General features: G+C 62.2%; 55 protein-coding genes, 1 other RNA gene and 2 pseudogenes (1 of these 58 cut by a window edge). 24 read left to right on the top strand and 34 right to left on the bottom strand.

The window, feature by feature from the left end; all coding sequences use genetic code 11:
- Positions 1-5: 5 nt before the first annotated feature.
- From AC19YR_RS11150 to exbB, 9 genes are all read right to left on the bottom strand, one after another.
- Positions 6-791, bottom strand: coding sequence for a DUF2515 family protein (locus AC19YR_RS11150; RefSeq protein WP_500598456.1), 786 nt, complete (start codon positions 789-791; stop codon positions 6-8).
- 10 nt (positions 792-801) lie between these two features.
- On the bottom strand, positions 802-1860 hold the full coding sequence (locus tag AC19YR_RS11155) for a hypothetical protein (RefSeq protein ID WP_500598457.1): 1059 nt from the start codon (positions 1858-1860) through the stop codon (positions 802-804).
- A 128-nt stretch (positions 1861-1988) separates the two neighbouring features.
- A complete protein-coding gene (locus AC19YR_RS11160) occupies positions 1989-3179 on the bottom strand; it encodes a DUF2515 family protein (protein WP_500598458.1) in 1191 nt (396 codons plus the stop codon).
- Between the two features lie 476 nt (positions 3180-3655).
- Positions 3656-5056: an aminoacyl-tRNA deacylase and HDOD domain-containing protein gene (locus AC19YR_RS11165; protein WP_500598460.1), complete on the bottom strand. Its 1401-nt coding sequence runs from the start codon at positions 5054-5056 to the stop codon at positions 3656-3658.
- Positions 5057-5134: 78 nt separating this feature from the next.
- Complete coding sequence (gene recG / locus AC19YR_RS11170; protein WP_500598462.1) at positions 5135-7210, bottom strand: ATP-dependent DNA helicase RecG; 2076 nt, start codon at positions 7208-7210, stop codon at positions 5135-5137.
- 9 nt (positions 7211-7219) lie between these two features.
- Positions 7220-8140, bottom strand: a complete 921-nt coding sequence (locus AC19YR_RS11175) for a hydrogen peroxide-inducible genes activator (RefSeq protein ID WP_095108674.1) — start codon at positions 8138-8140, stop codon at positions 7220-7222.
- Positions 8141-8299: 159 nt separating this feature from the next.
- Positions 8300-9046, bottom strand: a complete 747-nt coding sequence (locus tag AC19YR_RS11180) for a TonB family protein (protein ID WP_095108675.1) — start codon at positions 9044-9046, stop codon at positions 8300-8302.
- Positions 9043-9471, bottom strand: coding sequence for a TonB system transport protein ExbD (exbD, locus tag AC19YR_RS11185; protein WP_095108676.1), 429 nt, complete (start codon positions 9469-9471; stop codon positions 9043-9045). Before exbD ends, AC19YR_RS11180 begins: the two co-directional genes overlap by 4 nt.
- Before the next feature lie 6 nt (positions 9472-9477).
- Complete coding sequence (gene exbB, locus AC19YR_RS11190; protein WP_500598465.1) at positions 9478-10488, bottom strand: tonB-system energizer ExbB; 1011 nt, start codon at positions 10486-10488, stop codon at positions 9478-9480.
- Between the two features lie 187 nt (positions 10489-10675).
- Here exbB and AC19YR_RS11195 point away from each other — a divergent pair, with 187 nt between their 5' ends.
- On the top strand, positions 10676-11533 hold the full coding sequence (locus AC19YR_RS11195; protein WP_500598467.1) for an SDR family oxidoreductase: 858 nt from the start codon (positions 10676-10678) through the stop codon (positions 11531-11533).
- 13 nt (positions 11534-11546) lie between these two features.
- Here the strand turns inward: AC19YR_RS11195 and AC19YR_RS11200 are convergent, their stop codons facing one another.
- The 6 genes from AC19YR_RS11200 to AC19YR_RS11225 form a co-directional block, all read right to left on the bottom strand.
- Complete coding sequence (locus AC19YR_RS11200) at positions 11547-12290, bottom strand: putative periplasmic lipoprotein (RefSeq protein WP_500598469.1); 744 nt, start codon at positions 12288-12290, stop codon at positions 11547-11549.
- A gap of 65 nt (positions 12291-12355) precedes the next feature.
- The gene (locus tag AC19YR_RS11205; protein ID WP_003229509.1) at positions 12356-12736 is read right to left on the bottom strand and encodes a RidA family protein; all 381 of its coding nucleotides are present in this window, start codon (positions 12734-12736) and stop codon (positions 12356-12358) included.
- 24 nt (positions 12737-12760) lie between these two features.
- The gene (spoT, locus tag AC19YR_RS11210; protein WP_095108680.1) at positions 12761-14866 is read right to left on the bottom strand and encodes a bifunctional GTP diphosphokinase/guanosine-3',5'-bis pyrophosphate 3'-pyrophosphohydrolase; all 2106 of its coding nucleotides are present in this window, start codon (positions 14864-14866) and stop codon (positions 12761-12763) included.
- Between the two features lie 57 nt (positions 14867-14923).
- Positions 14924-15187, bottom strand: a complete 264-nt coding sequence (rpoZ, locus tag AC19YR_RS11215; RefSeq protein WP_095108681.1) for a DNA-directed RNA polymerase subunit omega — start codon at positions 15185-15187, stop codon at positions 14924-14926.
- Positions 15188-15353: 166 nt separating this feature from the next.
- A complete protein-coding gene (gene gmk / locus AC19YR_RS11220; protein ID WP_095108682.1) occupies positions 15354-15974 on the bottom strand; it encodes a guanylate kinase in 621 nt (206 codons plus the stop codon).
- 10 nt (positions 15975-15984) lie between these two features.
- Complete coding sequence (locus AC19YR_RS11225) at positions 15985-16848, bottom strand: YicC/YloC family endoribonuclease (RefSeq protein WP_500598472.1); 864 nt, start codon at positions 16846-16848, stop codon at positions 15985-15987.
- A gap of 217 nt (positions 16849-17065) precedes the next feature.
- On the opposite strand from AC19YR_RS11225, the gene rph reads away from it, so the two are divergent.
- Both rph and AC19YR_RS11235 read left to right on the top strand, forming a co-directional pair.
- Positions 17066-17788, top strand: a complete 723-nt coding sequence (gene rph / locus AC19YR_RS11230; RefSeq protein WP_095108684.1) for a ribonuclease PH — start codon at positions 17066-17068, stop codon at positions 17786-17788.
- 27 nt (positions 17789-17815) lie between these two features.
- Positions 17816-18184, top strand: a complete 369-nt coding sequence (locus AC19YR_RS11235) for a DUF4870 domain-containing protein (protein WP_095108685.1) — start codon at positions 17816-17818, stop codon at positions 18182-18184.
- Between the two features lie 71 nt (positions 18185-18255).
- Here AC19YR_RS11235 and crc read toward each other — a convergent pair whose 3' ends face one another.
- Entirely contained in the window at positions 18256-19035 is a 780-nt protein-coding gene (gene crc / locus AC19YR_RS11240) for a catabolite repression control protein Crc (RefSeq protein ID WP_095108686.1), read from the bottom strand.
- Between the two features lie 81 nt (positions 19036-19116).
- Here crc and pyrE point away from each other — a divergent pair, with 81 nt between their 5' ends.
- A complete protein-coding gene (pyrE, locus tag AC19YR_RS11245; protein WP_095108687.1) occupies positions 19117-19761 on the top strand; it encodes an orotate phosphoribosyltransferase in 645 nt (214 codons plus the stop codon).
- A 66-nt stretch (positions 19762-19827) separates the two neighbouring features.
- Here the strand turns inward: pyrE and argB are convergent, their stop codons facing one another.
- The 4 genes and pseudogenes from argB to coaBC form a co-directional block, all read right to left on the bottom strand.
- Positions 19828-20733: an acetylglutamate kinase gene (gene argB / locus AC19YR_RS11250; RefSeq protein WP_095108688.1), complete on the bottom strand. Its 906-nt coding sequence runs from the start codon at positions 20731-20733 to the stop codon at positions 19828-19830.
- A 32-nt stretch (positions 20734-20765) separates the two neighbouring features.
- Positions 20766-22142, bottom strand: a pseudogene (locus tag AC19YR_RS11255) (phosphomannomutase/phosphoglucomutase); the annotation flags it as partial.
- A gap of 172 nt (positions 22143-22314) precedes the next feature.
- A complete protein-coding gene (gene dut, locus AC19YR_RS11260; RefSeq protein WP_095108690.1) occupies positions 22315-22770 on the bottom strand; it encodes a dUTP diphosphatase in 456 nt (151 codons plus the stop codon).
- A 4-nt stretch (positions 22771-22774) separates the two neighbouring features.
- A complete protein-coding gene (gene coaBC / locus AC19YR_RS11265; RefSeq protein WP_095108691.1) occupies positions 22775-23983 on the bottom strand; it encodes a bifunctional phosphopantothenoylcysteine decarboxylase/phosphopantothenate--cysteine ligase CoaBC in 1209 nt (402 codons plus the stop codon).
- A 131-nt stretch (positions 23984-24114) separates the two neighbouring features.
- On the opposite strand from coaBC, the gene radC reads away from it, so the two are divergent.
- Positions 24115-24789 carry a RadC family protein gene (gene radC, locus AC19YR_RS11270; RefSeq protein WP_095108692.1) on the top strand — a complete coding sequence of 225 codons (675 nt, stop codon included), beginning with the start codon at positions 24115-24117 and terminating at the stop codon, positions 24787-24789.
- Between the two features lie 14 nt (positions 24790-24803).
- On the opposite strand, the gene AC19YR_RS11275 is transcribed toward radC, so the two are convergent.
- Positions 24804-26387: an ABC transporter substrate-binding protein gene (locus AC19YR_RS11275; protein WP_095108693.1), complete on the bottom strand. Its 1584-nt coding sequence runs from the start codon at positions 26385-26387 to the stop codon at positions 24804-24806.
- Between the two features lie 542 nt (positions 26388-26929).
- On the opposite strand from AC19YR_RS11275, the gene rpmB reads away from it, so the two are divergent.
- Together rpmB and rpmG are read left to right on the top strand one after the other, a co-directional pair.
- Positions 26930-27163: a 50S ribosomal protein L28 gene (gene rpmB / locus AC19YR_RS11280; protein WP_019410280.1), complete on the top strand. Its 234-nt coding sequence runs from the start codon at positions 26930-26932 to the stop codon at positions 27161-27163.
- Between the two features lie 12 nt (positions 27164-27175).
- On the top strand, positions 27176-27331 hold the full coding sequence (gene rpmG / locus AC19YR_RS11285; RefSeq protein ID WP_003177274.1) for a 50S ribosomal protein L33: 156 nt from the start codon (positions 27176-27178) through the stop codon (positions 27329-27331).
- Positions 27332-27401: 70 nt separating this feature from the next.
- On the opposite strand, the gene AC19YR_RS11290 is transcribed toward rpmG, so the two are convergent.
- Together AC19YR_RS11290 and AC19YR_RS11295 are read right to left on the bottom strand one after the other, a co-directional pair.
- A complete protein-coding gene (locus AC19YR_RS11290) occupies positions 27402-27614 on the bottom strand; it encodes a peptidase inhibitor (RefSeq protein ID WP_095108694.1) in 213 nt (70 codons plus the stop codon).
- 187 nt (positions 27615-27801) lie between these two features.
- Positions 27802-28164, bottom strand: a complete 363-nt coding sequence (locus AC19YR_RS11295; RefSeq protein WP_095108695.1) for a cupin domain-containing protein — start codon at positions 28162-28164, stop codon at positions 27802-27804.
- Positions 28165-28401: 237 nt separating this feature from the next.
- On the opposite strand from AC19YR_RS11295, the gene AC19YR_RS11300 reads away from it, so the two are divergent.
- From AC19YR_RS11300 to AC19YR_RS11325, 6 genes are all read left to right on the top strand, one after another.
- Positions 28402-29895, top strand: coding sequence for an aldehyde dehydrogenase (locus tag AC19YR_RS11300; RefSeq protein WP_095108696.1), 1494 nt, complete (start codon positions 28402-28404; stop codon positions 29893-29895).
- A gap of 276 nt (positions 29896-30171) precedes the next feature.
- Positions 30172-30501: a thioredoxin TrxA gene (gene trxA / locus AC19YR_RS11305; RefSeq protein WP_003206727.1), complete on the top strand. Its 330-nt coding sequence runs from the start codon at positions 30172-30174 to the stop codon at positions 30499-30501.
- A gap of 232 nt (positions 30502-30733) precedes the next feature.
- On the top strand, positions 30734-31993 hold the full coding sequence (gene rho, locus AC19YR_RS11310; protein WP_095108697.1) for a transcription termination factor Rho: 1260 nt from the start codon (positions 30734-30736) through the stop codon (positions 31991-31993).
- A gap of 141 nt (positions 31994-32134) precedes the next feature.
- Positions 32135-33601, top strand: a complete 1467-nt coding sequence (gene ubiD / locus AC19YR_RS11315) for a 4-hydroxy-3-polyprenylbenzoate decarboxylase (protein ID WP_095108698.1) — start codon at positions 32135-32137, stop codon at positions 33599-33601.
- Positions 33601-34569 (top strand): CDP-6-deoxy-delta-3,4-glucoseen reductase, encoded by a 969-nt coding sequence (locus AC19YR_RS11320; protein ID WP_095108699.1) that lies wholly within the window; start codon positions 33601-33603, stop codon positions 34567-34569. Before ubiD ends, AC19YR_RS11320 begins: the two co-directional genes overlap by 1 nt.
- Before the next feature lie 201 nt (positions 34570-34770).
- Positions 34771-35439 carry a gamma-glutamylcyclotransferase gene (locus AC19YR_RS11325; protein ID WP_095108700.1) on the top strand — a complete coding sequence of 223 codons (669 nt, stop codon included), beginning with the start codon at positions 34771-34773 and terminating at the stop codon, positions 35437-35439.
- 226 nt (positions 35440-35665) lie between these two features.
- Here the strand turns inward: AC19YR_RS11325 and AC19YR_RS11330 are convergent, their stop codons facing one another.
- Complete coding sequence (locus AC19YR_RS11330; RefSeq protein ID WP_095108702.1) at positions 35666-36643, bottom strand: NADPH:quinone oxidoreductase family protein; 978 nt, start codon at positions 36641-36643, stop codon at positions 35666-35668.
- Positions 36644-36811: 168 nt separating this feature from the next.
- Here AC19YR_RS11330 and AC19YR_RS11335 point away from each other — a divergent pair, with 168 nt between their 5' ends.
- Positions 36812-37222 (top strand): flagellar basal body-associated protein FliL, encoded by a 411-nt coding sequence (locus AC19YR_RS11335; RefSeq protein ID WP_095108703.1) that lies wholly within the window; start codon positions 36812-36814, stop codon positions 37220-37222.
- Positions 37223-37290: 68 nt separating this feature from the next.
- Here the strand turns inward: AC19YR_RS11335 and AC19YR_RS11340 are convergent, their stop codons facing one another.
- The 4 genes from AC19YR_RS11340 to AC19YR_RS11355 all read right to left on the bottom strand — a co-directional run bounded on the left by AC19YR_RS11340 (position 37291) and on the right by AC19YR_RS11355 (position 42711).
- Complete coding sequence (locus AC19YR_RS11340) at positions 37291-38409, bottom strand: ABC transporter permease (protein WP_095108705.1); 1119 nt, start codon at positions 38407-38409, stop codon at positions 37291-37293.
- A complete protein-coding gene (gene rbbA / locus AC19YR_RS11345) occupies positions 38409-41153 on the bottom strand; it encodes a ribosome-associated ATPase/putative transporter RbbA (RefSeq protein WP_500598477.1) in 2745 nt (914 codons plus the stop codon). The genes AC19YR_RS11340 and rbbA overlap by 1 nt, the downstream gene beginning before the upstream one ends.
- Entirely contained in the window at positions 41150-42115 is a 966-nt protein-coding gene (locus AC19YR_RS11350) for an HlyD family secretion protein (protein ID WP_095108708.1), read from the bottom strand. The genes rbbA and AC19YR_RS11350 overlap by 4 nt, the downstream gene beginning before the upstream one ends.
- A 146-nt stretch (positions 42116-42261) precedes the next feature.
- Positions 42262-42711, bottom strand: a complete 450-nt coding sequence (locus tag AC19YR_RS11355) for an EVE domain-containing protein (RefSeq protein WP_095108710.1) — start codon at positions 42709-42711, stop codon at positions 42262-42264.
- Between the two features lie 185 nt (positions 42712-42896).
- On the opposite strand from AC19YR_RS11355, the gene AC19YR_RS11360 reads away from it, so the two are divergent.
- The gene (locus AC19YR_RS11360; RefSeq protein ID WP_095108711.1) at positions 42897-43043 is read left to right on the top strand and encodes a hypothetical protein; all 147 of its coding nucleotides are present in this window, start codon (positions 42897-42899) and stop codon (positions 43041-43043) included.
- A gap of 19 nt (positions 43044-43062) precedes the next feature.
- Here the strand turns inward: AC19YR_RS11360 and AC19YR_RS11365 are convergent, their stop codons facing one another.
- From AC19YR_RS11365 to AC19YR_RS11380, 4 genes are all read right to left on the bottom strand, one after another.
- Positions 43063-43668, bottom strand: a complete 606-nt coding sequence (locus tag AC19YR_RS11365) for a 5-formyltetrahydrofolate cyclo-ligase (protein ID WP_095108712.1) — start codon at positions 43666-43668, stop codon at positions 43063-43065.
- A gap of 87 nt (positions 43669-43755) precedes the next feature.
- Positions 43756-43934: non-coding RNA, 6S RNA (gene ssrS / locus AC19YR_RS11370), on the bottom strand.
- Positions 43935-43964: 30 nt separating this feature from the next.
- Complete coding sequence (locus tag AC19YR_RS11375) at positions 43965-44282, bottom strand: cell division protein ZapA (RefSeq protein WP_095108713.1); 318 nt, start codon at positions 44280-44282, stop codon at positions 43965-43967.
- The gene (locus AC19YR_RS11380) at positions 44279-44488 is read right to left on the bottom strand and encodes a TIGR02449 family protein (RefSeq protein ID WP_017125437.1); all 210 of its coding nucleotides are present in this window, start codon (positions 44486-44488) and stop codon (positions 44279-44281) included. The genes AC19YR_RS11375 and AC19YR_RS11380 overlap by 4 nt, the downstream gene beginning before the upstream one ends.
- Positions 44489-44616: 128 nt before the next feature.
- On the opposite strand from AC19YR_RS11380, the gene AC19YR_RS11385 reads away from it, so the two are divergent.
- The 9 genes and pseudogenes from AC19YR_RS11385 to AC19YR_RS11425 all read left to right on the top strand — a co-directional run.
- On the top strand, positions 44617-45171 hold the full coding sequence (locus AC19YR_RS11385; RefSeq protein ID WP_095108714.1) for a YecA/YgfB family protein: 555 nt from the start codon (positions 44617-44619) through the stop codon (positions 45169-45171).
- Positions 45172-45198: 27 nt separating this feature from the next.
- The gene (gene pepP / locus AC19YR_RS11390) at positions 45199-46533 is read left to right on the top strand and encodes a Xaa-Pro aminopeptidase (protein WP_095108715.1); all 1335 of its coding nucleotides are present in this window, start codon (positions 45199-45201) and stop codon (positions 46531-46533) included.
- On the top strand, positions 46530-47717 hold the full coding sequence (gene ubiH / locus AC19YR_RS11395) for a 2-octaprenyl-6-methoxyphenyl hydroxylase (RefSeq protein WP_095108717.1): 1188 nt from the start codon (positions 46530-46532) through the stop codon (positions 47715-47717). Before pepP ends, ubiH begins: the two co-directional genes overlap by 4 nt.
- Positions 47718-47805: 88 nt before the next feature.
- Positions 47806-49023 carry a 2-octaprenyl-3-methyl-6-methoxy-1,4-benzoquinol hydroxylase gene (locus AC19YR_RS11400; RefSeq protein ID WP_500598549.1) on the top strand — a complete coding sequence of 406 codons (1218 nt, stop codon included), beginning with the start codon at positions 47806-47808 and terminating at the stop codon, positions 49021-49023.
- Between the two features lie 129 nt (positions 49024-49152).
- Positions 49153-50154, top strand: a complete 1002-nt coding sequence (locus AC19YR_RS11405; protein WP_500598478.1) for an extracellular solute-binding protein — start codon at positions 49153-49155, stop codon at positions 50152-50154.
- 164 nt (positions 50155-50318) lie between these two features.
- Positions 50319-51935 carry an ABC transporter permease gene (locus AC19YR_RS11410; protein ID WP_095108721.1) on the top strand — a complete coding sequence of 539 codons (1617 nt, stop codon included), beginning with the start codon at positions 50319-50321 and terminating at the stop codon, positions 51933-51935.
- Positions 51936-52088: 153 nt separating this feature from the next.
- Positions 52089-53171 (top strand): glycine cleavage system aminomethyltransferase GcvT, encoded by a 1083-nt coding sequence (gcvT, locus tag AC19YR_RS11415; RefSeq protein ID WP_095108723.1) that lies wholly within the window; start codon positions 52089-52091, stop codon positions 53169-53171.
- Positions 53172-53223: 52 nt separating this feature from the next.
- On the top strand, positions 53224-53607 hold the full coding sequence (gene gcvH / locus AC19YR_RS11420; protein ID WP_095108724.1) for a glycine cleavage system protein GcvH: 384 nt from the start codon (positions 53224-53226) through the stop codon (positions 53605-53607).
- A 129-nt stretch (positions 53608-53736) separates the two neighbouring features.
- Positions 53737-53831, top strand: a pseudogene (locus AC19YR_RS11425) (hypothetical protein); the annotation flags it as partial.
- Between the two features lie 51 nt (positions 53832-53882).
- Here the strand turns inward: AC19YR_RS11425 and AC19YR_RS11430 are convergent.
- Complete coding sequence (locus AC19YR_RS11430) at positions 53883-54197, bottom strand: DUF2388 domain-containing protein (RefSeq protein ID WP_095108725.1); 315 nt, start codon at positions 54195-54197, stop codon at positions 53883-53885.
- 68 nt (positions 54198-54265) lie between these two features.
- Positions 54266-54511 carry the 3' portion of an NfeD family protein gene (locus AC19YR_RS11435; RefSeq protein ID WP_095108726.1) on the bottom strand. It continues 204 nt past the right edge of the window, so only the last 246 of its 450 coding nucleotides appear in the window; its start codon lies beyond the right edge, outside the window — the gene reads right to left on this strand; it ends in the stop codon at positions 54266-54268.

Genomic DNA, 54511 nt, shown 5'->3' on the forward strand with positions numbered 1-54511 from the left:
GGACATCACTGTCCAAGTGCTTGTGGAATCAGTGTCCAAGTGGCCGTGGAATGAGTGTCCAAGTCAGCGTGGAGTCGCTGTCCAAGTGTTCGTGGAATGGGTGTCCAAGTGCGCGTGGAATCCCCAAACGCGCCTTTATCGTCGGTCAGGTTCATCTGCCAGTTGAGGTGGCGGATATCTAACTTGCGCAGGTTCTTTTCCATATCCAGGCGCAAGGAAGTGTTTTCCCCCAGGGCCCAAGGCATGGCTTGTACCTGTTGGGTGATGACCGGGTCGTAGGTGGTGACATCCCGGCAATCGACATCGCGAAAGAACGCCTCGCGGCCAAACTTGCGCCAATAGAGCATCCACGGGGTGATTTCGAGAAACAGCCAGAAGTTACCCTTGAGCAAGTAGTAGTAACTGACCCGAGACATGAGCCTGGCGTCGGCCATGAAATGATCGAATTTACTTTCGGCGAACTCGATGCCGTCTACCACTTGCTTGGCGGCAAATGCGGCGAGGCCGGCCCAGTAAAAGCGGCCCTGATGTTCGGTGCCTTCATCGTCCAGGAACAGTTGGGCATAGTTGCCGGCGGTGCGTTTGGCGCGCCTTAAGGCTTTGGGCACCAAGACGTTGTTTTGCGCCAACAGGGCGATGCTTTGCGCTTGCACCAGGGACCATAGGTCGCAGCAGGTGGCAATCGCGTCTTCGGTGGCGCCTTCTTCCGCGCGGGTGTAGGCCTTTTTCAGGATTCGGCCTTTGACGTAGGTGACGCCTTCTTCGGTGTCGATAATCCAGGGTGTGGTCATGTTTACCTGCTTATAAGGTCGGGTTGGATTGATCGGGACTCCACTGCCAGAAAGTCGTGCCGAAGTTGCTGTCGCCGATGGTGGGGAAAGGAGTGCCTTGTTGGAAGTAACGGCGGGAATTAACTTGGGCGGGGGTGAACCACCACCCGGACTGGGGGCAAAGTTCGCCGGCGGCTTTGCGTAACACCGGCTCCGGTGGCGCGGTTTGGGCTTGTTTTAGGGCTTCGGCTTTTGCCACGCTCTCCATCGAAGGCACGTGCACGCCCGTGACCATGGTGGGGTCTTGATAACTTTCCAGGATGGGTAAGCCCAGGGCTCGTGCTTGTTCTTCTGCCTTGATTCGCAGGAGTAAGGCGCCTGCTAGGGTTGTGGCGTATTTGGCGCGTGTGGCTTCGTTGGGATGGTTGGCGCCGCTTAGGCTGTTAGTTGTTTGGAGGATGACATTCAAATTGTCAAATAGGGGGGTGTCGGAGTTTTCTGTGCGGATGCCAGGGCTATACCTGACCTTAAGTAACATTCCGTCAGCTTGCCAGTACCATATGAATCCATTTTTCAACGACTTCCAATCTTCCCAGGATAATCGGTAATCAGGATCAGCCAAAAATGGCGATACGAGTTTTAAACTCGCAACGCTGGGTTGGTTTAAATGACCCTCTTTAAAGTGATAGGTTGTGCGTCCAGTTAAACGGGGGTCGCTCAGCATAATGAATCGCTTCCAGCCGACGGCTTGGATGCTGGCCTGAAGGGCCATTACTAATTCATATAACTGGCGGTCATAGATTTCTAGTTCTGCATCAGAGATTTTTTTCAAGATGGGCCTCTTGGGAAGGTCAAGGCGCATATTGACTTCATCCACTCCGTAAGTATCGCTAGCATCATCGTAAAAAAGCACGGTGCTGGCGAGAGGGAAGGTCAGCCCGTGCTTAGGATGTTTCAGGCGATATTGCATATTTCGAGCGGTATAAAATAGTGCGCTGCTCACACCTGAACGTTGAATAGAAGAACTTGCGCGTTGGATGATAGTGTCCCCTTTTTCGCCTAATGCGAATTCAAGCACGCGTGAGTTCATGAAAGGGCTCCAGTTACTGGCAGTAGAATAAGCTGTTGGTAGATGGGTAGTTGCGTATTCAATAGTGAGGCCTAGCGCTAATAACAGCCCTACCCCCAATAACCTGGTGCGGGTATGTAGGTGCATAATTAGGCTTCCTTCCAAATTGCGATTGCCTGCATTTGTTCAATCATATATGACCGATATTGTCCCTTGTAATCTCGGCCTCCAATCATTAGTCGGTGGTATTGCTCGAGGATGTCCATAACGTATTCCATCCTTGCCTCTGGCTCGTAGAGACTTCCTTGTGCCAGCCCCATAGTGACCGTCACGTCTTCTGCCGTAAGCCCATAGGGCTGTAACTCCCGAATTTCAATTTCCCGGGTAACCATGGGCGCAGCATTAAATACTAATGTCGGATCCTTCGTTTCCACCAAGTTCCAAAGTCTGCGTCCCAAGTCGTTGCTATCTATAGCCAATTTAAACTCGGGATGGTTATAGATCATTGCTTGCAGGTGAATATTTTGTTCGTGTTGAAGGAAGTAATCTGCGCTCTTGAATGCTAGCTCCTCCCTGAGCTCTTTTGAGCCCGGCTCATTAACGGTTTCATACGCCTCAACATAACGAAACCCCTCTTTCAAAGGCACTGTCGCCCTGCACTGCTTAATTTCCGCCAGCGCGCCTTTATCGTCGGTCAGGTTCATCTGCCAGTTGAGGTGGCGGATATCTAACTTGCGCAGGTTCTTTTCCATATCCAGGCGCAAGGAAGTGTTTTCCCCCAGGGCCCAAGGCATGGCTTGTACCTGTTGGGTGATGACCGGGTCGTAGGTGGTGACATCCCGGCAATCGACATCGCGGAAGAACGCCTCGCGGCCAAACTTGCGCCAATAGAGCATCCACGGGGTGATTTCGAGAAACAGCCAGAAGTTACCCTTGAGCAAGTAGTAGTAACTGACCCGAGACATGAGCCTGGCGTCGGCCATGAAATGATCGAATTTACTTTCGGCGAACTCGATGCCGTCTACCACTTGCTTGGCGGCAAATGCGGCGAGGCCGGCCCAGTAAAAGCGGCCCTGATGTTCGGTGCCTTCATCGTCCAGGAACAGTTGGGCATAGTTGCCAGCGGTGCGTTTGGCGCGCGTTAAGGCTTTGGGCACCAAGACGTTGTTTTGCGCCAACAGGGCGATGCTTTGCGCTTGCACCAGGGACCATAGGTCGCAGCAGGTGACAATCGCGTCTTCTGTGGCGCCTTCTTCCGCGCGGGTGTAGGCCTTTTTCAGGATTCGGCCTTTGATGTAGGTGACGCCTTCTTCGGTGTCGATAATCCAGGGTCGGGTCATCATCTGTCTCCTGGGTGCTGGCTCAGGGTGATTCAGCTTTCCCCTGGGTCTTGGGGTAGGCCATTTGTGCTTGTTGGGGGGCAATCATGTGAGGTGAGGGCTCGGTGAGCGGGCGCTTTTTGAGGTGCGCAGAAGTGCCCGCCGTCAGCGCAGGCGCTGCTAGGCCGGGTGGCTTTTGGGTTGTTGACTGGGAGGCGGGAGTACGCACGGTAGTGCGGGCCGCGTTGGGCCGCTTGGGTTGATTGCCAGCGGCGTGGCTGGCCGCTTAGCAGGGCCAGTTGCAATGGCTGCGAGGGCATCGCGTTTACCTTCTTGGGGTAAGACGCGAGATGGTAGCGATGGTTTTCTGGCCGGAAAATCAGACCGAGGGGACGTGTCGAGTGGGAATCTACTTACGCGAAGCCATGTGCTCTGCTGACATCAGTTAAACAAGTCGAGCCTGGACGAGCGTCCAGGCCCGCAAGGGCCGCCTAACGTCAGTGCTGGCTGAACTGCGACGCCAGTTCGCGCAGCAGGACTTCGGCGTCCAGCACTTTGCTGACCACGTCTTCAGCCTTGTCGCGGCTCAGGCCGACGCGTTCGAGCAGGGCTTCGGGGATTTCTTCGTCGGGGCCGGAGCCGATGCCGCGCCCACGCAGCAGGCGCACGGCCAGGCACACCAGGTTCGGGTACTCGGCGTACTCACCGTCGTAGCTGGGGTCGTGCTGGAAGCGCAGGGCGGTGCACAGTTCCGGCGGCATGTCCCAGTAGCGCATCAGCCAGGCGCCGATCTGTTCGCGGCTGATGCCCAGCAAGTGCTGCTCGATGTAGCTGTGGCACAGGTGCGGGTTGACCTCCAGGTGGCGGCAGATCAGCGAGAAGTGCGGGGGGAAGACGTGGGCCAGCAGCAGGTAGCCGAAGTTGTGCAAAAGGCCGGCGAGGTAGGTCAGGCCGGCTTCGGGGCGCTGCGCGCGTGGCATGGCGCGGGTCAGGCCTTCGATCACGGCAGCGGTGTAGATCGACTGCTGCCAGTACGGCGTGTTGGTCTGCGGCTGGTCTTTGGGCAGGCTCAGGGTTTTGCCCAGGGCCAGGCCCAGCGCCAGGTTTATCACCAGGTCAAACCCAAGCACGCGGACAATGGCGTCTTCGACTGAACGAATTTTACCCGGCGAGGCGTAGTACGGCGACGCTGCCCAGCTCACCACTTGGGCGGCCAGGGCCGGGTCGGTTTCCACCACGCCGGTGATGTCGTCGATGGTGGCGTTGGGGTCCACGCGCAACTTGATGATTTTTTGCGCTGTCTCGGCCAGTGGCGGGATTTCCAGGGTGGCTTCCAGGCGTTGCTGGATGCGCCGCGCCGTGAAGGCCTGCATGGCGAGGGTGATTTCCTCGCTGTCGTCGTGGGGGCGGTCGAGGTTGGGATGAATGGTGTTCAGGGCTTCGCCGAAGTTACCGGCGCTGGCCTTGGTCAGCATGGTCTTGAAGGCTTCGTTGGTGATTTCCAGCAACAGGCCCGGTTCACCCGAGTGGATAAGCAGGGAGGGCTGGTGCAGCAGGCTTTCTTCGTACAGGCAGGGCGAACTGGTCAGCGCCGGTAGGCCCGGCAGCAGGCTCAGGCTGTGTTTGCCGAGCATGCGTTCCAGGCGATCCAGGGGCACGGCGGTGAGGCGCCGGCCTGTCAGCTCGGTGAGGCGGTTGAGATCCAGCAATTGGCTTTGCGGGAACAGCACCATCAGCGCGCCGATGGCATCGTCCAGCAGCACGGCCTGGACTTTGCGCGCCGGGTTCAGCGCCGCGTGGTCCAGCACTTCGGTGTAGGGGATGTCCAGCTTGCCGAGCAGCAGCCGGATAACAGACGGAGCGTGCGGGGTTGCTGGGGAGATGGCAACTTCTGTCATGGTCTGTATCCCTTTTCTTACAATGCCAGGAGTATAACCAGCTTGGTTGCACCCTTGTCTCTTTAACTGGGGTTCGATTCACACCTGGCCGTATTGCTGGCCGTGGCGTAACCAGCGCTCTAGCAACGGGCTGACGTGTTGCGGCCAGCGTTCCAGCAAGGCCTGGGCGGCATCGCGCACCGCTGGCAGCAGGTCGGCGTCGCGCATCAGGTCGGCGACTTTGAATTGCAGCAGGCCGGTCTGCCGGGTGCCGAGCATTTCCCCGGGGCCGCGTAGCTCCAGGTCTTTTTCGGCGATGACGAAACCGTCGTTGGTCTCGCGCATGATGCCCAGGCGCTGGCGGCCGATCTGCGACAGCGGCGGGTGATAGAGCAGCACGCAGTGGCTGGCGGCGCTGCCCCGGCCGACGCGCCCGCGCAACTGGTGCAGTTGCGCCAGGCCCAGGCGTTCGGGGTTTTCGATAATCATCAAGCTGGCGTTGGGCACATCGACACCGACTTCAATCACCGTGGTCGCCACCAGCAGTTGCAGTTCGCCGGCCTTGAACTGGGCCATCACCGCGGCTTTTTCCACAGGCTTCATGCGCCCGTGAATCAGGCCGACGCGCAATTCGCCCAGGGCGCTGGTGAGGTCCTCGAAGGTGGTTTCGGCGGCTTGGCAGGTGAGTTCTTCGGACTCTTCGATCAGCGTGCACACCCAGTACGCCTGGCGGCCCTCGGCGCAAGCGGCGCGCACCCGTTCGATGACTTCGATGCGCCGGGTGTCGGTAATCAGCACCGTGTTCACGGGGGTGCGCCCGGGGGGCAGTTCGTCGAGGACCGAGGTGTCGAGGTCGGCGTAGGCGCTCATGGCCAGGGTCCGCGGGATGGGGGTGGCGGTCATGATGAGCTGGTGCGGGCACATGCGCCCGCCGACGCCTTTCTGGCGCAGGGCCAGGCGCTGCTGCACGCCGAAGCGGTGCTGCTCGTCGATGATGACCAGGGCCAGGTTCTTGAACTGCACTTCGTCCTGGAACAGCGCATGGGTGCCCACCACCATCGGCGTGCCGCTGGCGATCTGCTCCAGGGCGGCGGTGCGGTGCTTGCCCTTGAGCTTGCCGGCCAGCCACGCGGTTTCGATCCCTAGGGGTTCGAGCCAGCGGGTGAAGTTGAGGAAGTGTTGTTCGGCGAGAATCTCGGTGGGCGCCATTAGCGCGACCTGGTAACCCGCCTCCAAAGCTTGCAGGGCCGCGAGGGCGGCGACCACGGTTTTGCCCGCGCCGACATCGCCCTGGATCAGACGCAGCATCGGCTCGCGCTGGTTCAGGTCGTAGGCGATTTCATTGCCCACCCGCTGTTGCGCGCCGGTGGGTGGGAAGCCCAGGTTGGCCAGGTATTTGGCCGGCAACACCTTGGCCTTGGGCAGCACCGGTGCGCGCAAGGAGCGCAGGCTTTCGCGCAGGCGTTGCTGGGATAGCTGATGGGTCAGCAGTTCCTCGAACGCCAGGCGATGCTGGGCCCAGTGATGCCCCAGGGCCAGCTCATCCACATCGGCGTCGGCCGGCGGGTGATGCAGGTAGCGGATCGCGTCGGCCAAGGGCGCCAGTTGGTAGTCGCGGGCCAGTTCGTCCGGCAGCCAGTCGGGCAGGCTGCTGGGGCCGAGTAGGGCCAGGGTCTGCTGGCACAACTGGCGCAGGCGTTGTTGGGTCAGGCCTTCGGTGAGCGGGTAGATCGGCGTCAGGGTCTGGTCCACGGGCGGCGGTTCGTCGCCGCTGATGGCGCGGTACTCGGGGTGGTAGATTTCCAGGCCCGAGGCGCCGGGGCGGGCCTCGCCGTAGCAGCGGATGCGGGTGCCGCGCTTGAGGCCTTCTTTTTGCGCGTTGCTGAAGTGGTAAAAGCGCAGGCTCAGGCCGCCGGTGCCGTCCTGCAAGCGCACCAGCAGGCTGCGGCGCTTGCCCATGACCACGTCGGCGCCGCTGACGGTGCCTTCGATCACCGCGTCCTGGCCCGGGCGCAGGTGGCCGATGGGCACTACGCGGGTGCGGTCCTGGTAGCGCAAGGGCAGGTGGAACAGCACATCCTGGAGGTTTTCCAGGCCGACTTTGGCCAGTTTTTCGGCCATGGCTTCGCCGACACCCTTGAGTGCCGTGACGGGCACGTTCGACAGCTGCGTCATGGCCGCGTCTTAGCTCGCGGCGGGCGGCTTGGCCACCGAGCACAGGCGGATCGAGTCGGCGAGGATTTCGATGGCTTTGGGCCTTGGGAAACTGGCGCGCCAGGCAATCGCCACGGTGCGGAACGGCACCGGCGGGGTCAGTGGGCGTACTTCGATCACGCCGGGGGCGTAGTGATGGCTGTCCACGGCCGAGAGCGGCAGGATCGAAATTCCCAGACCCGAGGCGACCATGTGGCGGATGGTTTCCAGGGAGCTGGATTCCACCGTGGTGTGGCGGTTGCCGTCGTTGCCCTTGGCGGTGGTGGGGCAGGCTTCGAGCACTTGGTCGCGGAAGCAGTGGCCTTCGCCGAGCAGCAGCAGGCTCTTGTCGTTGAGCAGGCTGGCGTCGATGGTGGCTTTCTGGGTCCAGGGGTGCGAGCTGGGCATCAGTACGTAGAAAGGCTCGTCGTAGAGCGGCAGGGTCAGCACGTCCGCCTCGTTGAACGGCAGGGCGATGATGATCGCGTCCAACTCGCCGTTGCGCAGTTTGTCGCGCAGCACGTGGGTGAAATTTTCTTCGATGTACAACGGCATCTGCGGGGCGACCCGGTGCAGTTGCGGGATCAAGTGGGGGAACAGGTAGGGGCCGACGGTGTAGATCGCGCCGACTTTCAACGGCGCGGTCAGCTGGTTTTTCCCGGCTTGGGCCAGTTCGCGGATGCCTTGGGCTTGCTCCAGTACCTTTTGGGCCTGGGCGACGATGCCTTCACCCACAGGGGTCAGGCGCACCGCGCTTTTGCTGCGCTCAAAAATCAGCACACCGAGTTCGTCTTCAAGCTTCTTGACGCCTACCGACAGGGTCGGCTGGCTGACGTGGCAGCGCTCGGCCGCGTGGCCGAAGTGTTGCTCTTGGGCGAGGGTAACGATGTAGCGTAATTCTGTGAGGGTCATAGCGGGCGTCCATGAGGTTGCGGGCCAAGCATAACGGCTGCAATCGATAGACGCACGTTATCAGACTGAGGGCGAAGAGCGACACCGGGCAATCTGTCTTTGTGTTTGCAGATGCGCGAAGGGCACCTTGTCGGTGCCCTTCGGGGTTTGTGGCAGCGGTCAGCGGCGACGTTTTTCGATCGAATAAACGAACGGTGCGACGATCTCGATGGAGCCATTGCTCAGCATGTCGGCCGGCGGCTTGGGCAGCGGTTGGGCGCGGCGGATCATTTCCAGGGTGGCCCGGTCCAGATCGGCGTTGCCCGAACGCCCTACCAACTCGTAGGACAACACTTTGCCTTCGCCATCGACCACGAAGCGCAGACGGTTCAAACCTTCCTTGCCACGGGCCTGGGCACCGGGCGGGTACTTTTTGTACTTGGCCAGGTGCCCCAGCAGGGTGCTCTGCCAACTGGCCTTGGCCGCCAGTTGGGCAGGCGAAGGGCCGGGCGCCGGTTGGGCGGACTTGTCCGTTGGCGCGTTGGTTGGCGGGGCGTCGCTGGGTTTTTCCTCGGAAGGTTTTTCCTTGGGCGGCTCCGGCTGCTTCTCAGGCTTGGGCGGTTGTGGCTTGGGCTTGGGTTTGACCGGTTTGGGCACGGAGATCGTCGGTTTCGGCGCCTCCGCGAGTTTTGGCAACGGCAGTTCCTCTACCGGGGCCGGGGGTTGGGGCGGCGTCACGACCTTGGGCGGTGCGGGCGGAGGTGGGGCCGGAACCGGCGCCAACTCCACCAGCATCGCCATCGGCGGCAGTTCGACCGGCTGTGGCGACGTCCAGTTGAGCGCGAGAACAACCGCGACCGCATGGACGCCCAGCACCAGTGCCAGGCTACCGCTGTAACGCGTCAGCTTTTGGCGCGTTGTCATCATTTCTTGGCTGCCGTCTCAAGTCCGACCAGGCCGACCTTCAAGTACCCGGCCGCCCGCAGGGCATCCATCACACTCATCAGGTCGCCGTAATCCACGCCTTTATCGGCCTGGAAGAAGATCGTCGTGTCCTTTTTGCCTTGGGTGCGGGCATCGAGGGTGGCGCCGAGGCTTTCGGCTTTCACTTCGTCTTCGCCCAGGAACAGTCGCTGATCGGCCTTGACGCTGAGGAACACCGGTTTCTCCGGCCGCGGCGCCGGTTTGGCGGTGGAGGCGGGCAGGTCAACCTTGATGTCCACGGTGGCCAGCGGGGCGGCCACCATAAAGATGATGAGCAGTACCAACATCACGTCGATGAACGGGGTGACGTTGATTTCATGGTTCTCGGCCAGATCGTCGTCTGCGCCTTCTTTCAAATGCAGGCCCATGGCCGATTACCCCACTTTCACCATATGCGGTTGCGAGCCGCGCTCAGGCGGCAGGTGGTCGAGGTCACGGCTGACCAGCAGCAGGACTTCGGCAGAGGCGTCAGAGACTTGGGCCTTGTAGCCGGCGATGGAGCGGGCGAACACGTTGTAGATCACCACGGCGGGGATCGCCGCGACCAAGCCCAGGGCAGTGGCCAGCAGGGCTTCGGCAATGCCGGGGGCGACGACGGCCAGGTTGGTGGTCTGGGTTTTGGCGATGCCGATGAAGCTGTTCATGATGCCCCACACGGTGCCGAACAGGCCGACGAAGGGCGCGGTGGAACCAATGGTGGCCAGCACGCCGGTGCCGCTGCTCATGTTGCGACCGCAGGCAGCGACCAGGCGCTCGAGGCGGAAGCTCACCCGTTCCTTGATGCCTTCTTTCTCGCGGCTATTGGCCGACAGGCGCATTTCTTCCAAGGCGTCGTGCACCAGCAGGTTGGCCAGGGTGCCTTCCTTGGCCGCAGTGGTGCTGGCTTCCTTGAGGGTGGTGGCTTTTTTCAGGGCCAGGATTTCACCGCGCAGGCGACGCTTGGCGCCCAGCAGCTCAAAGCCCTTGGCGATCCAGATGGTCCAGGTGATGATCGAGGCGATGGCCAGGCCGATCATCACGATTTTCACGATGATGTCGGCGTTCTGGTACATGCCCCATGGCGACAGGTCATGGGCCATGCCCAGGGTGTTGTCGGCTTCCAGCACTTCGCCTTCGCCATCGGCGGGCAGGTTGGCGTCTTGCGCCAGGGCCGGGTCGGCGGCAACCGGGGTCACGACTGGCGCAGCGTCGGTGACAGGCGCGGGGCTGTGGTCGGTGCTCTCATGGGTAGCAGCCGGCGCCGCGGCAGCGGCCGGTGCCGCTTGGTCCGCATAGGCCGCAGTCGGTGCCAGCAACAGGCTGAGCAACAGCGCTGTTACCATGCGCCACGTGCGCGAAGGGCTAGAAAGCTTGGTTGGCGAAGCGGGGAGTTGATTGCTTGTCATGCTGGCCGGACCTGAGAGGGAAAAGGGGTAAATGTCCTTCTAGGCCTCGTGGGGCCGAGAACAAATGGGCGGCCATTATTGCAAGTAATTCTTGTTAACAGAAGCAATAGACTGTCTTTTTTTCCTACGAAGCCCGCCGCTCGTCATCTGACGAAGCTAGGCTGGGCCATTATTTGAGGGGTTTTTGATGTCCGTTCCTTCGGTGTTGATCGCCGGTTGTGGCGACGTTGGCGGGCGTTTGGCGACGCAAATGCTGGCGAAAGGATGGCAGGCTTACGGAATGCGTCGCACGACCGCGAGGTTGCCCGCCGGGGCCACGGGTATCGCTGGGGATTTGTTCAGCGCGCAATGCCCGGCCCAGTGGCCGACTGGCGCCGTGGACTACCTGGTGTATTGCGCCACGGCCACCGAACACGACGAGGCAGGTTACCGCGCGGCTTACGTCCAGGGGCTGGAACATGTACTGGGTTGGCTCGAACAGCATGGCCAGGCGCCCAAGCGCCTGCTGTTCGTCTCCAGCACCAGCGTCTATGGCCAGCAAGAGGGCGAGTGGATCGACGAAACCTCGGCCACCGAGGCGCGTGGCTACTCCGGGCGTTTGATGCTTGAGGCCGAGCAGGTCGCCGCGCGCAGTGGCATCCCCGCCAGTGCGGTGCGCCTCACCGGCATTTACGGCCCAGGGCGCAACGCACTGCTGACCCAGGTGCGCCAGGGCTATCGCGTGGCCATCGAGCCGCCGTTGTTTGGCAACCGCATTCACGTCGACGACGCAGCGCGGCTGTTGGCCTTCTTGTTGGAGACTGATCGCCAAGGGGCGGCGCTGGAGGATTGCTATATAGGTGTCGATGACACGCCGGCGCCGCTGGCTGAGGTGGTTGCCTGGTTGCGCGATTACCTGGGTGTCAGCCAGTGGGCCGATGAGGTCAGCGTGCGCCGGGCCAGCAGCAAGCGGTGCTCCAACGCGCGGGCGCGGGCCCTGGGGTGGGCGCCGCTATACCCGAGTTTCCGCGAAGGCTACGCGGCCATCCTCGCGCAGGAGGTGTAGCCGCTGCCGCGGGTTACTGTTTTTCCAGCAGCCACTGGCGTGCGCCGGGGGACAGGGAAGGCATTTCGTCCGCCAGGGCACCGTTGATCGCCTGGAAAATTTCCAGTTGGTCACCCTTGCGGGCGAAGATCCACGAGTTGCCCTGGTTGCCTTGTTGCAGCCAGATGCTGTCGTTGCTACCGCTCATGGATGCGCAATCGCCCGCCAGGCACAGGGCGTAGCGGTCGGCGCCGACCATGCCGTCGATCCGGCCATCCGGCTGGAACTGCACGGTGCCGCCTTCGCCAGGGCCACTCAGGACCTTCCAGTTGCCCCCCATGTAGGTGGCGTAGAGTGCGCGCTCGAAACTGGCGCCCAGCGGCGCGCCGGCAGGCACGGTGGTGTCCTGGGCGCGCTCGAAGGTTTGTGCAGGGTCCGTGTCGGCCGCCGCTTGCAGCAATTGCTTGCCGTCGCGCTTGAGCTCGACGGACGAGCCGCCGTAGAAGTCGACTTTCCAGGCCCCGGACTGTTCGCCGGCCAGTTTGCCTTCGACATTTTCGAAGCCGTTGGTGAAGCGCGCCTGAGCGGCTTTGGTGTTGATGTCCCATTCCAGGTTTGGGCCGTTGGCCTGGAGGGTTTCGCGCAATGACTCGCCTTTGGCGGCGGCATCGATTGCCACCTGGTTGATCCAGGTGCCACTGATATCACGGTCGGCGGGATCGCTGGCGCAGCCGCCGAGGAACACGGCGAGCAATGAGAGAGCAAGCGCTTGGCGCATGATGGAATCCTTTCAAAACGAAAATGGCGCAGCACGAGGGCTGCGCCAATACCTGCGGACGCCGCTTACTCGATGACGAGAATGGCGTCCATTTCAACCTGCGAACCCTTGGGCAGCGCAGCGACACCGATGGCGGCGCGTGCCGGGTAGGGCTGGTCGAAGTATTTGCCCATGATCTCGTTGACCTTGGCGAAGTGGCTCAGGTCGGTGAGGAAAATGTTGAGTTTGACGATGTCCTTGAACGAACCGCCCGCCGCTTCGGCCACAGCCTTGAGGTTCTCGAACACCTGGACGGTCTGGGCTTCGAAGCCTTCGACCAGCTCCATGGTTTTTGGGTCCAGGGGAATCTGGCCGGACATGTAGACAGTGTTGCCAGCCTTGATCGCCTGGGAGTAAGTGCCGATGGCTGCCGGGGCTTTGTCGCTGGTGATAACGGTCTTGGTCATGTTGGGTTCCTTGTTATGAAGGGCTTACGCACGCATGCGGGTGATGCGGGTGACGCCGGTGAGGGCGCGCAGTTTCTTGATGACTCGGGCCAGGTGCACGCGGTCATGCACGCTGACGACCAGTTGGACCACGCTGATGCGGCCATCGCGCTCATCCATGCTGATTTTCTCGATATTGCCGTCGGCTGCGTTGACGCTACTGGCCAGCAGGGCGATCAGGCCGCGTTGGTGCTCCAGCTCGACGCGCAGCTCGACGTTGAATTCGCCGGTGACGTCCTTGGCCCAGGAGAGCTGGATGCATTTTTCCGGGTTGTGGCGGATTTCGCTGATGTTGCGGCAGTTATCCAGGTGCACGACCATGCCTTTGCCCGCGGACAGGTGGCCGACAATCGGATCGCCGGGGATCGGTGTGCAGCACTTGGCGTAGCTGAGCACCAGGCCTTCGGTGCCGCGGATCGCCAGTGGGCCTTCGGGGCTGGGCAGTTGTTCGCCTTCACCCAGCAGGCGGCGGGCGACCACGTAGGCCATGCGGTTGCCCAGGCCGATGTCTTCGAGCAGGTCTTCGATCAGTTCCAGGCGGTACTCGTGGAGCATGGCCTGGATGCGCTCGGCCGGGATCTTGTCCAGGGCGCTGTCGAAGCCGTTGAGGACCTTGTTCAGCAGGCGCTCGCCGAGGCTGATGGACTCGGAGCGGCGTTGCAGCTTGAGGGCGTGGCGGATGTGCGTGCGGGCCTTGCCGGTGACCACGAAGTTGAGCCACGCCGGGTTGGGCCGCGCGCCGGGGGCGCTGACGATTTCGACGGTGGAACCGCTCTGCAGGGGTTCGGACAGCGGCGCGAGGCGACGATTGATCCGACAGGCGATGCAGCTGTTGCCCACATCGGTGTGCACCGCGTAGGCGAAATCCACCGCCGTAGAGCCTTTGGGCAGCTCCATGATCCGGCCCTTGGGGGTGAAGACGTAGACTTCGTCCGGGAACAGGTCGATTTTTACGCTTTCGATGAATTCCAGGGAGTTGCCGGCACGTTGCTGCATTTCCAGCACGCCTTTGACCCATTGGCGGGCGCGGGCGTGAGTGCCCTTGGGCTGCTCGTCGCCGGTGGATTTGTACAGCCAGTGGGCGGCGATGCCGTTGTTGGCCATTTCTTCCATTTCGCGGGTGCGGATCTGGATTTCGATCGGCACGCCGTGCATGCCGAACAGCGTGGTATGCAGGGACTGATAGCCGTTGGCCTTGGGGATGGCGATGTAGTCCTTGAAGCGCCCCGGCAGCGGTTTGTACAAATTATGTACAGCCCCGAGCACCCGGTAGCAGGTGTCGACCTTGTCAACGATGATGCGGAACGCGTAGACGTCCATGATCTCGTTGAAGGCCCGGCGCTTGCCGCGCATCTTTTTGTAGATGCCGTAGATGTGCTTCTGGCGCCCGCTGACCTCGCCCTGGATGCCGTCGATGGCGAGGCAGTGGCTGAGGGATTCCTCGATTTTGTTGACGATTTCCTTGCGATTGCCTCGGGCGCGCTTGACGGCTTGGTAGATGCGCGCCGAGCGCATGGGGTGCATGGCCTTGAAACCCAGGTCCTCGAACTCGATGCGGATACTGTGCATGCCCAGGCGATTGGCGATGGGCGCATAGATTTCCAGGGTTTCTTTGGCGATGCGCCGGCGTTTTTCGCCGGACAGCACTTCCAGCGTGCGCATGTTATGCAGGCGATCAGCCAGCTTGACCAGGATCACGCGGATATCGCGGGCCATGGCCATGGCCATTTTCTGGAAGTTCTCGGCCTGGGCCTCGGCCTTGGTCTCGAAATTCATCTGGGTCAGTTTGCTGACCCCGTCGACCAATTCGGCCACGGTTTCACCGAACTGCGCTTGCAGCGCCTCTTTGGCAATACCGGTGTCTTCGATCACGTCATGGAGCATGGCGGCCATCAGGCTCTGATGGTCCATGTGCATGTCGGCAAGAATGTTCGCCACGGCAAGAGGGTGCGTGACGTATGCCTCGCCGCTACGGCGGCGTTGGCCGTCGTGGGCTTGTTCGGCGTAGAAATACGCTCGGCGGACCAGATTGACCTGGTCCGTGCCGAGATAGGTCGATAAGCGATCGGCGAGGGCGTCTATGCTCGGCATGATGACTCCTGCCGTAGGCTGTGACCCTGCGCCGTGCTACGTCGACCGGGCATAGGCTTAGACGGCCTCGTTGGACTCGTCCTCGAACGCTGCGAACAGCGGTTCGTCTTCGACGATTTCGGCCTCGGCGATCACGGCGTAGCTCATCAGGCCAGCGGCGATTTCGCGCAGTGCCATTACGGTCGGCTTGTCATTTTCCCAAGCCAGCTTTGGCTCTTTGCCACCGGTTGCCAATTGACGAGCACGCTTGGTAGAGAGCATGACCAGCTCAAAGCGGTTATCCACGTGTTCTAGGCAGTCTTCAACGGTTACGCGGGCCATGGTATTCCTCGTAGCAAATGCAATATGCGCGCAGCCCGAATGGGCGAGCGGACTCAACAGTTTAAAAAATCACCAGCAATTAGGGAAGCGCTGATTTGTCGCTCGCCATGGCAAAGCGCTACAAGTGCCAATGTAAGGCCCTTGCAGCCGTTTTGGAAAGTGCTGTTTAACCCAGCAGTTCGGCGAGCAACTTGCCAAAACGCTGCTGTTGGCGCTTTTGCTGGAGCTGATTGGCACGGAAAATCGCTTTCAGATCGTCCAGCGCATGGGTGAACTCGTCGTTGATGATGAGGTAGTCATAGTCCACGTAGTGGCTCATTTCGCTGACGGCTTCACGCATGCGCCCGTCGATAATCTCGTCGCTGTCCTGGCCGCGGTTGGTCAGGCGCTGATGCAGCGCTTGCAGCGAGGGCGGCAGGATGAAAATCGAGCGGGCCTGGGGCATCAACTTGCGCACTTGTTCGGCGCCTTGCCAGTCGATTTCCAGTATCAGGTCGTGGCCTTCGTCGAGGGTCTGCTGCAAGTGGCTCTGCGAGGTGCCGTAGAGGTTGCCGAACACCTCGGCGCGCTCCAGGAAGTCGCCGTGTTCGATCATTTTCACGAACTCGCTGCGTTCGACGAAGTGGTAGTTCACGCCATTCACTTCACCGGGGCGCATGGCCCGGGTGGTGTGGGAGACCGAGACGCGGATTTCCGGGTTGGCGTCGGTGAGGGCCTTGACCAGGCTGCTTTTGCCCGCGCCCGAAGGGGCGGAAATGATGTAAAGGGTGCCGGTGCTGTGGGTCATGGAGGGTGCCTTACTCAATATTCTGTACTTGTTCGCGCATTTGCTCGATCAACACTTTGAGGTTGACCGCCGCTTGGGTGCTGCGCGGGTCGAAGGCTTTGGAGCCCAGTGTATTGGCTTCGCGGTTGAGTTCCTGCATCAGGAAATCCAGGCGCCGACCGGCGGCGCCGCCGGCCTTGAGGACGCGGCGCACTTCGAGGATGTGGGTGCTTAGGCGGTCGAGTTCCTCGGCCACGTCGCTTTTCTGCGCGAGCAAGACCATTTCCTGCTCCAGGCGCTGCGGGTCGAGGTCGGCCTTCATGTCGGCGAAGCGGTCGAGCACCTTCTGGCGCTGGGTGGCGAGCATGTGTGGCACCTGCACGCGCAGGGTCGCCACGTCTTCTTCTATGGCGTCCAGGCGTTCGTGAATCAGGCGTGCCAGCTCCGCGCCTTCGCGCTGGCGGCCGGCCTTGAGTTCTTTGAGGCCTTGGTTGAACAAGGCCAGTGCCTGGGCGTTGAGGGCCTGCGGGTCGGTGGCGTCGGCTACCAGCACGCCGGGCCAGGCCAGCACTTCCAGCGGGTTGAGGGCGGCCGGTTGTTTTATCAGGCTGGCCACAGTTTCGGCGGCGGCGACCAGTTGGGCGGCGCGCTCGCGGTCAACTTGCAGGGGTTTGCCGGTGCTTTCCTCGGTAAAGCGCAGGGTGCATTCGAGCTTGCCCCGCGATACGCCCTGGCGCAGCGCCTCGCGCACGGCGCCTTCGAGGTCGCGAAAGGATTCGGGCAGGCGTAGGTGAGGTTCCAGATAGCGGCTGTTGACCGAGCGCAACTCCCAGCTCAGGGTGCCCTGGGTGCCGGCGTTCTCGACGCGGGCGAAGGCGGTCATGCTGTGCACCATGGCAGGTACCTCGCGATTCGGAACCGCCGCTGGACGGGGCCGATGGATAAATGATGGCCAACAGGCATTGAAGGGGCCGGATTGTAGCGCAGAGCGGCGGATGCTCCCAAGCCGGGCGTGGCCCACCGGTCACAGCACGGTTTTTTAGGCGTGCCCCGTGGGCGTGGTCGGCACTATAATGCTCGGCAGTTTTCCGTCCCCGTACAGGTGTTCCCCTATGAAACGTCCAAGTGGTCGCGTTGCCGATCAGCTTCGCTCGATCCGCATTACCCGCAACTACACCAAACACGCCGAGGGCTCTGTACTGGTCGAATTTGGTGATACCAAAGTGATTTGTACGGTCAGCGTCGAGAACGGCGTGCCGCGTTTCCTCAAAGGCCAGGGCCAAGGCTGGCTGACCGCCGAGTACGGCATGCTGCCGCGCGCTACTGGCGAGCGTAACCAGCGCGAAGCCAGCCGTGGCAAGCAGGGTGGCCGCACCCTGGAAATCCAGCGTCTGATCGGTCGTTCCCTGCGCGCCGCGCTGGACATGTCCAAGCTTGGCGATGTGACTCTGTACGTCGATTGCGATGTGATCCAGGCCGACGGCGGTACCCGCACCGCATCCATCACGGGCGCCATGGTGGCCTTGATCGACGCGCTGAAAGTCATCAAGAAGCGTGGTGGCCTCAAGGCTGGCGACCCGCTCAAGCAGATGATCGCGGCGGTGTCCGTGGGCATGTACCAAGGCGAGCCGGTGCTGGACCTGGACTACCTCGAAGACTCCGCAGCCGAGACCGACCTTAATGTGGTCATGACCGGTACCGGCGGTTTCATCGAAGTGCAAGGCACTGCTGAAGGCGCGCCATTCCAGCCTGAAGACCTGACCGCCATGCTGGAGTTGGCGAAAAAAGGCATGGCTGAAATCTTTGAATTGCAAAAAGCGGCCTTGGCCGACTGATTGCGCCTCACCCTTAAGGAGCGTGTGATGAGCGATGAACTGCAACCCGTGCCGACTTTAAGCCGCGAGGTCCGTCAGTGGGCGATGTTCTGTCACTTTTCCGCTTTCCTGGGGATGTGGTTCCCGTTCGGCAGCCTGATCGGGCCGTTGATCCTGTGGCAGGTCAAGCGTGAGGTGGACCCGTTCATCGACGCCCAGGGCAAGGAAGCGCTGAACTTTCAGATCACCGTGGCCATCGCCTCGGCCATCTGTTATTTGCTGATGTTCGTGCTGATCGGCTTTGCCCTGCTGGCGTTGGTGCTGATTGGCGCACTCGTGCTGACCATCATTGCCGGGATCAAGGCCAACGAAGGTGTGGCTTATCGCTACCCTTTCACTTGGCGCCTTATCAAGTAGGCTGCGGCAGGATTCACGGCCACAAAAAAACCGACAGCGATGTCGGTTTTTTTGTGGCTGCGAAAAGATGCTTAGATGGTCAGCGTCCAGTCGTAGTCCACGATCAGCGGCGCATGCTGCGAGAACCGTGGCTGGCGCGGCAGGCGCGCGCTACGCACGAAGCGACGCAGGCCGGGGGTCAGTAACTGGTAGTCGAAACGCCAACCCAGGTTGAGCATCTCGGCTTGTTCGTTGTCCGGCCACCAGCTGTATTGGTCGCCTTCGCGGCTGACTTCGCGCAGTGCATCCACGTAGCCCATGTTGCCAACGATCTCGTCCATCCAGGCCCGTTCCGGTGCCAGGAAGCCGGGGGATTGCTGGCTGTCGCGCCAGTTTTTTATGTCCAGCTTCTGTTGCGCCACATACAGCGAGCCACAGTAGATGTACTCGCGGCGTTTGCGACGCTGTTTGTCCAGATAACGGGCGAAATCGTCCATTAGCTTGAACTTTTGGTTCAGCTCTTCATCGCCGTTCTGCCCTGATGGAAGCAGCAAGGTCGCGATGCTGACCTTGTCGAAATCGGCTTGCAGGTAGCGCCCGTAGCGGTCGGCTGTCTCGAAGCCGAGGCCGCTGATGACCGCCTTGGGTTGCAACCGCGAATACAAAGCCACGCCACCTTGGGTGGGAACTTCGGCATCACAGGCATAAAGGAAGTAGCCATCCAGTTGGAAGGCTGGGTCGTCCAGTTCAAAGGCGGAGGCGCGGGTGTCCTGCAGGCAGATGACGTCGGCATTCTGAGCTTGCAGCCAACTGAGCAAACCACGCTCGACTGCAGCCTGAATACCATTGACGTTCACACTGATGATCCGCATAAATGGCCCCAAAAATCGCGTGCGTGTATGATACCCGAGCTCTACCTAATTAGCTAAAGCCGTGGTATCTGGGGTTTTTTCATGCAGGCGTATCAGCGCGATTTCATTCGTTTTGCCATCGATCGCGGGGTTTTGCGCTTCGGTGAGTTCACCCTCAAGTCCGGGCGTACCAGCCCATATTTCTTCAACGCAGGTCTTTTCAACTCGGGTTCGGCACTGGCCCAGTTGGGGCGTTTCTACGCGGCCGCCATCGTTGAAAGCGGTATTGGCTTCGATGTGCTCTTTGGCCCGGCCTACAAAGGCATTCCCTTGGCGGCAACCACGGCCGTGGCTTTGGCCGAACACCACGGGCGCGACCTGCCTTGGTGCTTCAATCGCAAGGAAGCCAAGGCCCACGGTGAGGGCGGCAGCCTGGTGGGCGCGCCGTTGACCGGCGAGGTGCTGATTATCGATGACGTGATAACCGCCGGCACCGCGATCCGCGAGGTGATGCAGATCATTGCTTCTCAGGACGGCGCCAAGGCCGCCGGCGTGCTGATCGCTCTCAACCGCCAGGAGCGCGGCAACGGTGAGTTGTCGGCTATCCAGGAAGTGGAGCGCGATTTCGGTATCCCGGTCATCAGCATCGTGTCGCTGAACCAGGTGCTGGAGTTCTTGGCCGATGACCCCGAGCTCAAGCAGCACTTGCCTGCCGTACAGGCCTATCGCGAGCAGTTCGGCGTCTGATTGGCGCCGTTAAAAAAAGACCCCGCTCAGCCAGGCTGAGCGGGGTCTTTTTGCATGCGCCGCGGCTTAAGGGCGCTTGCGATTGCTGATAAGGGTGCCCACACCGGTGTCGGTGAAGATTTCCAGCAGAATCGCATTGGGCACGCGGCCGTCAATAATCAGCGAACTGCCGACGCCACCTTGTACCGCCTCCAGCGCGCAGCGGATCTTGGGCAGCATGCCGCCGTAGATGGTGCCGTCGGCGATCAGGTCGTCGACTTGCTGGGTGGTCAGGCCCGTCAGGACTTGCCCGGACTTGTCCATCAGGCCGGCGATGTTGGTCAGCAGCATCAGCTTCTCGGCTTTGAGGGCCTCGGCTACCTTGCCCGCCACCAGGTCGGCGTTGATGTTGTACGACTCGCCGTTGGCGCCCACGCCGATCGGCGCGATCACGGGGATGAAATCACCCTTGACCAACAGGTTCAGCAGGTCGGTGTTGATGCCGACCACTTCGCCGACGTGGCCGATATCGATGATTTCCGGCGTGGTCATTTCCGGGGTCTTGCGGGTGACGGTGAGTTTTTTCGCGCGGATCAGTTCGGCGTCCTTGCCCGTCAGGCCGATGGCGCTGCCGCCGTGGCGGTTAATCAGGTTGACGATGTCCTTGTTGACCTGCCCGCCGAGGACCATTTCCACCACGTCCATGGTTTGCGCGTCGGTCACGCGCATGCCATCAACGAAATGGCTCTCGATGGACAGGCGCTTGAGCAAGTCACCGATCTGCGGGCCGCCGCCGTGCACGACCACCGGGTTGATGCCCACGGCCTTCATCAGCACGATGTCGCGGGCGAAGCCGGTCTTGAGCTCTTCGCTCTCCATTGCGTTGCCGCCGTATTTGATGACCAGCGTCTTACCGACGTAGCGTCGAATATAGGGCAGCGCTTCGGATAGAACCTTGGCGGTGTTGGCAGCGGCGTCGCGTTCGAGGGTCATTAAGGGCTCCGGCAAAACGAGGGATTAGTCGATCAGAACGGCAGTTGAAGGTTGGGGGCTACACGTTTCAATTGGGCGTGGAACACGTCCTTGATGCGTTGCAATTCGGCGTCGTTGTCGGCCTCGAAACGCAGCACCAGCACCGGTGTGGTGTTGGAGGCGCGAACCAGGCCCCAGCCCTGTGCATAGTCGACCCGAACACCGTCGATGGTGGTCAGGTTGGCGCCGGCGCCCCATTGTGCGTCGTGCAGCGCGTCAATGATGCTGAATTTGCTCTCTTCGGTCACATGGATATTGATTTCCGGCGTGGAAATATCGTTCGGGAAGGTCTGGAACAGGTCTTCGCAGCTCGCCGTTTCCTTGCTGAGGATTTCCAGCAGGCGCGCGGCGCTGTAGATGCCGTCGTCAAAGCCGAACCAGCGTTCCTTGAAGAACACGTGGCCGCTCATCTCGCCTGCGAGCAGGGCGCCGGTTTCTTTCATCTTCTTCTTGATGAGGGAGTGGCCGGTTTTCCACATCAGCGGGCGGCCGCCGTATTCCTGGATAAGGGGCGTGAGGCGGCGGGTGCATTTGACGTCGAAGATGATTTGCGCGCCCGGGTTGCGGGCTACCACGTCCCGCGCGAACAGCATCAACAGGCGATCCGGGAAGACGATGCTGCCGGTATTGGTCACCACGCCGACGCGGTCGCCATCGCCGTCGAAGGCCAGGCCCAGGTCGGCGTTGGTTTCCTTGACCTTGGCGATCAGGTCCACGAGGTTTTCCGGCTTGCCCGGGTCCGGGTGATGGTTGGGGAAATTGCCGTCTACCTCGCAGAACAGCGGGATGACTTCGCAGTTCAGCGCTTCAAGCAATTGCGGGGCGATCACGCCAGCGGCGCCGTTGCCGCAATCGACCACCACTTTGAGGCGGCGCGCGAGTTTGACGTCGTCGACGATGTGCGCGGCGTAGCGTTCAAGGATTTGCACCCGGGTCACGCTGCCTTCGCCACGGGTCAGGTCGTTGGTCTTGAGGCGGGTGTGCAGGGCCTGGATCTGTTCGTTGGCCAGGGTGTCGCCGGCGATGACGATCTTGAAGCCGTTGTAGTCCGACGGGTTGTGGCTGCCGGTGAGCATGACCCCGGATTTACCCGCCAGCACGTTGGCCGCGTAGTAGAGGGCGGGGGTGGGCACCAGGCCCACGTCGCTGACGTGGCAACCGCTGTCGCATAGGCCCTGGATCAGTTGCGCGACCAGTTCCGGGCCGGACAGGCGACCGTCGCGGCCGACCGAGATGTGCGGTTCGCCCTGGGCCAGGGTCTGGGCGCCGATGGCCCGGCCGATCCAGTAGGCGGTTTCGCCGGTCAGGGTTTTGGGCACCACGCCACGGATGTCGTAGGCGCGAAAGATGCTGTCGGGAAACGCAGGTGCTACGGGGGCTGCATGGCTCATCGCTGAGGTTGCTCCAACTCAAAGGTTGCTGGACGGGACGACGAACGGCTCGCCGGCGGGTTCAAACTGAAGGGTATGACGGCGTTTTCGCCACAGAGTTCGTGGTGTGAAATGGCCACCCCGGCGGTTGGGGTGGCCTGGTCGGGGCCACTCAGTGGCTGCCGGAGTGACCGAAACCACCAGCGCCGCGCTGGGATTCATCGAAGGTTTCGACCAACTCGAAGTGCGCCTGCACCACGGGCACCAGGACCAGTTGGGCGATGCGCTCGCCCACGGCGATGTTGAATGCGGTCTGGCCACGGTTCCAACAGGAGACCATCAACTCGCCCTGGTAGTCGGAGTCGATCAGCCCCACCAGGTTGCCGAGCACGATGCCGTGCTTGTGGCCCAGGCCCGAGCGCGGCAGCACCAGTGCGGCCAGGCCTGGGTCGCCGATGTACACCGACAGGCCGGTGGGGATCAGCAGGGTCTGGCCCGGCTCAAGGACGGTGTCTTGCTGGAGCATCGCGCGCAGGTCGAGGCCGGCGGAGCCGGGCGTGGCGTACTGGGGCAGGGGGAATTCGCTGCCGATGCGGGGGTCGAGGATCTTGGCTTGCAAAGCGTGCATGGTGTTAAACCTGGTTCAGTCGGTCGGCGATAAAAGCAATCAGTTGGCGGGCAATCTTGCCCTTGCTGGTCTGGGCGAAAAGGGTGGCGTGCAGTTCGCGGTCGATCACGCTGCAGGCGTTTTCCTCGCTGTTGAAGCCAATGCTGGGGTTGGCCACGTCGTTGGCGACGATCAGGTCGAGGTTCTTGTCTTTGAGCTTGCGCGCGGCGTAGTCCAGCAGGTGTTCGGTCTCGGCGGCGAAGCCGACGCTGAAGGGGCGGTCCGGACGGGTTGAGATGCTGGCCAGGATGTCCGGGTTGCGCACCATTTGTAGTAACAGGCCGTCGCCGTTTGTAGGGTCTTTCTTGAGTTTTTGCGGGGCAACCACTTCTGGGCGGTAGTCCGCGACTGCTGCCGAGGCGATGAATAGGTCGCACGGCATCGCAGCTTCACAGGCGGCGAGCATGTCCCGGGCGCTGACCACGTCGATGCGGGTGACGCGGTCCGGGGTCGGCAAGTGCACGGGGCCGGTAATCAGCGTGACGCGGGCGCCTGCTTCCACCGCGGCTTCGGCCAGGGCGAAGCCCATTTTCCCGGAGCTGTGGTTGGTGATGTAGCGCACCGGGTCGATGTTTTCCTGGGTCGGCCCGGCGGTGATGAGCACGTGCTTGCCGGTCAGCGCCTGGCGCTGGAAGCAATTGGCAGCGCAGTCCACCAGGTCGTTGGCTTCGAGCATGCGGCCCATGCCGACGTCGCCGCAGGCCTGGCTCCCGGAGCCCGGGCCGAACACACGCACGCCACGGCTTTCCAGCAACTGGGTGTTGGCCAGGGTGGCCGGGTCGCGCCACATGGCTTGGTTCATCGCGGGGGCGATGGCGATGGTGGCGTCGGTGGCCAGCACCAGGGTGGTCAGCAAATCGTTGGCGATGCCTTGGGCCAGGCGCGCAATCAGGTCTGCGGTGGCGGGCGCGATCAGCACCAGGTCGGCCCAGCGGGCCAGTTCGATATGACCCATTGCCGCTTCGGCGGCCGGGTCGAGCAAGTCCAGGTGAACCGGGTGCCCGGACAACGCTTGCATGGTCAGCGGGGTGATGAACTCACTGCCACCGCGGGTCATGACCACACGCACTTGCGCACCCTGGTCGATGAGCCGGCGAACCAGCTCGGCGCTCTTGTAGGCAGCAATGCCGCCGCCAACGCCCAGAACAATGCGTTTCCGATACAGCCGCTGCATAGGCCTGCCTTTGAGTTCAGTGATGACTGCGCGCGATGTCCCTCCCCAGGCCAAATCACGCGCAAAAAAGATGGGCTACGATAACACAGCGACCGCTATGGAACAGCGGCGCCCATCCACAAGGAGGTGCTATGAGCATCCGCAATTGGCCTGCCGCGGAGCGTCCGCGAGAGAAGCTTTTGGAGTCCGGCGCGGCGACGCTTTCTGATGCTGAACTGCTGGCGATTTTTCTGCGTACCGGGGTAACGGGCAAGAGCGCCGTCGATCTGGCGCGCCACCTGCTCCTGCAATTCGGCAGCCTGCGGGCGCTGTTGGAGGCGGATCTGCCGGCGTTCAGTCGACAGCTGGGGCTTGGGCCGGCTAAGTTCGCCCAATTGCAGGCTGTGCTGGAAATGGCGCGCCGGCACCTGGCAGAAAAGCTCCAGCGCGAATCGGTACTGGAGAGCCCGGAGGCAGTGCGCGACTACCTCAAGGCGTTACTGCGCCATGAACCCCATGAGGTGTTTGGTTGCTTGTTCCTGGACGCCAAGCACCGGGTGCTGGCGTTTGAGTCGCTGTTTCGCGGCACCATCGACAGCGCCAGCGTCTACCCCCGGCAAGTGGTCAAACGGGCGCTGGCGCACAACGCCGCGGCGTTGATCCTGGCCCACAACCACCCTTCGGGTGTCGCCGACCCCAGCCCTGCGGACCGGGTGCTGACCAAGCGCCTGCAAGAGGCGCTGGAGTTAGTTGACGTGCAGGTGCTGGACCACATCATCGTCGGGGGCGAAGACCCGATATCCATGGTGGAGTACGGCTGGATGTGACGATGCGGCGCCCATCATTTGACGCTGACTTTCGAAAAGTCCTGACGGCCGAATGGGCTGACCGAATAGCCTTCGATATTTTTGCGGGTCAGGGCAAACGCAGTGGGGTGCGCCAGGGGTACCCACAGCGCCTGTTGCTGGATTTGCGTCTGCGCCTGTTCGTACAACTTGCTGCGTACACCTTGCTCGCTGGTGGTCTTGCCAGCGCTGATGAGCTTGTCCAGGCCTGGGTCGCAGTAACGGGCGAAGTTGGTGCCCGATTGCACGGCCGCGCAGGAAAACTGCGGGGTCAGGAAGTTGTCCGGGTCGCCGTTGTCGCCGGCCCAGCCCATGAACAGCAGGTCATGTTCCCCGGCCTTGGCCCGACGAATTAGTTCGCCCCACTCGATCACGCGGATTTCCGCTTGGATGCCGACCTCTGCCAGGTCCGCCTGGAGCAATTGCGCGCCAAGGCTGGGGTTGGGGTTGAGCAGGCTGCCGGAGGGGCGCGTCCAGAGAGTGGTTTTGAAACCGTCCTTGAGGCCGGCCTTGGCCAGTAACTCCCGAGCCTTGGCAGCGTCGTGGCCATAGCCCGGCAACTCCTTGGCGTAGCTCCAGGTATTGGGTGGGTAAGGGCCGTTGGCGGCTTCGGCGGTGTCCTCGAACACGGCTTTGAGGTAGCTGGTTTTGTCGAACGCCAGGTTGATCGCCTGGCGCACTTGCGGTTTGTCCAGTGGCGGATGCTGGCTATTGATGGCGATGAATGCGGTCATGAATGCGGGCGTGTGCTCGACCTTGAGCGTCGGGTCCTGCCGGGCGGTGTTCACGTCCAATGGTTTGGGCGAGAGGGCGATCTGGCATTCATTGCGTCGCAGCTTTTGCAGCCGAACGTTGGCATCGGGGGTGATGGCGAAAATCAGGTTGTCGACCGCAGGCTTACCGGCGAAGTAGTCGCGGTTGGCCTTGTAGCGGATCACTGCGTCTTTTTGAAAGCGCGTGAAAATAAACGGGCCACTACCGATTGGCTGATTGTTGAGCTTCTCGGGCGTGCCGGCCTTGAGCAATTGGTCGGCATACTCGGCGCTATAAATAGAGGCGAAACCCATGCTCAGGGTGGCCAGAAAGGTGGAGTCCGGGTGGTCGAGGGTAAAGCGCACAGTGAGAGGGTCGAGGGCGTCGATCTTTTTAATCAGCGCGGGCAACTGCATCGATTGCGCATGTGGGAAGCCGCTTTGTGCGATTTTGTGCCATGGGTTTGCAGGATCAAGCATGCGGTCGAAGCTGAACTTCACGTCTTCGGCGGTCAGCTCGCGGCTGGGGTTAAAGTAGTCCGTTTTATGGAACTTCACCTGCGGATGCAGCTTGAACACATAGCTGAGGCCATCCGGGGAAATTTCCCAGCTGTCGGCCAGGCTGGGGACTACCTTGCCACTGGCGGTATCGAAGTCCACGAGGCGGTTCATCAATACATCGGCCGAGGCGTTGGTGGTGGTCAGCGAGTTGTACTGCACCACGTCGAACCCTTCCGGGCTGGCTTCCGTGCACACGCTCAGGGCGGCGGCATGGGCCAGCGGGCTTAGGAACGGAGCCAGCAGCAGGGGCAGGGCGGCGAGACGCATATTCGGTGTCCTTTGCAGATCGAGGGCCCATCTGCGCGCGCAGTCTGGAAAAGTCCTACCCTAGTGGCGTCTTTTGGAAATGACTATCCTATTTTTCATTTTGTTTCGGGCAGTGCATTTACGTCATCGACCGCGGGTCATTGGTCGGTTTTTTGTTTTTGTTGAATCGCTCCCGCACGGCGCCTGCGATGGTTGTGGGGCCCCAGCTGCTGGAGGGCGTTTACTCCGGTGATGGCGGTCGGGCCTTGGCGGGCGGGCGCAAGACCGCCTCGGGCGATGAGCGGCGCAGCGTATTTCGGTTGTTTGGCGGGCGCTCTAGCGCCGATAAAGCAGCCGTCGTGCAAAAGCAAAATCACATGGGCTGTTGTTGCTCTGAGGTCTTTCTGGTATAAAGCAGCGCTCTTTTCTAGGGGCCCGGTTCCTTCGCTTGTAGGTGTAGCCGGTAAGACCCTTAAAGAAACGCGGCGCCTGGCGCCAAATGACTGAGAGATTAAGCGGCCAACCCATGCCGGGTTGGGCATGTGGTTTTAGAGGGCTGAGGCATGTCGAGAGTCTGTCAAGTTACCGGTAAGGGTCCGGTGACTGGGAATAACATTTCCCACGCAAACAACAAAACCCGTCGTCGTTTCCTGCCAAACCTGCAGCATCACCGCTTCTGGGTTGAAGAAGAGAAACGTTTCGTGCGTCTGCGCGTATCTGCCAAAGGCATGCGTATTATCGACAAGCGTGGCATCACTGTCGTGCTGGCCGAAATCCGCCGTGCTGGCAAGATCTAAGGGAGCTAAATCATGCGTGAATTGATTCGTTTGATCTCGAGCGCCGGTACTGGTCACTTCTACACTACCGACAAGAACAAGCGCACGACTCCGGACAAAATCGAGATCAAGAAATATGATCCGGTTGTTCGTAAGCACGTGATCTACAAAGAAGGCAAAATCAAGTAATTGATTTGGCCTCCTTTAAGAAAAAGGCCCGTATCGCGAGATACGGGCCTTTTTCTTTGCCTGTTTTTACTCAGCCGCAGTTGATGCTACGGATAATCTTGTCGGCATCGGTTTGCAGGTTTATGCGGGTTGGGCGTCGATCCCAGGTGGATGGGAATCGTGGGCCGGTGAACCTTACCTGTGCTCCATTGGCCTTTTGACGAACCTCGGCGAGCAGCTCTTCGGTGGCGAGCATACCGATGGCGTATTGAGCGATAGAAATATCGCATGTGTTATCGGGCATTTTTTGCTTCCTTGCGTGACTGTTCATGGGGAAGCGCCCTATCGATCAACCGGCGAATACCGCTTCCTGCGATATTCGGTAGCGATTGGATTTTCAGAGCGCTGAAAACAGTGTGGTCGCCAAGTCATGAATTGCCTGGCCTGGGTTCTGCATAAGTGTTTCCAGATGCTGCCTGGTGAAGGCGCCGTCAGGCTTTTTGCTCGAACACCACGTAGATTTTCCGACAGGGTTGTAACACTTCCCAGGTGCCTCGGAACCCGGCCGGAATCACAAATCGGTCCCCCGCCCGCAGGGTCTTTGCATTGCCGTCGTCGTCACGCAGGACGGAGACGCCCTGGATGATCTCGCAGTATTCATGTTCGGTGTAATTGACCCGCCATTGCCCGGCATCGCCCTCCCATACGCCCGCGTTCATCTGGCCGCAGGGGCTGTTGTAGTGGTTGTAGAGGGTTTGCTGTGGGTCGCCCTTGAGGATTTTTTCCTCGGTGGGGCGATAGCGTTCCGCTGGGGTATTGGCTTGGCTGAAGTCGACAATCTCTTGGATACCCATTGCTGTTTTCTCCCGTGATTGCGGCGCGGATGGCTGAAAAGTCCGAAGTCTATGTTTATTAAAATGAACATCGCAAGGCGCTGCAGGGGCCTTGTGTCAAATATATTGAAACTTTGGCGGCCGCTGGTTTAGGGTGGCGGTTGCCTTGGGCCGATGTGAAGGCTGGCCGGGCAGAATTCCTGAAGGTGCCTGCATAGAACGCACAGCGCCTGTATTCAACAAGAGGAGGACACACGTATGACCACCCTGACTCGTGCCGACTGGGAACAACGTGCTCGTGATCTGAAGATCGAAGGCCGTGCCTATATCAATGGCGAATACACTGCTTCGGTTTCCGGCGATACCTTTGAATGTATCAGCCCGGTTGATGGCCGGCTGCTGGGCAGCATCGCCAGTTGTGACGTCGCCGATGCGCAGCGCGCTGTGGAAAACGCTCGTGCCACCTTCAATTCTGGCGTGTGGTCGCGCCTGGCGCCGAGCAAGCGCAAAGCCACCATGATCCGCTTTGCCGCCCTGCTCAAGGACAACGCCCAAGAGTTGGCCCTGCTTGAAACCCTCGACATGGGCAAGCCCATCAGTGACTCCCTGGGCATCGACGTGCCCGGTGCTGCCCAGGCCTTGAGCTGGAGCGGCGAGGCGATCGACAAGATCTACGATGAAGTGGCTGCCACGCCCCATGACCAATTGGGCTTGGTTACCCGTGAGCCTGTGGGCGTGGTTGCGGCCATTGTGCCGTGGAACTTCCCACTGATGATGGCCTGCTGGAAACTCGGCCCGGCGCTGTCCACCGGTAACTCGGTGGTGCTCAAGCCCTCTGAAAAGTCACCGCTGACGGCCATCCGTATCGCTGCATTGGCGGTTGAAGCGGGTATTCCCAAGGGCGTGCTCAACGTGTTGCCGGGTTACGGCCACACCGTGGGCAAGGCCCTGGCCCTGCATAACGATGTCGATACCCTGGTGTTCACCGGCTCCACCAAAATCGCCAAGCAACTGCTGATCTACTCCGGCGAATCCAACATGAAGCGGGTGTGGTTGGAGGCGGGCGGCAAGAGCCCGAACATCGTATTTGCCGATGCCCCGGACCTACAGGCCGCGGCCGAGTCTGCCGCCGGCGCTATTGCCTTCAACCAGGGCGAAGTCTGCACCGCTGGCTCGCGCCTGCTGGTGGAGCGCTCGATCAAGGATAAATTCCTGCCGCTGGTGATCGAGGCGCTCAAGGGCTGGAAGCCCGGCAACCCGCTGGACCCGGCCACCAATGTCGGCGCGCTGGTCGATACCCAGCAGATGAACACCGTGCTGTCCTACATCGAGTCCGGCCATAGCGATGGCGCCAAACTGGTGGTGGGTGGCAAGCGCATTCTCCAGGAAACCGGTGGCACCTATGTTGAGCCAACGATTTTCGACGGCGTCAGCAATGCGATGAAAATTGCCCAGGAAGAGATCTTTGGCCCGGTGCTATCGGTGATTGCCTTCGACTCGGTCGAGGAAGCCATCGAGATTGCCAACGACACGCCTTATGGGCTGGCGGCGGCGGTGTGGACGTCCAATATCTCCAAGGCGCACCTGACAGCCAAGGCGTTGCGTGCGGGCAGTGTGTGGGTCAACCAGTACGATGGCGGCGATATGACCGCACCGTTCGGTGGCTTCAAGCAGTCCGGTAATGGCCGTGACAAGTCGCTGCACGCCTTTGACAAGTACACCGAACTGAAGGCGACCTGGATCAAGTTGTAACCCGGCAACCCCGCCCAGAAACAGGCTGCGACCCATGTCGCGGCCTGTTGTGCTTCTGGTGAGGCATTTCGCCATCAAGCTCACTTCCTCTCTTACTTCGAGCGCGAGGCTACGGTGCGGTCAGAATTTTCTGCTGTAATTAGCGGAATGTGCGGCATTGCCCTATACCCAAAGCCATGAATTGCCATAGTGATAGTCAATCATCTGCGGCTTCCTGAACGGGGGAAGGGCGGCTATGATGGGCCACGTTTTTTTGCTTACAACCTGGAGACTTCCATGAGCAGCGATCTTATCAAACACGTTAGCGACGCTAGCTTCGAGGCTGACGTACTCAAGGCCGAAGGCGCTGTATTGGTCGATTACTGGGCTGAGTGGTGTGGCCCTTGCAAAATGATCGCGCCAGTCCTGGACGAGATTGCTGAAACCTACAAAGGCAAACTGACCGTTGCCAAGCTGAACATCGACGAAAACCAGGAAACGCCAGCCAAGCATGGCGTGCGTGGTATCCCGACGCTGATGTTGTTCAAGAACGGCAATGTCGAAGCCACCAAGGTCGGTGCGCTGTCTAAGTCGCAGTTAGCAGCCTTCCTCGACGCCAACATCTAAGCCTGATGAAAAGCCCCGCAAATTGCGGGGCTTTTCATTGTTCAGGGCTAGACGCTCCTAAATTCAGGTGTTACATTCGGCCCCGCACTGGTTTCTCCATTGCCCCCTGCAAGCCGTCGCCGACGCTCTCCTTTCGATTAGTACGCGATCCTGTCGCCTTCTCCGCGGCGCGGCCTCATTAAGCCAAAAGCTTAATTTCCCCCCCCTCCATAAATGATTACGTCATTCCTATATGAATCTGACTGAACTCAAGCAAAAGCCGATTACCGAACTGCTCGAATTGGCCGAACAGATGGGCATAGAAAATATGGCCCGTTCGCGCAAGCAGGACGTGATTTTCTCTCTGCTCAAAAAGCACGCGAAAAGCGGCGAGGAAATCTCCGGTGATGGCGTGCTGGAGATTCTCCAGGACGGCTTCGGCTTCCTGCGCTCCGCTGACGCCTCCTATCTGGCGGGCCCCGACGACATCTACGTCTCGCCGAGCCAGATCCGCCGTTTCAACTTGCGCACCGGTGACACCATCGTTGGCAAGATCCGCCCTCCCAAGGAAGGCGAGCGTTATTTCGCACTGCTCAAGGTCGATACGATCAACTTTGATCGTCCCGAGAACGCGAAGAACAAGATTCTCTTCGAGAACCTGACCCCGCTGTTCCCGACCGTGCGCATGAAAATGGAAGCCGGCAACGGTTCCACCGAAGACCTGACTGGTCGCGTGATCGACCTGTGTGCGCCCATCGGCAAGGGCCAGCGCGGCCTGATTGTGGCTCCGCCGAAAGCGGGCAAGACGATCATGCTGCAGAATATCGCCGCCAATATTGCGCGCAACAACCCGGAAGTTCATCTGATCGTGCTGTTGATCGACGAGCGCCCGGAAGAAGTGACCGAAATGCAGCGCACCGTGCGCGGCGAAGTGGTTGCCTCGACGTTCGACGAGCCGCCAACCCGCCACGTGCAGGTTGCCGAAATGGTGATCGAGAAGGCCAAGCGCCTGGTCGAGCACAAAAAGGACGTGGTGATCCTGCTCGATTCCATCACCCGTCTGGCCCGTGCCTACAACACCGTGATCCCGAGCTCCGGCAAGGTCCTCACCGGTGGTGTCGATGCCCACGCCCTGGAAAAACCGAAGCGTTTCTTCGGCGCTGCGCGCAACATCGAAGAAGGCGGTTCGCTGACCATCATCGCCACCGCGCTGGTTGAAACCGGCTCGAAGATGGACGAAGTGATCTACGAGGAGTTCAAGGGCACCGGCAACATGGAGCTGCCTCTGGATCGCAAGATCGCGGAAAAACGCGTCTTCCCGGCCATCAACATCAACCGTTCCGGCACCCGCCGCGAAGAGTTGCTGACCGCCGACGACGAGTTGCAGCGCATGTGGATCCTGCGCAAGCTGCTGCACCCGATGGACGAAGTCGCGGCTATCGAGTTCTTGATCGACAAGCTGAAACAGACCAAGACCAACGATGAGTTCTTCCTGTCGATGAAACGCAAGTAATTCGAGCGGGACCGCAAAAGGCCGGGGAAACCCGGCTTTTTGCTGTCTGACCCTTTATCATCGGGCAGCTCACTATTCGTAACAGTTGGCTTCGGCGCTAAACTCGTGCCCCGAACGCCACGGCCAAAACGAGGCTCAAGCATGCAGTATCGCGACTTGCGCGACTTTATCAGCGGTCTGGAAACGCGCGGCGAACTCAAGCGCATCCAGGTTCCGGTGTCTCCTGTGCTGGAAATGACCGAGGTCTGCGACCGCACCTTGCGTGCCAAAGGCCCGGCCCTGCTCTTTGAAAACCCCACCGGCTACGACATCCCGGTGCTCGGCAACCTGTTCGGCACTCCCGAGCGCGTGGCCCTGGGCATGGGCGCCGAAGCGGTCAGCGAGCTGCGCGAAATCGGCAAATTACTGGCCTTTCTCAAGGAGCCGGAGCCGCCCAAGGGCCTGAAAGACGCTTGGTCCAAGCTGCCGATCTTCCGCAAGATCATCGCCATGGCCCCCAAAGTGGTCAAAGACGCGGTGTGCCAGGAAGTGGTCATCGAAGGTGACGACGTCGACCTGGCGATGCTGCCCGTGCAGACCTGCTGGCCTGGCGATGTCGGCCCGCTGATTACCTGGGGCCTGACCGTCACCAAAGGCCCGAACAAGGACCGCCAGAACCTGGGCATCTACCGCCAGCAGGTGATTGGCCGCAACAAGGTCATCATGCGCTGGCTGAGCCATCGCGGCGGTGCGTTGGATTACCGCGAATGGTGTGAAAAACATCCGGGCCAGCCGTTCCCTGTTTCCGTGGCGCTGGGGGCGGACCCGGCCACCATCCTGGGTGCCGTCACCCCGGTGCCCGACAGCCTTTCCGAATACGCCTTCGCCGGGTTGTTGCGTGGCAACCGCACCGAGCTGGTGAAATGCCGCGGCAACGACCTGCAAGTGCCGGCCACCGCCGAGATCATCCTCGAAGGCGTGATCCACCCTGGTGAAATGGCCGACGAAGGCCCTTACGGCGACCACACCGGCTACTACAACGAAGTCGACAGCTTCCCGGTGTTTACCGTCGAGCGCATCACCCACCGTATCAAGCCGATCTACCACAGCACCTACACTGGCCGCCCGCCCGATGAGCCGGCGATCCTCGGCGTGGCGCTGAACGAAGTGTTCGTGCCGATCCTGCAAAAGCAGTTCCCGGAAATCACCGACTTCTACCTGCCGCCCGAAGGCTGTTCATACCGCATGGCGGTGGTGACCATAAAGAAGCAGTACCCGGGGCACGCCAAGCGCGTGATGCTGGGGGTCTGGTCGTTTTTGCGGCAGTTCATGTACACCAAGTTCGTTATCGTCACCGACGACGACATCAATGCCCGGGACTGGAACGACGTGATCTGGGCCATCACCACGCGCATGGACCCCAAGCGCGACACGGTGATGATCGACAACACGCCGATCGACTACCTGGACTTCGCCTCGCCGGTGTCCGGCCTGGGCTCGAAAATGGGCCTGGATGCCACCCACAAATGGCCCGGTGAAACCACCCGCGAGTGGGGGCGGGTTATCGTCAAGGACGAGGCGGTCACCCGCCGGATCGATGCCATCTGGAATCAGTTAGGAATAGATTGATGCGTGTAACCTTGCAGCCCTCCGGAGCAGTGCTTGAGATATTGCCCGGCGAGCGGATCCTCGATGGCGCACGGCGCCTGGGCTACGAATGCCCGCAAAGCTGCCGCAATGGCAATTGTCACGTGTGCGCCGCGCTGCTGGTTGAAGGCCGCGTGCAACAGGCCGGCGCGGTGCGCGACCACGGCGAGTTCTACACTTGCATTGCCGAGCCGCTGGAAGACTGCATCGTGCTGTGGGATGGCGTGCTTGCGCTGGGAGAACTGCCGGTGCGCAGCCTGTCGTGTCAGGTCAGTGAGTGCGTGGAGGTGGGCGGCGATGTCTGGCGTGTGCGCTTGCGCACCCCGGCCGGCAAAGCGCCGCGTTACCACGCCGGGCAGTACCTGATGCTGGAGCGCGAGAATGGCGAGAAATCGGCCTTCTCCCTGGCCTCCGCCCCCCACGCCGGGCGGGATCTGGAACTCCATGTACTGGTGCGTGAAGCCAGTGCGCAAACCCTCATCGAGCAACTGCAACGCAACCCATTGGTGCGAGTGGAAATGCCGTTTGGCGACACTCACTTGTCGCAACTGCCGGACGGCCCCCTGGTGCTGATCGCGGCCGGCACAGGCATGGCGCAGATGCACAGCCTGATCGAGCACTGCCGCGCCAAGGGCTTCAAGCATCCGGTGCATCTGTACTGGGGCGTGCGCCGCCCGCAAGATTTCTACGCCATCGAACACTGGGACCAATGGCAGCAACTGCCCAACCTCTACCTGCACAAAGTGGTCAGTGACCTGTGTGGCTGGGACGGGCGCTGCGGCATGCTGCATGAGGCGGTGTGCGAAGACATCCAGGACCTGTCCTCGGTTTACGTCTATGGCAGCGGCTCGCCGGCAATGATCTACGCCACCCTCGATGCCCTGGTGGACGCCGGCATGGACCCCCACCAAATGCGTGCGGATGTATTTGCCTACGCTCCTCGCGACTGAATCCTGGCGCGTTATAACTCCCTATATAGCTGATCGGTATTTATTCAAATGGATAGATATCGTTAGGCTATATAAAACAAAGGTTGAATTTAAAAACTGTGCCATGGCACTTAATTTGCCTTAAAACTTATGTGCCTTATTGTTACAGCGGTGCGTTCTATTAAGTAATTCTTCACTGCGGGGAGCTCAACGCTATTCGCCATGAGTGCCATTGAATCTGCTCTTGTGAATCCGGTTTATCCGCCGCGGCTCGATCTGGGGTCGCCCCTCACCCACGAACAACTGATGAGCTCGATGCAGGCCACCCTGGCCCGCCATCGCGGTGGCCCGGTGTGGCTGTTTGCCTACGGCTCGTTGATCTGGCGCCCCGAATGCTCGGCGGTGGAACGGGTGCGCGGCCGGGTCCATGGCTATCATCGCGGCCTTTACCTGTGGTCCCACGAACACCGTGGCACACCGGAACGCCCCGGCCTGGTCTTCGGCCTGGATCGCGGCGGCTCGTGCAGCGGCTTCGCCTACCGACTCCCGCAAGAGCAATTGCAAGATTCCCTCTACGCCCTCTGGCAGCGCGAAATGCCCGTGCCGTCCTACCGACCCCACTGGCTCAACTGCCGTCTTGAAGACGGTACGCGCGTGCAGGCCCTGGGGTTCGTACTGGAGCGCCACCTGCCCAGCTACGCCGGCAACCTGCCCGACAGCGTGCTGAGCCAAGTCTTCGAAAGTGCCTGCGGCCGTTATGGCACCACCCGTGACTACGTCGAGCAAACCGTCAATGCCCTACGCAGCCACGCCATGCCTGACCGTAACCTGGAAGCCCGCCTCAAGCGCTGCCGCGACGTGGCACAACAGACGCTGGCGGCCAGTATCTGACGGCTAACTCCTCCTTTCTGGGCGTTGACGGGTGCTTTGCCAGATAGCGCGTTAGAGCCCACTCGAAAACATATGTTTGATGAGCGGGCGCGCCATTGCAGAGAGGCTAGAGCAGTGTGAAAAACCGGGGGAGGGATGTGGGTTAGTTGTCCTGGCGGACAAGCGATGGCTTGTAAGAGGGGAGCCCGAGCCACCCCTACGGCAGCCCGGGCCCTCCAACCACCGATCAACGCACCTGCACCACTACTTTACCCACGGCTTTGCGTTGGCCGAGGTCGTTGATGGCTTGGGCGGCGTTGCTCAGAGGGTAGAGCTGCGAGACCAGGGGTTTGAGCTTGCCTTCGGCGAACCAGCCGAACAGTTGCTGGAAGTTGGCGGCGTTGTCCTGGGGCTGGCGTTGGGCGAAGGAGCCCCAGAACACGCCGACCACCGCCGCGCCTTTGAGCAGGGCGAGGTTGACCGGCAGTTCGGGGATACGCCCGCTGGCGAAGCCCACCACCAGCAGGCGGCCGTTCCAGGCGATGGCGCGGATAGCCTGGTCGAAGAGGTCGCCGCCCACCGGGTCGTAGATCACGTCGGCGCCGTTGCCGTCGGTGAGGCGTTTGATTTCGTCCTTGAGGTTAGTGGTGGTGTAGTTGATGAGTTCATCGGCGCCGGCGGCTTTGGCCACGGCGAGTTTTTCTTCGCTGCTGGCGGCGGCGATCACGCGTGCGCCCATGGCTTTGCCGATTTCCACGGCGGCCAGGCCCACGCCACCAGAGGCGCCGAGCACCAGCAGGGTTTCGCCCGGTTGCAGGTGGGCGCGCTGCTTGAGGGCGTGCATGGAGGTGCCGTAGGTCATGCTGAAGGCGGCGGCGGTGTTGAAGTCCATGGCGGCGGGGATCGGCAGGACGTTGTAGCCCGGCACCGCGACTTGTTCGGCGAAGCTGCCCCACCCGGTCAGGGCCATGACCCGGTCACCAACCTTGAGGTGGCTGACCTTCTCGCCCACGGCGCTGACCACGCCCGCGGCCTCGCCGCCCGGGGAAAACGGGAAGGGCGGTTTGAACTGGTACTTGCCCTCGATGATAAGGGTGTCCGGGAAGTTGACCCCGGCGGCATGTACCTCGAGCAGGATTTCGTTCTTCTTGGGCTCGGGACTTGCGACGTCTTCCAGCACCAGCGTTTCGGCGGGGCCGAAGGCTTTGCACAGCACGGCTTTCATCAGGGCTATTCCTTTGGGAGTGATGGCCGATAAGTGTAGGTGTGGGTGTCGGGCGGTCAACGAGCATGCCCGGCCCTGATAGCTGGCCATAAGCTTGTACTTAAGTGGCGGATCGCTATCCTAGTGGCCAGTGTGGCCATAGGCCTCAAACCGGATAAGGAGTGAATTGTGAAAGCGTGGATCCTGTTGCTGCTGGCCCTGTCTCTGCCCACGGCCGCGATGGCCGAGGAAGCAGCCAAAGAAGGCGCGGCGCCGAAAGTCAGCTATATCAGCCTGACCCCGCCCTTCGTCGGCAACTATGGCCTGGACGGCAGCCCCAAGCTCAAGGTGTTCAAGGCTGACGTGGCCCTGCGCGTGACGGGCGAGGAGGCGGCCAAAGCGGTCAAGGCCAACGAGCCGTTGATCCGCAATCAACTGGTGGCGCTGTTTTCCCAGCAAACCACCGAAACCATGAGCAACGTCGAGGCCAAGGAAAAGCTGCGCCAGGAAGCGCTCAAGCAAACCCAGCAAGTGATGAACGACGAAACTGGCAAGCCCATGGTCGATGACCTGCTGTTCAACAACCTCATCATCCAATAACCCGCCGTGTAGCAAGCGGGCTCGCCCGCGCTGAAGCGCACCGCGCGCCTAGTGCCCGTTGCTCACCTTCAAGACGCCAGGCTCTTGCGAAACCGCGCCAGGGCAATGGCGAAGAACAGCAGCCCGATCCCCGCCAATGCCAGCAAGTCCGGCCACACCACGCTCACCCCCGCGTCGCGGAACAGAATCGCCGCGCTGAGGCTGACGAAGTGGGTCGAGGGCGAGCCCTGCATCACCCATTGCAGCCATTGCGGCATGCTGTCCAGCGGCGTGCTGCCGCCCGACAGCAGCAGCATCGGGATGATGACCGGGATCGCCAGCAAGCCGAATTGCGGGGTCGAGCGCGCCAGGGTGGCGAGGAATATCCCTAATGCGGTGCTGGCGAACAGATACAGCGCCGTGACCAGCAGAAACAGGGTCAACGAGCCCGCCAACGGCACGCCGAGGGCGCCCTTGACGATCACTTCCAGCGACACCCAGGTGCACAGCACTACCACCAGCATGTTGCTCCAGATTTTCGCCAGCATGATTTCCAGCGCGGTCAGCGGCAGCACCAGCAAGTGGTCGAGGGTGCCGTGTTCGCGTTCGCGCAGCAGCGCGGTGCCGGTGAGCACGATGGCCAGGATGGTGATGTTGTTGACGATCTGGATCACCGCCAAGAACCAGCCGCCCTCCAGGTTGGGGTTGAACAGTGCACGGGCGGTCAGCAGTGCCGGGGCTTTGTTGGCTGATTCGCTGGGGCTGGCGTAGTTGAGCAGTTCGCGCTGGAAGATCCGGCCGATATAGCCGGCGCCCATGAACGCCTGGCTCATGGCCGTGGCATCAACGTTGACCTGCACCGCCGGGGCGCGCCCGGCCAGCAGGTCGGCCTGGAAATTGGCCGGCACGTTGATGACAAAGGTGTATTGGCCGCTGTCCATGACCTTGTCCAACTGATCGTAGGGCAGCAGCACGGCGCTCTGGAATTCCGGCGGTTGCAGGGATTCGGCGAGCAGGCGCGAGAGGTGGCTGTGGTCTTCATCCACCAGGGCCACGCTGGCGTTGTGCACGCCAATCACCGAGCCGGCGGCGGGCATGTAGATGGCCACGGTGAAGGCGTACATCAAGAACAGCAGCAGAACGCTGTCGTGGCGCAGGCTGGTGAGCTCTTTGAGCCCCAAGCGCAGGATGTGGGCGAACGCGTGCATCAGGCCTCCTGCTTTTTCAGCATGACCAGGCTCAGCCCGGTGAACCCGAGGAAGAACCCGACCAACGCTAGGCATTGCGGCCACAACTGGCGCACGTCCAGGGCCTTGGTGAAGGTGCCGACGGCGATGTCGAGGAAGTAGCCGGCCGGGAACAGCATGCCCATGGCCGCCGCCGCGCCTTCCAGGGACGAGCGCGGCACGATCAGCCCGGAGAACTGAATGGTCGGCAGGCTGGTGATAATCATGGTGCCCAGGATCGCCGCGATCTGGGTGCGGGTGAACGCCGAGATCAGCAGGCCCATGCTGGTGGTCGCCAGCACGTACAAGGTGCCGCCCAGGGCCAGGGTCAGGCCGCTGCCCTTGAATGGCACACCGAATAGCCAGCGGTTCATCGCCGCCAGCAGCGCCAGGTTAATCAGGCTCACGGCCAGGTACGGCGCCTGTTTGCCCAAGAGAAACTCCAGGCGCGTGAGTGGCGTGGCATAGAAGTTGGTGATCGAACCCAACTCCTTCTCGCGCACGATGCCCAGGGCGGTGAGCATGGCCGGGATAAACGCCAGGATCAGCGCCATCACGCCGGGGCCGATGGCGTTGACGCTGACCACATCCTGGTTGTAGCGAAAGCGGGTTTCCAGTTTGGCCGCAGGCATCGCTGCCAGCGCCGGGCTGCTCTGCTCGGCCAGTTGCACGAGGTTGGCCTGGTGCACTGCTTCTACGTAGTTGCGGCTGGTTTCGGCGCGAAACGGCATGCCGCCGTCGAGCCACGCCGCCACCGCCGGTTGCCGCCCGGCGTAGAGGTCGCGGCCGAAACCGGGCGGGATCTCCAGCGCCAGTTTGATTTCCGAGCGCTGCAAGCGTTGGTGCAGCTCCTTGGCATCCTGGATCGGCGCCTGCTCGGCAAAGTAGCGCGAGCTGCGGAACGCCTCCAGGTAGGTGCGGCTTTGCGGGGTCTGGTCCTGGTCGTAGACGGCGAAGGCGAGTTTCTCCACGTCCAGGGAAATGCCGTAGCCGAAAATCACCATCATGAAAATCGCCCCCAGCAGAGCGAACGCCAGGCGCACCTTGTCGCGCATCAGCTCCTTGCCTTCGCGGCTGGCCACCGCGATCAGGCGCGCCAGGCTGAAGCCGCGCTTACCCACGGGGAGCGGCTCGCTCTTGTGGGCGCCAGGCGTGCCAGTGCTGGCGTTCGCGGGAGGGCTGCTGGCCGGTGCCTCGGGTTGCTTCTGCGCGTCTTCCAGGCAGCGCACGAAGGCGGCCTCCAAGGTATCGCCGTGGAACTGGCGCTGCAGCGCCTCGGGCGTATCGCAGGCCAGCACCCGGCCGGCGTGCATCAGGGAGATGCGGTCGCAGCGCTGGGCTTCGTTCATAAAGTGGGTGGAAAGGAAAATCGTCACCCCTTGCTCGCGGGACAACTCGATCAGCAGGCGCCAGAAGTCGTCGCGGGCCGCCGGGTCGACGCCGGAAGTGGGTTCGTCGAGGATCAGCACTTCCGGGCGATGCAGCACCGCCACCGCCAACGACAGGCGCTGGCGCACGCCCAGGGGCAGGGCGCCGGACTGTTGCTCGGCCATGTCGCCCAGGCCAAAGCGTTGGATCAACTCCTCGATACGCGGGCCGCTTTCGGCCTTGGGCAGGTCGAACAACTGGGCATGCAGCACCAGGTTCTGGCGCACGCTGAGTTCACCGTACAGGGAGAAGCTCTGGGACATGAAACCCACGCGCTTGCGGGTCGCCAGGTCCTTGGCGTTGACCGGGTTGCCCAGTAGCGTGGCGCTGCCTTCGGTGGCGGGCATCAGGCCGGTCAGCACCTTCATGGTGGTGGTCTTGCCGCAGCCGTTGGAGCCGAGGAAACCGAAAATCTCGCCGCGGCCGATGGCGAAGCTGACCTTGTTCACTGCGGTGAAATCACCGAAGCGCAGCGTCAGGTCGTGGGCCTCGATGGCGATTTCGGCGTTGTCGCTGACCCGTGGCGGGATCACCAACGGCTTGCTGTTGTGGGCGCTGTCGCCCTGGAAGTAGGTGAAGGCTTCGTCGAGCTTGCCGCTGGGGGTGACCGAGGCCAGTTCGGCGCTCAGCCCGTCGGCGATCAATTTGCCGCGGTCGAGCATCAGGCAGTGTTCGAACTGCTCGGCCTCTTCCATGTAGGCGGTGGCCACCAGCAGGGTCAGTTGCGGGCGCTGGCGGCGCACGTCGTCCACCAACTCCCAGAAACGCCGGCGTGACAGCGGGTCGACGCCCGTGGTGGGTTCGTCGAGGATCAGCAGGTCTGGCTCGTGGATCAACGCGCAGCACAGGCCCAGCTTCTGCTTCATGCCGCCCGAGAGCTTGCCCGCCGGGCGCTCGGCGAAACTGGCCAGGTCCGTGGCCAGCAGCAGGCTGTGCATGCGTTCGTCGCATTCGGCCTTCGACAAGCCGAACAGGGTGGCGAAAAAGCGGATGTTTTCGCTGATCGACAGTTCCGGGTAGAGGTTGCCGCCCAGGCCCTGGGGCATGAAGGCGATGCGCGGGTAGAGGCTGTTGCGGTGGCGGCGCTGGGTGATGGCGCCGCCGAGGACGTCGAGTTGGCCCTGTTGGAGTTTCTTTACCCCGGCGATCAGCCCCAACAGGCTGGACTTGCCCGCGCCGTCCGGGCCGATGAGCCCGCAGCGCGTGCCGCTGGGCAGGCTGAAGGCGATGTCGATCAGGGCTTGCTGTTTGCCGTAGCGGTGGTTGAGGCCGACGGCTTGCAGGGCCAGGGCGCTCATTGCAGGTTAGCCGGCCAGTCCACGGTCGCCGTGCGTACATAGCCGGCGCCGGGCATGCCCGGTTTCGCCTGGGGCACGGCACTGGGTTGGGTCAGTTTCAGCTTGACGCGAAACACCAGTTTTTGCCGCTCGTCGCGGGTTTCCACCTCTTTGGGGGTGAACTGCGATTTGGCGGCGACGAAGCTGATGCGCGCGGGTAGCGGTTGGTTGGGCAGGGCGTCGAGCACGATGCGGCCTTCGTCGCCCACGGTCAGGCGCCCGGTGACCGAGGCGGGCAGGTAGAGGTTCATGTATTGGTCGTTGGGGTCGATCAACAGCAACACCCGCCCGCCGGCGCCGAGCACTTCGCCCGGTTCGGCCAGGCGCAATTGAATGATGCCGTCGATGGGCGCGCGCAGGCTGCTGTCATCGATTTCGCTGGTCAGTTGCGCCACCTGCGCCTCGCTGGCGGTGATGGCGGCCTTGACCGCCGCGACCTGGGCTTGTGCCGCGAGCACGGCGGCATTGCCGGTGTTGAGGCGGGCCTGTTGCTGGTCGATGATCTGGCGGCTGGCGAAGCCACGCTTGAACAGCTCCTGGGAGCGGCCCAGTTCCTGATGGGCCAGCAGTTGTTCGCTCTGGCGCAACAGTACGTTGGCTTGGGCCGCGGAGAAGTTTTCCTGGGCGCGTATCACTTCGGCTTCGGCCTGGTTGCGCTGGGCTTCGAGGGTGCGGGTGTCCATGCGTGCCAGCAGTTGGCCCTTGAGCACCTTGTCGCCTTCATCGACACGCACTTCGGCCAGCCGCCCGGGGATCTTGCTGGCGATCTGCACTTCGGTGGCTTCCAGTCGGCCATTGCCCATGCTCAAGCCTTCGGGCAGGCGATCCTGGGAGGATTTCCAGTAGCCAAAGGCACCGGCGCCCACCAGTAGAACCAGGAGCGAACAGGCGAAGAGACGAGATGAGCGATGGTTTGTCGACATAGGGGAAGGCATCCTGCAGCGGTAGCGTCCAAGTTTGGCTGGTTCGCACTTCTGGCGAGTTGATATCAGTCAAATGAGGGGCAAGCCTACCCCGATTGTGCGCAGGATGCATGGGCCTTGGATGTGACTGGCGAGTTCTCGCCCGTTCAGCGCAGGGCTAGCACTGCCGCCCACTGCGCGGCGGTCACCGGCATCACCGAGAGGCGGCTGCCTTTTTGCACCAGGGGCATTTCGGCCAGTTCGGCCTGTTGCTTGAGGTAGCCCAGGCCCAAAACCTTGGGGAACGTCTCGACGTGGGCCACGTCCAGTGCGCTCCAGGGGTTTTTCTCGGCGCTGGCCTTGATGTCGTAGTAATGGCTTTGCGGGTCGAGGGCCGTGGGGTCCGGGTAGGCGCCTGCGACAATGCGCCCGATTCCCGCGATGCCCGGTTCAGGGCAACTTGAGTGGTAGAAGAAAAACTCGTCACCCGCGGCCATGGCCCGCAAGAAGTTGCGTGCCTGGTAATTGCGCACGCCATCCCACCGGGTCTGGCCGAGCTTCGCCAGGTCCTGGATCGAGAGTTCGTCCGGCTCGGATTTCATCAGCCAATAGGCCATGGGGCACTCCTGAAAGGGCAAATGCGCGAATTTTATGACAAACCGACAGTCGGTTGACGTCAAGGTTTGCGTGTCAGTTCACGTTATCGCAGAATGCCGGACTTTTAAGCTTGACGCTGCTGCACGGCCTATAAACGGAAACCGATGCTGTCATCGTGTGTGATCTGCCTTGAGGGGGGCAATCGATGAAACGCAAACCGGATTTGCTCTGGGTTTTGGTTATTTTGTTCGGTTTGGGCGTCGTGACCACCGGTTATGCACAGAGCCTGTGGGCCAACAAAGTCGATGCGCCGATTGAAGTGACCCAGCAGGCTCCCGGCTTCAAGCGCTGAACCACCTCTCCCCAGGCGCCTACCGCGCCACGTACCATTTGCGATCGGTTACCGTGCCTTGCAGCGGGACGTCCCAACTGGCCTGATCCAACTTTTCGACCTTTTGGCATTCGTGGGCCAGCCCCAGCAGCGTCGGCTTGCGCCAGCTTTTGCGGCGCGCCAGGTACGCGAGGCTGCGGTCGTAGAACCCGCCGCCCATCCCCAGGCGCCCGCCCGTTTCATCGAAGCCGACCAACGGCAACAGCACCAGGTCCAGGGCCCAGGCCTTGCGCTGGCGGGCGACATTGACCCGCGGTTCGAGGATGCGAAAGCGGTTGGGCTTGAGCTTTTCGCCGGGGCGAACGCGTTGGAATGCCATTTTCGTGCGTGGCCAGGCGCTGAGTACCGGTAGGTAGGTGGCCTTGCCGCGCCGCTGGGCCGCGCGCAGCAGCAGGCGCGGGTCGATTTCACCGTCGGTGGGCAAGTACAGGGAAATATGTTGGGCCCGGCGCCAAACCGGGTGTTGCGCCAGTTGCCGGTACAACCCGTGCGCCGCCCGGCGCTGTTGGCGGGCGGTGAGGGCGCGGCGGGCGCGGCGCAGCATGCGTCGAAGTTGCGGGCGTGAAAGCGGCGCAGGTTCGGTCATGGTGATCGGCTGTCGAGGTGGGCCGCCCGCTGGGCATGCCGGTGATAAAACAATGCCAGTTGCGAGAACTGGCATTGGATTGAATTCAGGCTCCCTGGATGAACCGCTGCCGACTTAGCCCTTGAACCCGAAAGTTCAAGGTGGAAGATGCAGTAGGCTTTAAGGCTTTCCGTCTAGCGGACATGCACACCAGCCCAACGTGCAACTTCCAGGGTAGTGCGAATCGGCTCAGGGACATCGCCAGCTGGCAAGCACCCCAGGGAGTGGCGCGAGTATACCCCAAGCGGTGACATCATTCAGCCTTTGCTGACGTCCGGGTCGTTGGACAACGCCTGGTCGACACGGTCGAGCAGGTCGCGCACCTGCTCGCGGGTCGAGCCGCTGGCCTGCACGTCCGGGCGTTCCTGGCTGTGCAGCAGGTCGTGGGTGATATTCAGCGCGGCCATTACGGCGATGCGGTCGGCGCCGATGACTTTGCCGCTGCTGCGGATCTTGCGCATTTTGTCGTCCAGGTAACGGGCGGCGGCCAGCAGGTGGCTGCGCTCTTCCTGGGAGCAACTGACGGAATACTCTTTGTCGAGGATCTGCACGGTGACGCTATTGCTTGAACTCATGAGTCTTGCTCCAAGGCCTTGAGGCGCGAAATCATCGATTCGACCTTACGCCGGGCGATTTCGTTTTTTTCAATGAGGTGCGCGCGTTCCTCGCGCCAGGTCTTTTCCTGAGCTAATAGGAGTCCGTTCTGGCTCTTTAGTTGCTCGACTCGGGTAATTAGCAATTCGAGTCTGGCCATCAGCGCGTGCAGGTCGGTGTCTTCCATTGTGTCCACTAAAAATGTGTCTGATGGGCGGCAACTGCCGGGCAGCCTTTAATGGTCTTGGCGAGTCTGTCGTTGTAGGATACAAGCCCTTCATTCTAGACATAGCGCCGCTTGGCGCCTAGCAGCCCATGCCCATTCAGAATTCCCCGTACCAAGCCTTCGCCACCCTGCTCACCACCAGTGGCCACCCCGTCTCGCCTGCCGAACTGCATGGCCTGTTGCTGGGGCGCAGTTGCGCCGGCGCGGGCTTTGAAGCCGACAGTTGGTTGGCCGACGCCGCCGAACTGCTCGAAGGCGAACCGCAGGACAACGTGCGCAATGCTCTGATCGGCTTGCAGGAGATGGTCAAGGGCGAGCTGACCGGCGACGACATGACTGTTGTGCTGCTGTTGCCCACCGACGACGCACCCCTGGCCGACCGTGCCGCTGCGCTGGGCCAATGGTGCCAGGGCTTCCTCACCGGTTTCGGCCTTACCCGCCGCGCCTACGCGTTGAGCACCGAAGCCACCGAAGTGCTGCAGGACCTGGCTGCCATCGCCCAGGTGCAGGACGCCCTCGAAGAGTCCGATGACGGCGAGAGCGACTACATGGAAGTCATGGAATACCTGCGTGTGGCGCCGCTGCTGCTGTTCACCGAAACCAAGAAAACCGACGAGTCGGCCGCCAAACCGTCGCTGCATTGACCGCGTGAGAGGGAACCCCGTCTGCCCATGATCCATATCCCGAAATCGGAATACACCCGCCGCCGCAAGGCGCTCATGGCGCAGATGGAACCCAACAGCATCGCGATCCTGCCCGCCGCCGCGGTGGCGATCCGCAACCGCGACGTCGAGCACGTCTACCGCCAGGACAGCGATTTCCAATACCTCAGCGGCTTCCCCGAGCCCCAGGCCGTGCTGGTCCTGATGCCCGGCCGGGTGCACGGCGAGTACCTGCTGTTCTGCCGCGAGCGCAACGCCGAGCGCGAGTTGTGGGACGGTTTGCGCGCCGGCCAGGAAGGCGCGATCCGCGACTTTGGCGCCGATGACGCCTTTCCCATCACCGACATCGACGACATCCTGCCGGGCCTGATCGAAGGCCGCGACCGGGTGTATTCGGCCATGGGCAGCAACCCGGAATTCGACCGCCACCTGATGGACTGGATCAACGTCATCCGCTCTAAAGCGCACCTTGGCGCCCAGCCACCGAACGAATTCGTTGCCCTGGATCATCTGCTCCACGACATGCGCCTGTATAAATCGGCGGCAGAAGTGAAGGTGATGCGCGAAGCGGCGCGGATTTCCGCCCAGGCCCACGTCCGTGCCATGCAGGCCAGTCGGCCGGGGCTGCACGAGTTCAGCCTGGAAGCGGAGCTGGATTACGAGTTCCGCAAGGGCGGGGCGAAAATGCCCGCCTACGGCTCCATCGTGGCCGCCGGGCGCAACAGCTGCATCCTGCATTACCAGCAGAATGACGCACTGCTCAAGGACGGCGACCTGGTACTGATCGACGCGGGCTGCGAGATCGACTGCTACGCCAGCGACATCACCCGCACCTGGCCGGTCAACGGCAAGTTTTCTCCTGAGCAGAAAGCCATTTACGAAGTGGTGCTGGCGTCTCAGGAGGCCGCTTTTGCCCAGATCGCGCCCAATAAACACTGGAACCAGGCCCACGAGGCCACCGTTCGGGTGATAACCACCGGGCTGGTGGAGCTTGGGCTGTTGCAGGGTGAAGTGGACGAATTGATCGCCAGCGAGGCCTATAAGGCGTTTTACATGCACCGCGCCGGCCATTGGCTGGGCATGGACGTGCATGACGTAGGCGAGTACCGCGTAGGCGGGCAATGGCGCGTGCTGGAAGTCGGCATGGCGCTGACGGTGGAACCGGGCATCTACATTGCGCCCGACAACCTCAACGTGGCGAAGAAATGGCGCGGCATTGGCGTGCGCATCGAGGATGACGTGGTAGTGACCAAACAAGGTTGTGAAATCCTGACCGGCGGCGTACCGAAAACCGTCGCCGCCATCGAGGCCTTGATGGCCGCTGCCCGGGTGCCTGTGGCATGAGCCGCGTTCATCTGGCAATCATCGGCGGTGGCCTGGTGGGCGCGAGCCTGGCGCTGGCGTTGCAGGCCGGGGCCAAGGCCCGCGGTTGGAAAATCGTCCTGATCGAACCCTTCGCCCCCGGCGACAGCTACCAACCCAGCTATGACGCCCGCTCCTCGGCGCTGTCCTATGGCGCCAAGCAAATCTACCAACGCCTGGGCCTGTGGCAGGAAGTCTCGCGCCGCGCCGAGCCGATCAAGCAAATCCACGTGTCCGACCGCGGGCGGTTTTCCACCGCGCGGCTGTCGGCGATGGAAGAAGGTGTGCCGGCCCTGGGCTACGTGGTGGAAAACGCCTGGCTCGGCCAATGCCTGTGGCAGGGCCTGGACAAGGACGTCATCAGTTGGCGGTGCCCGGCCCATGTCACCCGCATGGAGCCGCTGGCCGATGGCTATCGCCTCACCCTGGACGACGAAACCACCCTTGAATGCGACCTCGCGGTATTGGCCGACGGTGGCCGCTCGGGGCTGCGTGAGCAATTGGGCATCGGTGTGCGCCAGCGCCCTTATAACCAAAGCGCGCTGATCGCCAACGTCACCCCCAGCGAAGCCCATAACGGCATGGCTTTCGAGCGCTTCACCGACGACGGCCCGATGGCCCTGCTGCCGCTGCCGGAAAACCGCTGCGCGCTGGTCTGGACCCGCGTCGGCATGGACGCCAAGCGCTTGGCGGAGCTGGACGAGCGCAGTTTCTTGAGCGAATTGCAGGGCGTGTTCGGCTACCGCCTCGGCACCCTCAAGCACGTCGGCGCGCGGCACCTCTACCCGCTGACGCTGGTGGAGGCCGAAGAGCAAGTGCGGCCCCATCTGACGGTGCTGGGTAACGCGGCCCACAGCCTGCACCCCATCGCCGGGCAGGGCTTCAACCTGTCCCTGCGCGATGCCCAGGCCCTGGCCGATGCCTTGCTGGCCAGTGAATTGCCACCGGGTGACTTCCCCACGCTGCAAGCCTATCGCGAGCGCCAGCGCCTCGATCAGCAGCTCACCGTGGGCTTTTCCGACCAGGTCACGCGCCTGTTCGGCAGCACCCAACCCTTGGTGTCGTTTGGCCGCAACCTTGGCCTGCTGGGCCTCGACCTACTGCCGCCCGCCAAACGCTGGTTCGCCCGCCAGGCCATGGGCCTGGGCACCCGGCCCGATATCTAAGTTGCGCGCCCGGCGTGTGCCGGCGCGGCTCACTACAACCCTTTAGGTGCGACGCAAGTCGCCCGCGAGACAGGCTTAAAGCATGGACATGCGCGCAGATCTGCTGATTGTCGGGGCCGGAATGGTCGGGAGCGCCCTGGCGCTGGCGTTGCAGGGCAGTGGCCTGGAGGTGCTGTTGATCGACGGCAGCCCTCTGAGCGTCAAACCCTTCGACCCCCTGGCCCCCTTCGAGCCACGGGTGAGCGCCTTGTCGGCCGCCAGCCAGCGGATTCTCGAACGCCTCGGCGCCTGGGACGGCATCGCCCACCGCCGCGCCAGCCCCTACAACCAGATGCACGTGTGGGACGGCAGCGGCACCGGGCAGATCCACTTCTCGGCGGCCAGCGTGCATGCCGAGGTGCTGGGCCATATCGTCGAAAACCGCGTGGTCCAGGACGCTTTGCTGGAGCGCCTGCACGCCTGCGACCTGGGCCTGCTGGCCAACGCGCGCCTGGAGCAGATGCGCCGCTCCGGCGACGACTGGCTGCTGACCCTGGCCGATGGCCGCACCTTGCGCGCGCCCCTGGTGATTGCCGCTGATGGCGCCCACTCCGCCGTGCGCCGCCTCACCGGGTGCGCGACCCGCGAATGGGATTACCTGCACCACGCCATTGTTACCAGCGTGCGCAGCAGCAAGGCGCACCAAATGACCGCGTGGCAGCGCTTCACCGACACCGGGCCGCTGGCCTTTCTGCCGTTGACGCGTGATGGCCAGCAAGACTGGTGCTCCATCGTCTGGTCCACCACACCCAGCGAAGCCGAACGTTTGATGGCCCTGGACGAGGAGGCCTTTTGCCGCGAACTGGAGCGCGCCTTTGAAGGACGCCTGGGCACGGTGCTCAGTGCCGACGGGCGGCTGTGCGTGCCCCTGCGCCAGCGCCACGCCAAGCGCTATGTGGCCGAAGGCCTGGCGCTGATCGGCGACGCGGCGCACACCATCCACCCGTTGGCCGGGCAGGGCGTCAACCTGGGCTTTCTCGATGCGGCGGTGCTGGCCGAGGTGCTGCTCAACGCCGCCAGCCGTGGCGAGCGCCTGGCGGACGTGAAAGTCCTCAGCCGCTTCGAGCGTCGGCGCATGCCCCACAACCTGGCGCTGATGAGCGCGATGGAAGGCTTCGAACGCCTGTTCCAAGCCGACCAACTGCCGCTGCGCTGGCTGCGCAACACCGGGCTGAAAATGGTCGAGCAAATGCCCGAGGCCAAGGCCCTGTTCGTGCGCCAGGCCCTGGGCCTGAGCGGCGACCTGCCGGAGCTGGCCAAGGCTTGAGTGGGCAATATCTGAGCGGACACTGCGGGTCCTGCAACATCCAGTAACGCCTGGGCTCAGTGATCGATTGAGAACGTAAATGTGAGTCCTTATCATTTGACCCCCTCCTGACTACGAGAGACCGCTCCCATGTTGGCACCCAAGCGCCTGCTCACTGCCCTCGCACTGACCCTGATTGGCACCACCGCCCAGGCGGCCGACGAGGTGGTGGTCTACTCCTCGCGCATCGACGAACTCATCAAACCGGTATTTGACGCCTACACCCAGGAAACCGGGGTCAAGATCAAGTTCATCACCGACAAAGAAGCGCCGCTGATGCAGCGCATCAAGGCCGAGGGTGAAAACGCCACCGCCGACCTGCTGCTCACCGTTGACGCCGGCAACCTGTGGCAGGCCGAGCAGATGGGCATCCTGCAACCGTTCACCTCGCCGGTGATCGACGCCAACATTCCCAAGCAATACCGCGCGTCCAGCCACGCCTGGACCGGCCTGAGCCTGCGGGCGCGGACCATCGCCTACTCCACCGCGCGGGTCAAACCCGGTGAACTGACCACCTACGAAGCCCTGGCTGATAAACAGTGGGAAGGGCGCCTGTGCCTGCGCACCGCGAAAAAGGTCTATAACCAGTCGCTGACCGCCACCCTGATCGAAACCCACGGCGAGGCCAAGGCCGAGGAAATCATCAAGGGCTGGGTCAACAACCTGTCTACCGATGTGTTCTCCGACGACGTCGCGGTACTGGAGGCGATCAACGCCGGGCAGTGCGACGTGGGCATCGTCAACACCTACTACTACGGGCGCCTGCACAAGCAGAAGCCGGACCTGGGCGTGAAACTGTTCTGGCCCAACCAGGCTGATCGCGGCGTACACGTGAACCTGTCGGGCATCGGCCTGACCAAGCACGCGCCGCACCCGGCAGCGGCCAAGGCCCTGGTGGAGTGGATGACCACCGCCCCAGCGCAGAAAATCTTCGCCGACGTGAACCAAGAATTCCCGGCCAACCCGGCCGTGGCACCGTCCGCCGAAGTGGCGGGGTGGGGCAAGTTCACCGCCGATTCGCTGCCCGTGGAAGTCGCCGGCAAGCGCCAGGCGCAAGCCATCCGCCTGATGGATCGCGCTGGCTGGAACTGAGTACAATCTGTAGCGCAGCGTAATGCCCGTGTGGGAGCGGGCCTGCTCACGATAGCGGCCAGTCAGCCGAAACCTTGGTTGACTGAGCCACGCGTATCGCGAGCAGGCTCGCTCCCACAGTGTTTTGTGCCGCTCCCCAGTCCGCCCTCTGAGAGAGTTTTTTCTTGGCCCATCCCGCCCAACGCCGCTGGTATCCCCTGGTTTTTGCCGTCGCCGCGCTGGTGTTGCTGCCGCTGAGTGTGCTGCTGCTGTCGTGGCAGTCGGTCGATACGCAGATCTGGTCGCACCTGTGGCAAACCCAGATGCCGCGCCTGCTGGGCAACACCCTGACGCTGGTGCTGGGGGTGGGCGTGGGTGTGACGCTGCTGGGGGTGAGCCTGGCGTGGTTGACCAGCCTCTGTGAGTTCCCCGGCCGGCGCTGGCTGGACTGGGCATTGATGCTGCCCTTCGCCATCCCCGCTTATGTATTGGCCTTTGTCTTTGTCGGCCTGCTGGATTTCTCGGGGCCGGTGCAAAGCCTGCTGCGCGAGTGGTTCGGCACGGGCCTGCACCTGCCGCGGGTGCGCTCCACCGGCGGGGTGATCCTGGTGCTGGTGCTGGTGTTCTATCCCTACGTTTACCTGTTGGCGCGCACGGCGTTCCTGGCCCAGGGCAAGGGCCTGATGGAAGCGGCGCGGGTGCTCGGCCAATCGCCGTGGCAAGCGTTCTGGCGCGTGGCCCTGCCCATGGCGCGCCCGGCCATTGGCGCGGGGGTGGCGCTGGCGCTGATGGAAACCCTGGCGGATTTCGGCGCCGTGTCGGTGTTCAATTTCGATACCTTCACCACGGCCATCTACAAGACCTGGTACGGCTTTTTCAGCCTCTCCAGCGCCGCTCAGCTGGCCAGCCTGCTGTTGCTGGCGGTGATGCTGGTGCTTTACGGCGAACGCCGCGCCCGGGGCGCCAGCCGCGCCAGCAACGAGCGCCCGCGGGGCAAGGCGTTGTATCACCTGCGCGGCTTCAAGGCCCTGGCCGCCAGCGGTTGGTGCCTGTTGGTGTTCGCCTGTGCGTTCGTCATCCCCATGCTGCAATTGCTGGTGTGGTTCTGGCAACGCGGGCGCCTCGACCTCGACGAACGCTACGCTGCCCTTATCAGCCACACCCTGTACTTGGGCGCTATGGCTGCGTTGATTACCGTCAGCGTGGCCCTGGTGCTGGCCTTCGCCCGGCGCCTGGCGCCGACCCGGGCGATTCGTTCCGGGGTCAGCCTGGCGAACCTGGGCTACGCCTTGCCGGGTTCGGTGCTGGCGGTGTCGATCATGCTGGCGTTCAGCTACCTGGACCGCGTGCTGGTGATCCCGGCCTCGTCCTGGCTGGGCGGTGCCGGTAAGCCATTGCTGCTGGGCAGCCTGGCGGCGCTGTTGCTGGCGTATCTGGTGCGTTTTATCGCAGTGGCCTACGGGCCGCTGGAGAACAGCCTGGGGCGAATCCGCCCGTCATTGCCCGAAGCGGCACGTAGCCTGGGTGTCAGTGGGCCGCGACTGTTTTTCAAAGTGTATCTGCCGTTGTTGCTGCCCGGCACCCTGAGTGCGGCGCTGCTGGTGTTCGTCGATGTGCTCAAGGAAATGCCCGCCACCCTGCTGATGCGCCCGTTCGGCTGGGACACCCTGGCGGTGCGGGTGTTCGAGATGACCAGCGAGGGCGAGTGGGCGCGGGCGTCGTTGCCGGCCCTGACCCTGGTTTTGGTCGGCCTGTTACCGGTGATCGGATTGATCCGCCGCTCGGCGCATCGAACGGGCTAGGTGCTAGTCCTACACCTTGCGGCTACAATGCGCCGCATTCGGTGCGGTCCGCCTGACCGGCCGGGTCGCTGAAAGCCGTCGCAAGCCCTGTATTGCGGGGCTTTTGCCAGCACAGCGCCCGCGCACCTTCGCCACGCCCGGAAGGAGAAACCCATGGGACAGCGCACGCCTCTGTATGACCTTCATCTCGCCCTCGGCGCGAAGATGGTCGATTTTGGCGGTTGGGATATGCCTTTGCATTACGGCTCGCAAGTCGAGGAGCACCACCAGGTGCGCCGTGACTGCGGGGTTTTCGATGTATCCCACATGACCGTGATCGACGTCGCCGGCCCCCAGGCCAAGGCGTGGCTCCAGCATTTGCTGGCCAATGACGTCGAACGCCTGCACAGCACCGGCTCTGCCTTGTACAGCGCCATGCTCAACGAGCGTGGCGGCGTGGTGGACGACATGATCGTCTACCGTCTCGACGAGGGTTACCGCTTGGTGGTCAACGCCGCGACCCGCGACCAGGACGTGGCCTGGATGCACGCGCAACTGGGCGCCTACCAGGTGCAACTGCATGAGCGTACCGAGTTGGCGATGCTGGCGATCCAGGGGCCCCATGCCCGGCACAAGATCGCCGAACTGGTGAGCCAGCCCCGCGCCGCCATGATCCAGCAACTCAAACCCTTTGAAGGCCACGCCGATGGCGACTGGTTCATCGCCCGCACCGGTTACACCGGCGAGGATGGCCTGGAGATCCTCCTGCCGGCCGACCAGGCCCCGGGGTTTTTCAACGACCTGGTGGGCGCCGGCATTTCCCCCATCGGCCTTGGCGCCCGTGACACCCTGCGCCTGGAGGCCGGCATGAACCTCTACGGGCAGGACATCCACCAGGACGTCTCGCCGCTGGCGGCCAACATGGCCTGGAGCATCGCCTGGGAGCCGGCCAGCCGTCATTTCATCGGGCGCAGCGCCCTAGAGGCCGAAAAAGCCGCTGGCGTGGCGACTAAACTGGTGGGCCTGGTGCTGGAAGAACGCGGTGTTCTGCGTGCCCATCAGGTGGTGCGCATCGCCAATGTTGGCGAAGGTGAGATCACCAGTGGTAGTTTCTCCCCTACGCTTAGCAAGTCGATTGCCCTGGCCCGCGTGCCGATGGCGACCGCTGACCGTGGCGAAGTGGAAATCCGTGGCAAGTGGTATCCGGTTCGTGTGGTCAAGCCCACGTTTGTGCGGCACGGCAAAGCCTTGATCTAACTCCCTATTGGCGGGTATCAGCCGCTGACATTTCTTCTTGAGGACACCGAATATGAGCAATATCCCTGTCGATCTACGGTTTGCTGAAAGTCACGAATGGGCCCGCCTGGAAGCTGATGGCACGGTGACCGTCGGGATCAGCGACCACGCCCAGGAAGCCTTGGGCGATGTGGTGTTCGTGGAGCTGGCCGAAATCGGCAAGGTGTTCGCGGCGGGCGATCAGGCCGGTGTCGTTGAGTCGGTGAAAGCCGCTTCCGACATCTATGCCCCGGTGGCCGGCGAAGTGATCGCGGTCAACGAGGCGCTCACTGGCGAGCCTGAATTGCTTAACAGCGCGCCCTATGATTCGTGGATCTTCAAGCTCAAGCCGAGCGACAAAGGTGAGCTGGACAAGTTGCTGGACGCTGCTGGCTACAAAGCCGTTCTCGGCGAGTAAGCCCCACGCGGCACCCCAAAGCCCCGACCTGTCGGGGCTTTTTGCTTTTTGCACGCAGGCCCCGGCGACGATTTTGCCGCCGGGCGCGGGCGGGCCCGCTTATTACTAGGTTGTTTGGGCTGCGCTGCATCGCCCCACGCCAGGGCCCACAAGTACTGGCCGACGGTGAACCGGGCGACCGCCATTTGTTCTGCGCCTGTGTGCCGCTGGAGGATTACCGCCAGGCACAAAAAACCGCTCATCGAGAGCGGTTTTTTTCATCGGGTGTCGCGGGTTTACTCGGCGACGGCGTTCTTGGCCAGGATGGCGTTGGCCAGTTCCATGTCTGTGGCGGCCAGGCCTGGGTTGTCGGCACGCACTTTCTGCATGGCGGCTTCCAGGTACGGCCCGCGGATACCACCGTCGCTGGCCACGAAGCTGCCGGCGTCATCCTGGGCGGCGACGATCAGCTTGTGATCCTTGAAGGTCAGGTAGGTGGAGCCAGTGGTGGCGCCTGAGGAAATGACGTTACGCCAGAAGCTGTCGGCCATTGCCGAACCGACAGGAAGGGACAGCAGGGCAAGGGTGGCGACAGCAATTTTGAGACGCATGATGGGTGACTCCAGCTGGGTTATCTGAAGGGTTTGATGCTCGATAGCCCAGTGGAGTTCCGTTGCCATCAGTCGATGCGTTCTACCTGAAGAATGACGCCATCCTGTGCGATAACTCGCACCTGGGCGCCGACGGGTGCGTCCGGGCCCTTGGCCATCCACACACTGTCCGCGACCTTGATCTTGCCGCGCCCGCCGGTAATGGCTTCATGCACGGTGAAGGTGCGGCCGATCAGTTCCTGGCCGCGCAGGTTGAGGTTGGGCTGGTCGCTGGCGCGCACCGCGCTGCGCTGGCGTCGCCACCAGTACAGGGC

It is taken from the genome of Pseudomonas sp. MF08817, assembly GCF_059862705.1.

Bases quoted from the DNA above. Each gene is read 5' to 3' on its own strand.
- rph (WP_095108684.1), top strand. From the start codon at position 17,066: ATGAAACGTCCAAGTGGTCGCGTTGCCGATCAGCTTCGCTCGATCCGC.
- AC19YR_RS11150 (WP_500598456.1), bottom strand. From the start codon at position 791: ATGACCACACCCTGGATTATCGACACCGAAGAAGGCGTCACCTACGTC.
- AC19YR_RS11225 (WP_500598472.1), bottom strand. From the start codon at position 16,848: ATGGTGCACAGCATGACCGCCTTCGCCCGCGTCGAGAACGCCGGCACC.
- AC19YR_RS11405 (WP_500598478.1), top strand. From the start codon at position 49,153: ATGTTGGCACCCAAGCGCCTGCTCACTGCCCTCGCACTGACCCTGATT.
- AC19YR_RS11160 (WP_500598458.1), bottom strand. From the start codon at position 3,179: ATGACCCGACCCTGGATTATCGACACCGAAGAAGGCGTCACCTACATC.
- AC19YR_RS11295 (WP_095108695.1), bottom strand. From the start codon at position 28,164: ATGGGTATCCAAGAGATTGTCGACTTCAGCCAAGCCAATACCCCAGCG.
- coaBC (WP_095108691.1), bottom strand. From the start codon at position 23,983: ATGCAGCGGCTGTATCGGAAACGCATTGTTCTGGGCGTTGGCGGCGGC.
- trxA (WP_003206727.1), top strand. From the start codon at position 30,172: ATGAGCAGCGATCTTATCAAACACGTTAGCGACGCTAGCTTCGAGGCT.
- AC19YR_RS11380 (WP_017125437.1), bottom strand. From the start codon at position 44,488: ATGGAAGACACCGACCTGCACGCGCTGATGGCCAGACTCGAATTGCTA.
- exbB (WP_500598465.1), bottom strand. From the start codon at position 10,488: ATGACAAGCAATCAACTCCCCGCTTCGCCAACCAAGCTTTCTAGCCCT.
- pepP (WP_095108715.1), top strand. From the start codon at position 45,199: ATGATCCATATCCCGAAATCGGAATACACCCGCCGCCGCAAGGCGCTC.
- AC19YR_RS11365 (WP_095108712.1), bottom strand. From the start codon at position 43,668: ATGACCGAACCTGCGCCGCTTTCACGCCCGCAACTTCGACGCATGCTG.
- pyrE (WP_095108687.1), top strand. From the start codon at position 19,117: ATGCAGGCGTATCAGCGCGATTTCATTCGTTTTGCCATCGATCGCGGG.
- gcvT (WP_095108723.1), top strand. From the start codon at position 52,089: ATGGGACAGCGCACGCCTCTGTATGACCTTCATCTCGCCCTCGGCGCG.
- AC19YR_RS11200 (WP_500598469.1), bottom strand. From the start codon at position 12,290: ATGCGCCAAGCGCTTGCTCTCTCATTGCTCGCCGTGTTCCTCGGCGGC.
- AC19YR_RS11165 (WP_500598460.1), bottom strand. From the start codon at position 5,056: ATGACAGAAGTTGCCATCTCCCCAGCAACCCCGCACGCTCCGTCTGTT.
- recG (WP_500598462.1), bottom strand. From the start codon at position 7,210: ATGACGCAGCTGTCGAACGTGCCCGTCACGGCACTCAAGGGTGTCGGC.
- AC19YR_RS11195 (WP_500598467.1), top strand. From the start codon at position 10,676: ATGTCCGTTCCTTCGGTGTTGATCGCCGGTTGTGGCGACGTTGGCGGG.
- AC19YR_RS11175 (WP_095108674.1), bottom strand. From the start codon at position 8,140: ATGACCCTCACAGAATTACGCTACATCGTTACCCTCGCCCAAGAGCAA.
- spoT (WP_095108680.1), bottom strand. From the start codon at position 14,866: ATGCCGAGCATAGACGCCCTCGCCGATCGCTTATCGACCTATCTCGGC.
- crc (WP_095108686.1), bottom strand. From the start codon at position 19,035: ATGCGGATCATCAGTGTGAACGTCAATGGTATTCAGGCTGCAGTCGAG.
- AC19YR_RS11320 (WP_095108699.1), top strand. From the start codon at position 33,601: ATGCGTGTAACCTTGCAGCCCTCCGGAGCAGTGCTTGAGATATTGCCC.
- ubiH (WP_095108717.1), top strand. From the start codon at position 46,530: ATGAGCCGCGTTCATCTGGCAATCATCGGCGGTGGCCTGGTGGGCGCG.
- AC19YR_RS11350 (WP_095108708.1), bottom strand. From the start codon at position 42,115: ATGTCGACAAACCATCGCTCATCTCGTCTCTTCGCCTGTTCGCTCCTG.
- rpmG (WP_003177274.1), top strand. From the start codon at position 27,176: ATGCGTGAATTGATTCGTTTGATCTCGAGCGCCGGTACTGGTCACTTC.
- AC19YR_RS11205 (WP_003229509.1), bottom strand. From the start codon at position 12,736: ATGACCAAGACCGTTATCACCAGCGACAAAGCCCCGGCAGCCATCGGC.
- AC19YR_RS11290 (WP_095108694.1), bottom strand. From the start codon at position 27,614: ATGCCCGATAACACATGCGATATTTCTATCGCTCAATACGCCATCGGT.
- AC19YR_RS11180 (WP_095108675.1), bottom strand. From the start codon at position 9,046: ATGATGACAACGCGCCAAAAGCTGACGCGTTACAGCGGTAGCCTGGCA.
- argB (WP_095108688.1), bottom strand. From the start codon at position 20,733: ATGACCCTCGAACGCGACGCCGCTGCCAACACCGCCAAGGTTCTATCC.
- rpoZ (WP_095108681.1), bottom strand. From the start codon at position 15,187: ATGGCCCGCGTAACCGTTGAAGACTGCCTAGAACACGTGGATAACCGC.
- gmk (WP_095108682.1), bottom strand. From the start codon at position 15,974: ATGACCCACAGCACCGGCACCCTTTACATCATTTCCGCCCCTTCGGGC.
- AC19YR_RS11330 (WP_095108702.1), bottom strand. From the start codon at position 36,643: ATGAAAGCCGTGCTGTGCAAAGCCTTCGGCCCCGCCGAAACGCTGGTG.
- AC19YR_RS11375 (WP_095108713.1), bottom strand. From the start codon at position 44,282: ATGAGTTCAAGCAATAGCGTCACCGTGCAGATCCTCGACAAAGAGTAT.
- radC (WP_095108692.1), top strand. From the start codon at position 24,115: ATGAGCATCCGCAATTGGCCTGCCGCGGAGCGTCCGCGAGAGAAGCTT.
- rpmB (WP_019410280.1), top strand. From the start codon at position 26,930: ATGTCGAGAGTCTGTCAAGTTACCGGTAAGGGTCCGGTGACTGGGAAT.
- AC19YR_RS11360 (WP_095108711.1), top strand. From the start codon at position 42,897: ATGAAACGCAAACCGGATTTGCTCTGGGTTTTGGTTATTTTGTTCGGT.
- rho (WP_095108697.1), top strand. From the start codon at position 30,734: ATGAATCTGACTGAACTCAAGCAAAAGCCGATTACCGAACTGCTCGAA.
- ubiD (WP_095108698.1), top strand. From the start codon at position 32,135: ATGCAGTATCGCGACTTGCGCGACTTTATCAGCGGTCTGGAAACGCGC.
- exbD (WP_095108676.1), bottom strand. From the start codon at position 9,471: ATGGGCCTGCATTTGAAAGAAGGCGCAGACGACGATCTGGCCGAGAAC.
- AC19YR_RS11430 (WP_095108725.1), bottom strand. From the start codon at position 54,197: ATGCGTCTCAAAATTGCTGTCGCCACCCTTGCCCTGCTGTCCCTTCCT.
- AC19YR_RS11325 (WP_095108700.1), top strand. From the start codon at position 34,771: ATGAGTGCCATTGAATCTGCTCTTGTGAATCCGGTTTATCCGCCGCGG.
- AC19YR_RS11355 (WP_095108710.1), bottom strand. From the start codon at position 42,711: ATGGCCTATTGGCTGATGAAATCCGAGCCGGACGAACTCTCGATCCAG.
- gcvH (WP_095108724.1), top strand. From the start codon at position 53,224: ATGAGCAATATCCCTGTCGATCTACGGTTTGCTGAAAGTCACGAATGG.
- AC19YR_RS11275 (WP_095108693.1), bottom strand. From the start codon at position 26,387: ATGCGTCTCGCCGCCCTGCCCCTGCTGCTGGCTCCGTTCCTAAGCCCG.
- AC19YR_RS11385 (WP_095108714.1), top strand. From the start codon at position 44,617: ATGCCCATTCAGAATTCCCCGTACCAAGCCTTCGCCACCCTGCTCACC.
- AC19YR_RS11340 (WP_095108705.1), bottom strand. From the start codon at position 38,409: ATGCACGCGTTCGCCCACATCCTGCGCTTGGGGCTCAAAGAGCTCACC.
- AC19YR_RS11155 (WP_500598457.1), bottom strand. From the start codon at position 1,860: ATGAACTCACGCGTGCTTGAATTCGCATTAGGCGAAAAAGGGGACACT.
- rbbA (WP_500598477.1), bottom strand. From the start codon at position 41,153: ATGAGCGCCCTGGCCCTGCAAGCCGTCGGCCTCAACCACCGCTACGGC.
- dut (WP_095108690.1), bottom strand. From the start codon at position 22,770: ATGCACGCTTTGCAAGCCAAGATCCTCGACCCCCGCATCGGCAGCGAA.
- AC19YR_RS11400 (WP_500598549.1), top strand. From the start codon at position 47,806: ATGCGCGCAGATCTGCTGATTGTCGGGGCCGGAATGGTCGGGAGCGCC.
- AC19YR_RS11235 (WP_095108685.1), top strand. From the start codon at position 17,816: ATGAGCGATGAACTGCAACCCGTGCCGACTTTAAGCCGCGAGGTCCGT.
- AC19YR_RS11300 (WP_095108696.1), top strand. From the start codon at position 28,402: ATGACCACCCTGACTCGTGCCGACTGGGAACAACGTGCTCGTGATCTG.